Origin of the sequence: Kitasatospora sp. NPDC018619 (assembly GCF_044391605.1) — a bacterium.
GTDB lineage: Bacteria > Actinomycetota > Actinomycetes > Streptomycetales > Streptomycetaceae > Kitasatospora.
Window position 1 is genome coordinate 79,259 of sequence record NZ_JBISAI010000021.1, and the last position, 44,117, is coordinate 123,375.

The 44,117-nt window shown below is 75.1% G+C and carries 45 protein-coding genes (1 of these 45 cut by a window edge); 16 read left to right on the plus strand and 29 right to left on the minus strand.

Annotated elements, in window-relative coordinates; translation table 11 throughout:
- Together asnB and ACH5AR_RS27990 are read right to left on the minus strand one after the other, a co-directional pair.
- Nucleotides 1-490, minus strand: partial view of an asparagine synthase (glutamine-hydrolyzing) gene (gene asnB / locus ACH5AR_RS27985; RefSeq protein WP_396304290.1) — the 5' portion only. Its footprint begins 1,352 nt before the window's first position; the window shows 490 of its 1,842 coding nt (coding positions 1-490); its start codon is at nt 488-490; its stop codon lies beyond the left edge, outside the window.
- 468 nt (nt 491-958) lie between these two features.
- Nucleotides 959-1,414 carry a GNAT family N-acetyltransferase gene (locus ACH5AR_RS27990; protein WP_396304291.1) on the minus strand — a complete coding sequence of 152 codons (456 nt, stop codon included), beginning with the start codon at nt 1,412-1,414 and terminating at the stop codon, nt 959-961.
- Between the two features lie 388 nt (nt 1,415-1,802).
- Between ACH5AR_RS27990 and ACH5AR_RS27995 the strand changes: the two genes are divergently transcribed.
- Both ACH5AR_RS27995 and ACH5AR_RS28000 read left to right on the plus strand, forming a co-directional pair.
- On the plus strand, nt 1,803-2,879 hold the full coding sequence (locus tag ACH5AR_RS27995; protein ID WP_396304292.1) for a Gfo/Idh/MocA family oxidoreductase: 1,077 nt from the start codon (nt 1,803-1,805) through the stop codon (nt 2,877-2,879).
- Nucleotides 2,880-3,021: 142 nt separating this feature from the next.
- A complete protein-coding gene (locus ACH5AR_RS28000; protein ID WP_396304293.1) occupies nt 3,022-3,621 on the plus strand; it encodes a hypothetical protein in 600 nt (199 codons plus the stop codon).
- Here ACH5AR_RS28000 and ACH5AR_RS28005 read toward each other — a convergent pair.
- Together ACH5AR_RS28005 and ACH5AR_RS28010 are read right to left on the minus strand one after the other, a co-directional pair.
- Nucleotides 3,608-4,030: a type II toxin-antitoxin system VapC family toxin gene (locus ACH5AR_RS28005; protein WP_396304294.1), complete on the minus strand. Its 423-nt coding sequence runs from the start codon at nt 4,028-4,030 to the stop codon at nt 3,608-3,610. The two genes, ACH5AR_RS28000 and ACH5AR_RS28005, sit on opposite strands and share 14 nt — an antisense overlap.
- Nucleotides 4,023-4,307, minus strand: a complete 285-nt coding sequence (locus ACH5AR_RS28010; protein ID WP_396304295.1) for a type II toxin-antitoxin system Phd/YefM family antitoxin — start codon at nt 4,305-4,307, stop codon at nt 4,023-4,025. The genes ACH5AR_RS28005 and ACH5AR_RS28010 overlap by 8 nt, the downstream gene beginning before the upstream one ends.
- 208 nt (nt 4,308-4,515) lie before the next feature.
- Between ACH5AR_RS28010 and ACH5AR_RS28015 the strand changes: the two genes are divergently transcribed.
- Entirely contained in the window at nt 4,516-4,809 is a 294-nt protein-coding gene (locus ACH5AR_RS28015; protein ID WP_396304296.1) for a DUF6412 domain-containing protein, read from the plus strand.
- Nucleotides 4,810-4,896: 87 nt separating this feature from the next.
- Nucleotides 4,897-5,625 (plus strand): YidC/Oxa1 family membrane protein insertase, encoded by a 729-nt coding sequence (locus tag ACH5AR_RS28020; protein WP_396304297.1) that lies wholly within the window; start codon nt 4,897-4,899, stop codon nt 5,623-5,625.
- A 22-nt stretch (nt 5,626-5,647) separates the two neighbouring features.
- Here ACH5AR_RS28020 and ACH5AR_RS28025 read toward each other — a convergent pair whose 3' ends face one another.
- Both ACH5AR_RS28025 and ACH5AR_RS28030 read right to left on the minus strand, forming a co-directional pair.
- Nucleotides 5,648-6,331 (minus strand): HAD family hydrolase, encoded by a 684-nt coding sequence (locus ACH5AR_RS28025; protein ID WP_396304298.1) that lies wholly within the window; start codon nt 6,329-6,331, stop codon nt 5,648-5,650.
- 161 nt (nt 6,332-6,492) lie between these two features.
- Nucleotides 6,493-7,065 (minus strand): NUDIX hydrolase, encoded by a 573-nt coding sequence (locus ACH5AR_RS28030; protein WP_396304299.1) that lies wholly within the window; start codon nt 7,063-7,065, stop codon nt 6,493-6,495.
- 298 nt (nt 7,066-7,363) lie between these two features.
- On the opposite strand from ACH5AR_RS28030, the gene ACH5AR_RS28035 reads away from it, so the two are divergent.
- The 5 genes from ACH5AR_RS28035 (at nt 7,364) to ACH5AR_RS28055 (ending at nt 12,249) form a co-directional block, all read left to right on the plus strand.
- Complete coding sequence (locus ACH5AR_RS28035) at nt 7,364-8,131, plus strand: CDP-alcohol phosphatidyltransferase family protein (protein ID WP_396304300.1); 768 nt, start codon at nt 7,364-7,366, stop codon at nt 8,129-8,131.
- 458 nt (nt 8,132-8,589) lie between these two features.
- On the plus strand, nt 8,590-8,859 hold the full coding sequence (locus ACH5AR_RS28040; protein WP_396304301.1) for a hypothetical protein: 270 nt from the start codon (nt 8,590-8,592) through the stop codon (nt 8,857-8,859).
- A 78-nt stretch (nt 8,860-8,937) separates the two neighbouring features.
- Complete coding sequence (locus ACH5AR_RS28045; protein ID WP_396304302.1) at nt 8,938-9,654, plus strand: RNA polymerase sigma factor; 717 nt, start codon at nt 8,938-8,940, stop codon at nt 9,652-9,654.
- Nucleotides 9,651-10,400: a hypothetical protein gene (locus ACH5AR_RS28050; protein WP_396304303.1), complete on the plus strand. Its 750-nt coding sequence runs from the start codon at nt 9,651-9,653 to the stop codon at nt 10,398-10,400. Before ACH5AR_RS28045 ends, ACH5AR_RS28050 begins: the two co-directional genes overlap by 4 nt.
- 118 nt (nt 10,401-10,518) lie before the next feature.
- Nucleotides 10,519-12,249: a hypothetical protein gene (locus tag ACH5AR_RS28055; RefSeq protein WP_396304304.1), complete on the plus strand. Its 1,731-nt coding sequence runs from the start codon at nt 10,519-10,521 to the stop codon at nt 12,247-12,249.
- 1,157 nt (nt 12,250-13,406) lie between these two features.
- Here the strand turns inward: ACH5AR_RS28055 and ACH5AR_RS28060 are convergent.
- Entirely contained in the window at nt 13,407-13,604 is a 198-nt protein-coding gene (locus ACH5AR_RS28060) for a hypothetical protein (RefSeq protein ID WP_396304305.1), read from the minus strand.
- Between the two features lie 165 nt (nt 13,605-13,769).
- Here ACH5AR_RS28060 and ACH5AR_RS28065 point away from each other — a divergent pair, with 165 nt between their 5' ends.
- The gene (locus ACH5AR_RS28065) at nt 13,770-15,089 is read left to right on the plus strand and encodes a LuxR C-terminal-related transcriptional regulator (RefSeq protein WP_396304306.1); all 1,320 of its coding nucleotides are present in this window, start codon (nt 13,770-13,772) and stop codon (nt 15,087-15,089) included.
- Nucleotides 15,090-15,161: 72 nt separating this feature from the next.
- Nucleotides 15,162-15,794 (plus strand): SDR family oxidoreductase, encoded by a 633-nt coding sequence (locus tag ACH5AR_RS28070; RefSeq protein WP_396304332.1) that lies wholly within the window; start codon nt 15,162-15,164, stop codon nt 15,792-15,794.
- A 97-nt stretch (nt 15,795-15,891) separates the two neighbouring features.
- Here the strand turns inward: ACH5AR_RS28070 and ACH5AR_RS28075 are convergent, their stop codons facing one another.
- Both ACH5AR_RS28075 and ACH5AR_RS28080 read right to left on the minus strand, forming a co-directional pair.
- Nucleotides 15,892-16,602 carry a hypothetical protein gene (locus tag ACH5AR_RS28075; protein ID WP_396304307.1) on the minus strand — a complete coding sequence of 237 codons (711 nt, stop codon included), beginning with the start codon at nt 16,600-16,602 and terminating at the stop codon, nt 15,892-15,894.
- 183 nt (nt 16,603-16,785) lie between these two features.
- Nucleotides 16,786-17,718, minus strand: coding sequence for a zinc-binding dehydrogenase (locus ACH5AR_RS28080; RefSeq protein ID WP_396304308.1), 933 nt, complete (start codon nt 17,716-17,718; stop codon nt 16,786-16,788).
- A gap of 79 nt (nt 17,719-17,797) precedes the next feature.
- Between ACH5AR_RS28080 and ACH5AR_RS28085 the strand changes: the two genes are divergently transcribed.
- Entirely contained in the window at nt 17,798-18,541 is a 744-nt protein-coding gene (locus tag ACH5AR_RS28085; RefSeq protein WP_396304309.1) for a TetR/AcrR family transcriptional regulator, read from the plus strand.
- Between the two features lie 93 nt (nt 18,542-18,634).
- Here the strand turns inward: ACH5AR_RS28085 and ACH5AR_RS28090 are convergent, their stop codons facing one another.
- Complete coding sequence (locus tag ACH5AR_RS28090; protein ID WP_396304310.1) at nt 18,635-20,155, minus strand: MFS transporter; 1,521 nt, start codon at nt 20,153-20,155, stop codon at nt 18,635-18,637.
- 139 nt (nt 20,156-20,294) lie between these two features.
- On the opposite strand from ACH5AR_RS28090, the gene ACH5AR_RS28095 reads away from it, so the two are divergent.
- On the plus strand, nt 20,295-20,750 hold the full coding sequence (locus ACH5AR_RS28095) for a MarR family winged helix-turn-helix transcriptional regulator (RefSeq protein WP_396304311.1): 456 nt from the start codon (nt 20,295-20,297) through the stop codon (nt 20,748-20,750).
- Between the two features lie 56 nt (nt 20,751-20,806).
- Here ACH5AR_RS28095 and ACH5AR_RS28100 read toward each other — a convergent pair whose 3' ends face one another.
- The 4 genes from ACH5AR_RS28100 to ACH5AR_RS28115 form a co-directional block, all read right to left on the minus strand.
- Entirely contained in the window at nt 20,807-21,841 is a 1,035-nt protein-coding gene (locus ACH5AR_RS28100) for a 2-dehydropantoate 2-reductase (protein WP_396304312.1), read from the minus strand.
- 38 nt (nt 21,842-21,879) lie between these two features.
- On the minus strand, nt 21,880-22,701 hold the full coding sequence (locus tag ACH5AR_RS28105; protein ID WP_396304313.1) for a class II aldolase/adducin family protein: 822 nt from the start codon (nt 22,699-22,701) through the stop codon (nt 21,880-21,882).
- A gap of 43 nt (nt 22,702-22,744) precedes the next feature.
- Nucleotides 22,745-23,128, minus strand: a complete 384-nt coding sequence (locus tag ACH5AR_RS28110) for a hypothetical protein (protein ID WP_396304314.1) — start codon at nt 23,126-23,128, stop codon at nt 22,745-22,747.
- Nucleotides 23,129-23,404: 276 nt separating this feature from the next.
- Nucleotides 23,405-24,448: a HEAT repeat domain-containing protein gene (locus ACH5AR_RS28115; RefSeq protein WP_396304315.1), complete on the minus strand. Its 1,044-nt coding sequence runs from the start codon at nt 24,446-24,448 to the stop codon at nt 23,405-23,407.
- A 1,374-nt stretch (nt 24,449-25,822) separates the two neighbouring features.
- On the opposite strand from ACH5AR_RS28115, the gene ACH5AR_RS28120 reads away from it, so the two are divergent.
- On the plus strand, nt 25,823-26,221 hold the full coding sequence (locus ACH5AR_RS28120) for a hypothetical protein (protein ID WP_396304316.1): 399 nt from the start codon (nt 25,823-25,825) through the stop codon (nt 26,219-26,221).
- Between the two features lie 181 nt (nt 26,222-26,402).
- Here the strand turns inward: ACH5AR_RS28120 and ACH5AR_RS28125 are convergent, their stop codons facing one another.
- The 12 genes from ACH5AR_RS28125 to ACH5AR_RS28180 form a co-directional block, all read right to left on the minus strand.
- The gene (locus ACH5AR_RS28125) at nt 26,403-26,993 is read right to left on the minus strand and encodes a hypothetical protein (RefSeq protein WP_396304317.1); all 591 of its coding nucleotides are present in this window, start codon (nt 26,991-26,993) and stop codon (nt 26,403-26,405) included.
- 117 nt (nt 26,994-27,110) lie between these two features.
- Nucleotides 27,111-27,890 (minus strand): ABC transporter permease, encoded by a 780-nt coding sequence (locus tag ACH5AR_RS28130; protein ID WP_396304318.1) that lies wholly within the window; start codon nt 27,888-27,890, stop codon nt 27,111-27,113.
- The gene (locus ACH5AR_RS28135) at nt 27,887-28,858 is read right to left on the minus strand and encodes an ATP-binding cassette domain-containing protein (RefSeq protein WP_396304333.1); all 972 of its coding nucleotides are present in this window, start codon (nt 28,856-28,858) and stop codon (nt 27,887-27,889) included. Before ACH5AR_RS28135 ends, ACH5AR_RS28130 begins: the two co-directional genes overlap by 4 nt.
- A complete protein-coding gene (locus tag ACH5AR_RS28140; RefSeq protein ID WP_396304319.1) occupies nt 28,858-29,697 on the minus strand; it encodes a DUF4097 family beta strand repeat-containing protein in 840 nt (279 codons plus the stop codon). Before ACH5AR_RS28140 ends, ACH5AR_RS28135 begins: the two co-directional genes overlap by 1 nt.
- Nucleotides 29,698-29,825: 128 nt before the next feature.
- Nucleotides 29,826-30,386, minus strand: a complete 561-nt coding sequence (locus tag ACH5AR_RS28145; RefSeq protein WP_396304320.1) for a toxin-antitoxin system HicB family antitoxin — start codon at nt 30,384-30,386, stop codon at nt 29,826-29,828.
- Between the two features lie 195 nt (nt 30,387-30,581).
- Nucleotides 30,582-31,625 (minus strand): adenosine deaminase, encoded by a 1,044-nt coding sequence (locus tag ACH5AR_RS28150; RefSeq protein ID WP_396304334.1) that lies wholly within the window; start codon nt 31,623-31,625, stop codon nt 30,582-30,584.
- Nucleotides 31,626-31,772: 147 nt separating this feature from the next.
- Nucleotides 31,773-33,068 carry a DUF445 domain-containing protein gene (locus tag ACH5AR_RS28155; protein WP_396304321.1) on the minus strand — a complete coding sequence of 432 codons (1,296 nt, stop codon included), beginning with the start codon at nt 33,066-33,068 and terminating at the stop codon, nt 31,773-31,775.
- Nucleotides 33,069-33,134: 66 nt separating this feature from the next.
- A complete protein-coding gene (locus ACH5AR_RS28160) occupies nt 33,135-34,430 on the minus strand; it encodes a nucleotide sugar dehydrogenase (protein WP_396304335.1) in 1,296 nt (431 codons plus the stop codon).
- Nucleotides 34,431-34,432: 2 nt separating this feature from the next.
- Nucleotides 34,433-35,671 carry a glycosyltransferase family 2 protein gene (locus tag ACH5AR_RS28165; protein WP_396304322.1) on the minus strand — a complete coding sequence of 413 codons (1,239 nt, stop codon included), beginning with the start codon at nt 35,669-35,671 and terminating at the stop codon, nt 34,433-34,435.
- Between the two features lie 260 nt (nt 35,672-35,931).
- Entirely contained in the window at nt 35,932-36,894 is a 963-nt protein-coding gene (locus tag ACH5AR_RS28170) for an ATP-binding cassette domain-containing protein (RefSeq protein WP_396304323.1), read from the minus strand.
- A 95-nt stretch (nt 36,895-36,989) separates the two neighbouring features.
- Nucleotides 36,990-37,832 (minus strand): ABC transporter permease, encoded by an 843-nt coding sequence (locus tag ACH5AR_RS28175; RefSeq protein WP_396304324.1) that lies wholly within the window; start codon nt 37,830-37,832, stop codon nt 36,990-36,992.
- Entirely contained in the window at nt 37,825-38,622 is a 798-nt protein-coding gene (locus ACH5AR_RS28180; RefSeq protein WP_396304325.1) for an ABC transporter permease, read from the minus strand. Before ACH5AR_RS28180 ends, ACH5AR_RS28175 begins: the two co-directional genes overlap by 8 nt.
- Before the next feature lie 224 nt (nt 38,623-38,846).
- On the opposite strand from ACH5AR_RS28180, the gene ACH5AR_RS28185 reads away from it, so the two are divergent.
- Nucleotides 38,847-41,204, plus strand: coding sequence for a transglycosylase domain-containing protein (locus ACH5AR_RS28185; RefSeq protein WP_396304326.1), 2,358 nt, complete (start codon nt 38,847-38,849; stop codon nt 41,202-41,204).
- On the opposite strand, the gene ACH5AR_RS28190 is transcribed toward ACH5AR_RS28185, so the two are convergent.
- The 3 genes from ACH5AR_RS28190 to ACH5AR_RS28200 form a co-directional block, all read right to left on the minus strand.
- On the minus strand, nt 41,201-42,382 hold the full coding sequence (locus ACH5AR_RS28190) for a winged helix DNA-binding domain-containing protein (RefSeq protein ID WP_396304327.1): 1,182 nt from the start codon (nt 42,380-42,382) through the stop codon (nt 41,201-41,203). The genes ACH5AR_RS28185 and ACH5AR_RS28190 overlap by 4 nt on opposite strands.
- A gap of 107 nt (nt 42,383-42,489) precedes the next feature.
- Nucleotides 42,490-42,792 carry a co-chaperone GroES gene (locus ACH5AR_RS28195; RefSeq protein ID WP_207811986.1) on the minus strand — a complete coding sequence of 101 codons (303 nt, stop codon included), beginning with the start codon at nt 42,790-42,792 and terminating at the stop codon, nt 42,490-42,492.
- 184 nt (nt 42,793-42,976) lie between these two features.
- Nucleotides 42,977-43,318, minus strand: a complete 342-nt coding sequence (locus ACH5AR_RS28200; RefSeq protein ID WP_396304328.1) for a DUF3618 domain-containing protein — start codon at nt 43,316-43,318, stop codon at nt 42,977-42,979.
- Nucleotides 43,319-43,484: 166 nt separating this feature from the next.
- Between ACH5AR_RS28200 and bcp the strand changes: the two genes are divergently transcribed.
- Nucleotides 43,485-43,958 carry a thioredoxin-dependent thiol peroxidase gene (bcp, locus tag ACH5AR_RS28205; RefSeq protein ID WP_396304329.1) on the plus strand — a complete coding sequence of 158 codons (474 nt, stop codon included), beginning with the start codon at nt 43,485-43,487 and terminating at the stop codon, nt 43,956-43,958.
- Nucleotides 43,959-44,117 lie beyond the last annotated feature (159 nt).

The following is a 44,117-nucleotide window of genomic DNA, read 5'->3' on the forward strand; positions in this document are numbered from 1 at the left end:
GTTCGGTGGCGAACAGGACACCGTCGGCGTGGGCGTAGTAGTAGAGCGGCTTCACGCCCAGGCGGTCGCGCCCCAGCACGGCCTGCCGGGTGCGCTCGTCCCAGATCGCGAAGGCGTACGCCCCGTTGACCCGGGTGACGAACCCGCTCCCCCAGAGCTGGAAGGCGCGTCCGATGACCTCCGCGGTGGAGCCGGTCCTGAAGTCGACCCCGAAGCCCTCGATCTCCCGCTTCAGCTCACGGGCGTTGTAGACCTCACCGACGTGGGCGACGACGACGGCGCCCCGGTCGCCGTCGAGGTGCAGCGGCTGGGAGCCGGCCGGTGCCCCCGAGGTCGACAGCCCCCGGTGTCCCAGCGCGGCGTCGCGGGAGACCCAGACCCCCTTGGTGTCGGGGCCGCGCTGCCGCATGGTGTCCGTCATCGCGTGCAGCACGTCCTCGTGCTTGACGAGATCGCGCCGGAAGTCGATCCAGCCCACCAGCCCACTCATTCGATCACATCCCTGGTCACGCGGAATTCAGGTCGGTTCACAAGGCGTCGAAGGCCGAGGGGGACGCCTTGGACTCGGATCTCTGCGGGTGTCGCACTGCGGTGGCTCGCCCCCGGCCGGTGCCCGGGGGTCCGGCGTTCGACGCGGGCGCTTCGTCGTCCGGCGCGCCGGCCGGACTCCGCCGGTCGGATTCCCCGGCCCCCGCCGCACCGCCTCGGGGCCGTTTCGCGCCGACGGACAGCACATTGCCAGGTCGGGCCGCACAGGAGTGGGTCATGCCGGTTCAACAAGCTGCATGGCAGCTTGTTGAATCAAGAAGATATGCCACCGAACCGGGACATACTGCCCGGGCATTCTCGACCGCTCACCGGGGGACGGGGCGGCTCGGGGGCGTCCGGGGCGCGGACGGACCGGCCGGCGCGGCCGGGGGCGCCGCGCGCGCCGCCCGCCGCGCCCCCGGGCGGGGGATCAGAGCGCCCTGGTCATGAAGACGCTGTTGGGGTCCTCCCGGTAGTCCGCGAAGGGCGCGCAGTACGCGAAGCCGAACTTCTCGTACAGCGCGCGGGCCGGCGCGAAGAACTCGGTCGACCCGGTCTCCAGGCTCAGCCTGGTGTAGCCCATGCGCCGGGATTCCTCGACGATGTGGCCGAGCAGCGCCGAGGCGATCCCGCTCCGCTTGCGGGACGGGTCGGTGCGCATCGACTTGATCTCGCCGTGCCCCACCTCCAGCTGCTTGACCGCACCGCACCCGACGAGGCTGTCGCCGTCCCTGATCGACCAGAAGGTGACGTCGGGCTTGCGCAGCGCGTCGAGATCGAGCGCGTGCTTGCTCTCCAGCGGCGTGGTGGACCGCATCTCCCTGAGGTGCGAGTCCAGGAACGCGACGATCTCGGGGCCGGTGAGGTCGTCCACTGCAATCTTCATCTGCTCCACCCTTGTTCTGGTCCGTCGGACGGCGTCAGGTCGCCATGAGGAGTCCGACCGCGAGGAAGCGGCGGCCGATCCCGGGCCAGGTGCGTCTCGCCCGGGCAGGCCCCCTGTGCGCGGCCGTGGTCGACCAGGTCGATTATCGCGGCATCGCGATCGCTCCACGGCCGGCGCCGACGACGAGTCCCGCCTGCCTGACGTACCGTCAGGACTGAGTGCGCCCAAGGCCCCGAGCAGGGGCCGTCCGACGCGGATGGCCCGGTCCGGACGGCGCCGAGCCGACGGCGGCGGGCCGACGGCGCCGAGCCGACGGTACCGCGACCGGCGACCGGCCCGACGGGCACCAAACCGGGAGCAACCGGGTGCCTCGTGATTGAGTGGGCGCATGAACCAGCAGACGACTTCCGGGCCGTTCCGCGTCGGCCTGATCGGTTACGGCCTGGCCGGCTCCGCGTTCCACGCGCCGCTGATCGCCACCACTGCGGGGCTGCGGCTGGACGCCGTGGTCACCGCCAACCCCGACCGGCGCGCCCAGCTGGCGCGCGAGCACCCTGACGCCCGCGCCGTGGACACGCCCGAGCAGCTGCTCGCCGACCCGGACGCGCTCGACCTGGTCGTCATCGCCTCGCCCAACCGCACCCACGCCCCGCTCGCCCGCGCCGCCCTGGGGGCCGGACTGGCCACCGTCGTGGACAAGCCGCTGGCCGGCACCTCCGCCGAGGCACTGGAGCTGTGCCGGCTCGCCGAGGAGCGGGGCGTCCTGCTCTCCGTCTTCCACAACCGGCGCTGGGACGGCGACTTCCTCACCGCGAGCCGGCTGGTGCGCGGCGGCGCGCTCGGCCGGGTGCACCGCTTCGAGTCCCGCTTCGAGCGCTTCCGCCCGAAGCCGAAGCCGGGCTGGCGGGAGCTGGCCGACCCGGCCGAGGTCGGCGGCACCCTGTACGACCTGGGCAGCCACCTCGTCGACCAGGCGCTCACCCTGTTCGGGCCGGTCGAGACGGTGTACGCGGAGATCGACGTGCGGCGCGACGGCGCGGTGGTGGACGACGACGCCTTCCTCGCCCTCACCCACACCTGCGGCACCCGCTCGCACCTGTGGACCAGCGCCGTCACCCCGCTGATCGGCCCCCGGCTGCGGGTGCTCGGCGACACCGCCGGCTACGTCAAGCCCGGCATGGACCCCCAGGAGGCCGACCTGCGGGCGGGCCTGCGCCCCGACCGCAGCCGCCCCTGGGGCGCCGACCAGCCCTCGCACTTCGGCACCCTCGGCACCGACGAGTCCGCGATCACGCTGCCGACCGACCGGGGCGACTACCCCGCCTTCTACGCGGGCATCGCGGCCGCCCTGGGCGCCCCGGGCACCCCGCCCCCGGTCGACCCGCGCGACGCGGTCGCCGCCCTGGCCGTGCTGGAGGCCGCCCGCGCCTCCGCCGCCACCGGGACGGCCGTCCGCCCGGGCTGACCGGGCTGACCGGGCGGGCCGGGCGCCGGGCCGCCACACGCCGGCCCGGCGCTGTCGACCCGCCGCTCCCGGCCGGGCGCGCCCTCGGCCCGGCTCCCACGACGGCCCCGGTCCCACGGTGCCCCGCTCCTACGATGTCGGGATGAACACCTCACGGGGGCGGCAGGTCACGGCCGACGAGCGGCGCGAGCGCGAGCAGGCGTGGTCCGCCGGACAGAAGGCGCGCGAGCAGGCCTGGACCGAGCAGTTCGAGCAGCGCCGGCAGGCCGGGGAGGCCGCGGAGCAGGAGCTCCAGGAGCGCCTGGCCATGGCGCGGGAGCGGGAGGCCTGGGCGCACGGCAGGCGCAGCGGGTCGATCGGCTACGTCGACGTGACCGGCCCCGACCGCCGGCCGGTACGGATCGCGGTGGTGTGGCTCGGCCGCTTCGGGGCCACCGACCGGCCCCTGCACGCCTACGACCCGCTGCGGCACGTCGGCGGCAGCGCCGGCGGCGAGGGGGTCCTGCTGCTCCTGCCCGTCGCCGCCCTGCTGGGGCTGAACTTCGGACTCCGCTGGCTGGTCCTCGCCCTGTCCGGCCGCCGGCGCTGGGCCGTCGCCGTCAAGGCCGGACGCGACCGGGGCAGGCGCGGGGGCAACACGGTCCTGCTGCGCACCCGGGACCGCGCGGAGGCGCTGCGGTACGCGGCGGCGCTGGCCGACCGGATCGAGCGCGGCGGGACGGCCGCCCTCAGATCCCGATGACCTCCACCGCCGAGCCCAGCCCCCGGAAGTCGGCCACGTTGCGGGTGTACAGCGGCAGCCCGTGGGCCGAGGCGACCGCGGCGATCATCAGGTCGATCCGGCGCGGGCGCGGCTGGCGCCCGGCGGCGATGGTGAGCGTGACCAGCGTCCCGTAGCGGGCGGCGGCGGCCGCGTCGAAGGGCAGCGGGTCGAAGTCCGCCATCGCCGCGCCCAGCACCTCCAGCCGGGCGGCCCGGCTGGCCGGGTCCCGGGCCATCGACACGCCCTGCTGCAACTCGGCGAAGGTGATCGCGGTCAGCTCGGGCACGGCCGGCAGGTCGGACGGGCTGAGCAGCGCCAGGTCGATGTAGACGCAGGTGTCCAGGACCCCGGCCGGCCGCCGGCGGGGCGCTCTGCGGCGCTCAGCCACGCCGCCGCTCGAACGGGTCGTCGCCCTCGTCCCCCACCAGCTCCTCGGGCCCGAGGTCCTCCTCGGCCTCCTTGCGCATCTGCTGGTAGTCCACCCGCGGCAGCTTCACGTGCCGCGCCACCAGCTCCTCCGCCGTGAGCCGCCGCCGCCCCGCCACCGGGCGCAGCTCCGCGACCTCGACCCCGTTCCTGGTGATGTGGAACGTCTCCCCCGCCTCCACCGCGTCCATCACCGCGGCGGAGTTGTTCCGGAACTCCCGCTGGGAAATCGTCTTCACCCGTCCACGGTAGCCCCGTGTAGCCCCGCTGGCTACACCTCGCCCGACCCCGCCTCCCGCCCGTCCGGCGGGGGGCCTTCGGCTACGAACGGAAGGCCGGCGGGGCGCGTGCAAGGTTCCCCGCCAGTGGGGGGGAACCCCGCGGGCCGTAGGATCGTCCTGCTGGTACGTCAGGACGCCGACAGGACACCGGGAGGGGGAGCGCGCCGTGGCCGTGGTCGCGATGCTGCTGGGCCTGTTCCGGGTGCTGACCGGGGAGCTGGCGGCCGACAGCGGGACGCTGGCGTCGGTCGCCGCCGTCGCGGCCGTGGTCCTGGTGGCCGGGGCGGTCGCCGGGACGCTGGCCGGGGCCCGGCTGTCGGGGGCGCGGGCGCCCGCGGCGGTGCGCAGCGGGGTGCTGCGGCGCCGGGCGTTCCGTACGGCGTTCCTTCCGCAGCGTGATCCGGACGCCCGGGGCAGGCGACGCCCCAGGGCGCCGGGAGCGGCCCCGGCGGCCGCGTAGACCCGTCCTGGCTCCACCACGGCGCACTCTCGTGGCCGCCCTCCGCCGATCACTCACGTCCTGAGACCCCGGAGGGCTCGCTTCACCATGTCCGTACTCGCCGTTCTCGACCCCGCCGTCGCCCTGGCGCACGCCGCCGTCGCCGCCGTCGCCCACCTGGTGCCGACCGCCCTGGCCATCGTCCTGTTCACCGTCGCCGTCCGGCTGGCGCTGCACCCGCTGGCCCGGGCGGCGGCGCGCGGGGAGAAGGCCAGGGCGCGGCTGGCGCCGCGCGTCGCCGAGCTGCGGAGGAAGCACCGGGACCGGCCGGAGCGGTTGCGGGAGGCGCTGGCCGGGATGTACCGGGAGGAGCGGGTGTCGCCGTTCGCGGGGTGCCTGCCGGTGCTGGTGCAGATCCCGTTCTTCTCGGTGATGTACCGCCTGTTCACCACCCCGAACGACCTGCTGGACCACACGCTGCTCGGGGTGCCGCTGGGCCTGCACGTCACCGGCGCGCACGGCGCCGGGCAGTGGGCGGTGTTCGGGGTGCTGTTCGCCGGGCTGGCGGCGGTCGGGGCGGTCAACTTCCGCCGGGCCCGGCGCGCCGCCGCGCAGGCGACGGCCGCGCAGGCGTCGGAGGCGGCGCAGGTGCGGCCCGCCCCGCAGCCGGGGGCGGCCCTGCTGCCCTACCTGTCCTTCGGTTCGGTGCTCTTCGCGGCGCTGGTGCCGGTGGCCGCCGTGCTCTACCTGCTGACGGCCGGGCTCTGGTCGGCCGCCGAGCGGGCCTGGCTGTACCGGGACGGGACGCCGGTGCCGGCCGCCGCGGTGGTCGGCTGACGCGCCCGGCCCCGGCGTGCCGTCAGAAGTGGTGCAGCAGTTCGGCGAAGGCCCCGAGCTGCAGCGTCGCCTCGTCCGGGCCGAGCTCCACGTGCTCCAGCACCCAGGTGTGCTCGTGCGGGATGAGGACGGTGCGCAGGCCGGCCCGGCGGGCGGGGGCGATGTCGGACTTGGGCGAGTTGCCGATCATCCAGGTGCGGCCCGGGTCGAGGCCGAGGTCGGCGGTGAGCTGCCGGTAGGTGTCGACCGACTTCTCGGCGACGATGTGGACGCCGCGGAAGTGGTGGTCGATGGTCGACTCGGTCACCTTGCGCTGCTGCTCGTCCTGGTCGCCCTTGGTGAGCAGCAGCAGGTGGTGGCGGTCGGCGAGGGCGGCCAGGGTGTCGGCGACGCCGGTGATCAGTTCGACGTCACGGTTGGTCAGCGGGGTGAGCAGGGAGTCGATCCGGGCCTGCTCGTCCGCCGTGGGGGTGCGGCCGTTGAGCTGCTGGAGGCAGTCGGCGAGGCTCTGCCGGAAGACGGCGGCGCCGTAGCCGAAGGCGGCCGAGTTGGCGGTCTCGATCTCGTTCAGCAGGGCTCTGGTGCGCTGCTGCTCGGCCGGGGCGGCGACCCAGTCCAGGAAGCCGTCGATGACGCGCTCGAAGAGGACGTTGTTCTCCCAGAGCGTGTCGTCGGCGTCGAAGATCAGGATCTGGTCGGTGTGCATCCGGTTCGTCTCCAGAGGGCTCAGGGGTGCGGGGGCCGGTGGTGCAGGGCTCGGCGGCGCCGGGGCCCGGCGGTGCAGGGGCTCGGCGGCGCCGGGGCTCGGCGGTGCAGGGGCTCGGCGGCGCCGGCGGCTCGGCGGCGCCGGCGGCTCGGGCGCGGCGTTCAGGGGGCCAGCAGGCGGGCGGCGCGGTCGAGGGTCTCGCGGAGGTTCTCCTCGCTGGTCCGCCGCTTGGCCTCCTCGACGGTGAGCCACTCCAGCGGGGAGGCCGGGTTCTCCGGCCGGGCCCGCTCCGGGGTGCCGGTGGCCAGCAGGAAGCGCAGGTCGGCGTGGGCGTGCGCGGGTTCGGCGGGCGAGGCGGGGACGGGCACCACGGCGAGGTGGACGAGGGCGGGGCCCGGCCAGGGGGCGAGGTCGGTCAGGCCGGTCTCCTCCAGCCCCTCGCGCAGGGCGATGTCCAGCGGCCGGGTCTCGCCCGGGTCCCCGTGGCCGCCGACGTGCAGCCAGGCCTGCTGGCGGACGTGCCAGCGCAGCAGGACGCGGCGGGTGGGCGGGTGGACGATCAGCGCGGAGGCGGTGAAGTGGAGCGGGAAGGTGCCCCGGTCCCACGCGTCGGCGGTGCCGAGCAGGCGGCGGGCCCGCTCGTGGTCGGCGCTCTCCACCGGCCCCAGGGGGCGGTGGTCGCCCAGCAGTCGGGCCAGGTCGGGGCTCTCGGACGGGCCGCCCGTGGTCACCATGGTCTGCTCCTCGTTCCGTTCCGGGCCGCGGGCCGCGTCGGCCGGGGTGCGGGAGCGGGCCGTCGGGCCCGGGGCTTCGGGTTCCGGCGAACCCGCGCAGCCTAGCTCCGCGGTGCTCGGGCGGCCCACCGGTTTTCCCCCGGGCGCGGGGGCCCGCCCGGCCGCACACGGGGTGCGCACCGGACGTTCCGGTGGCGGACACCCTCCGGACCGCCGGCGGCATACCGGCCGGTCCGGGCGTTTCCCCGGAGGCCGTAGCCTGTGGTGATCGTTTCGGGACAGGTGGAGGGATGTCGTCATGGTGGCTGCTCCGGCGCTCGCCGAGCTGCGCGAGGTGTGCCAGCCGCAGGCCAAGATCCAGAGCCGCAACGGCGAGCACTGGGCGGGCCGGCTGTACATGCGGCGGGTCTCGCTGCGGACCACCCGGCAGCTGGTGCGGACCCGGGTGTCGCCGAACACCCTCACCTGGGTGATGGTGGTGTGCGGGGTCGGCGGCGGCGCGGCCCTGCTGATCCCGGGGCCGGCCGGCGCCGTACTGGCCGTGGTGCTGTTCCAGCTGTTCCTGCTGTTCGACTGCGTGGACGGCGAAGTGGCGCGCTGGAAGCGTCAGTTCAGCATGGCCGGGGTGTACGTGGACCGGCTCGGCGCGTACCTGGCGGACGCCGCGCTGATGATCGGCGCGGGCGTGCGGGCGGCGCGCGGCGGCTCGGAGCTGTGGGTGTCGGCGGGGCTGGCGGCCGCGCTGGGCGTGGTGCTGCTCAAGGCCTCGACGGACCTGGTGGACGTGGCCCGCGCCCGCAGCGGGCAGCTGCCGGCCACCGAGGAGTCGACGCAGCCGCGCTCCCAGGGCATCGCGACGGCCCGCCGGATCGCCTCGGTGTTCAAGATCCACCGGGTGACGAACGGCATCGAGGCCTCGCTGGTGCTGCTGGCGGCGGCCGCGGTGGACGCCGGGCTCGGGAACCTGGACGCCACGCGGTGGACGCTGGCGGGCATCACGGTGATCACCTGGGGCATGGTGGTCGCGCACCTGGCGTCCATCCTGTCCTCCTCCCGGCTGCGCTGAGCAGCCCGCCCGCAGCGGTACCGGACGCGCGGTGGGCGGAGGCACGCAGGGCCGGGCGGTCGGCGCCCGGGGCCGAGCCGCCCCTCCCCCGCCCGGGGGAGGCCCCGGCGCCGGCCCCGGCGCCGGGCTGACGCGGCGGGCCCGGGCCGCGCGGGAGGGTGGGGGCAGGACGACGACCGCGCCCGCCGCCCCCTCGGCCACCGGCTCCGTTCCGGCCGCACCCCGCTGGGCCGTGCGCGCCGCCCACCTCGCCGCCGTCACCGCGCTGCCGGCCGGGCTGTGGCGGCTCGGGCCGGTGGCGGGCTGGCACGGCGGGTACACCGGTGCGGGCTACCGGGCGATGGGCCTCACCGGCCGGGGCGCGGCGTGGCCGGTCTTCCTGAGCGTGGCCACCGAGGCGCCGGCGCTGCTCACGATCCGGGCCGGTCCGGCCGTGGGGCACGGTGCCGCCGGGCTGGGTGCCGTCCCTCGGCGGCCGCCCGGCGAACCCGCGCGCGGTGGTCCTCGCGGCCTCGCTCGGCGCCGTCGGCCTGGCCCTGCTGTGGACGCCGTTCGCCGTCTGGTGGGCGATGCCGGGTACGGACACGACCCCGCTCGGCCACGCCCTGGTCGGCTTCCCCTACCTGCCGACCGTCCTCTGGGCACCCCTGCCGGCGGCCGTCACCGTGTCGTACCACCGCCGGCACCGAGCCGCGGCGACGGCGGCCTCCCGCCCCCGCGCCGCCTGACGCACCGCCCGCCGACGACCGCGCGCGGGTGTGGCGCGGATCACGGCAGCACGTGGGCCCCGTCGGACAGGACCGGGTGTGGAGCAATCGATACGGGCGCGGATCCGCGCCGGGGACGCCGGGGCGTTCGGGCAGGTCTTCGAGGATCACGCCCAGACGGTGTACCGGCACGCCGTACGGATGACCGGGGACCGCAACGCCGCCGAGGACGTGGTCTCGCTGACCTTCCTGGAGGCCTGGCGGCTGCGCACGCGGATCGCCCCCGAGCGCGAGGGCGGCTCGGAGGGCCTGGCGCCGTGGCTGCTGGGCATCGCCGGGAACGTCATCCGCAACACCCGCCGGGCGGCGCGCCGGCACCAGAAGGCGATGGCCAGGCTGCCGCCGCGCGAGGCGGTGCCGGACTTCTCCGGCGAGCTGGCGGGCCGGATCGCCGACGCCGAGGAACTGGCCGCCGCGAAGGCCGCGTTGGAGCGGCTGCGGCCGGCCGAGCGCGAGGTCTTCGCGCTGTGCGTGTGGGAGGGGCTGGACCACGCGGCCGTCGCCGAGGCGCTGGGACGGCCGGTGGGTACGGTCCGCTCCCGGCTCTCGCGCGCCCGCGCCCGGCTGCGGGAACTCACCGCCCGGGAGCTGGCCGCGGCGCGGTCGGCCCGGGCGGCGCGGCAGGATCCGGCCCGGCGGCCCACGACCCGCCGGCCCGCGCCCCGGCAGGAAGCACCGCAACGCCCGGACGGCACCGGACAGGTACCAGGTGACCGCACCCCCGCGGTCCGGCCGACCAAGGAGACGATCCGATGAGCGCCACCCCCCGCCACCGGTCCGACGAGGCCGAGCGGGACGAGCTGGCCCGGCTGCTGCCGGCCCCGGCCGCCCCGGAGCTCCCCCGCGGCCGCCTCCTCCTGCTCAAGGAGCACCTGGTGGACAGCATCACCGACGCCGGCACCGCCCCCGGCACCCCCCGACGCACGCCCCGGCGGCGCAGCCTGCTCCTGGGCGCCGCGCTCCCGCTGGGGCTGGCCGCCGCGCTGGCCGGCGTCCTCCTCACCACCGGCACCGCCGGCTCCGAAGGCTCCGCCCCCGGCGACGACAGCGGCCGGTCGCTGGGCCGTGCCAGCGGCGTCGCGTACACCCTGGAGAGCGAGGAGCAGGTCGTCCGGCTCACCATCCTGGAGGACGAGAAACCGGTGGACGCGGACCAGCTCCAGCGCGACATCGACCGGTTCGGGATCCGGGCCCGGGTCTACGCGGGCGAGCCCGGCTGCCGGGCCGCCGAGCCGGAGCGGCCTCCACACGTGGACCTCAACGCCGGGTGGGAGATCGAGCACGACCAGCCCACCGGGCCGCTGGTGCTGACCGTCCGCCCGCGCCTGGTCCCGGCGGGCACGACGGTCTTCGTCTACCTGCCGCTGGCGACGTCCGATCCGGCCAACAGCTACCGCGAGATGGAGGCCGGGCTGATGAAGGCGCCGGGGCCGGCCTGCATGCCCGCCAGGGTCTTCGACGACCCGCTGGCGCGCCTGTTCCCGACGCCGCCCGCGAAGTGACCGCGGCCCCGCCGCCGCGGCCGTAGGGGCCGGCCCCCTTCTCGGAACCAGTCGGACTACATATTCAGTCCACCGACATATACAGTCGTCCGACAGTCAGAGAGAAGGGGGCACTCCCATGCCACCGCGCCCGCCGACCCGGCCGCGCCCGTTCCGCCCCACGGCACTGCGCCCCGCCGTGGTCCTGCTCGCCGGCTACCTGGCCGAACTGCTGTTCCGGCTCGTCCTCGTCCGGTCCATGAGCTTCCCCTCCGTCCACCCCGACGAGGACTCCTACCTCGCCCTGGCCCGCGTGCTGGCCGGCGGCTCGGCGACGGAGATCCCGGTCGGCGTGGTCGTCCCCGGCGGCTACCCCCTGCTGATATCCCCCGCGCTGCGCCTGGCCGACGACCCGACGACCGCCTACCACCTGGTCATGGGCATCAACGCCGCCGTCAACGCGCTGGTCTTCCCGCTCGCCTACGTCGCGCTGCGCCGCCTCGGCCTGGGCCGCCGCCGCTCGTACGCCTTCGGCGCCGCGACGGCCCTGCTGCCGCCGGTGGTCTTCTACTCGCAGTTCGTGATGACCGACGCCGTCCTGCCCGTCCTGCTGCTCGCCTGGCTGCTCTGCCTGCACGGCTGGCTGGCCGACGGCCCGCCGCGGCGCCGCACCTGGCACGCCGTCGGCGCGGGGGCGTCGGCCGGCTACGCGATGGCGGTGCACGACCGCGGCGGCGTGGTGGTCGCGCTGACCGCGGCCGTCCTGCTCGGCGTGCTGCTGCTGCGCCGGGCGCCGTGGCGCGCCACGGCGGCCGGGCTCGCGGCGCTCGGCCTCGGCGTGCTCGGCGCCGAGCTGCTGTCGAGGTGGCTGCACGCGCGGTTCACCGTCCCGGACAGCGACGTCGGCGGCTCGCTCTGGAAGGGGCTGACCGACCCGTCGACCGCCCTGCAGACCCTCGCCCGCGCCACCGGCCAGATCTGGTACTTCACCGCCTCCACCTGGGGCATCGGCGGGCTCGCCGTCGTCGCCTGCCTGGGCACGGTGTTCGACCGCCGCCGGCCGTGGGCGCTGCGGGTCACCGGCGGCGTGCTGGTGGCGCTGCTGTTCGGCACGGCCCTGGCCGCCTCCGCCGCCCTGCCGCTGGACGGCCGGGTCGACGACTGGGTGTACGCCCGCTACACCTCCTGCCTCGCACCGGCGGCCTTCGTGGCGGGCGTCGCGGTGCTCGCCGGGTACGGGCGCCGCGCGCTGGTCCGGACGGCGGCGGTGGCGGCCGGGCTCACCCTGCTGTTCGCCGGGGTCGTGGCCCTGGCGGCCGGCCGGCGGCTGCACACGTCGATGTTCATCCCCTGGACGCTGCCCGACATCTCCTTCCTGGCCGCGGACTGGGCCCGGGTCGACCTGCCCCGCACCTGCGCCGCCGTGGTGTTCGCGCTCGGCACGGTGGTGCTGGTCCGCAACGCCGGGGGCCGCCGGGTGCTCGGGGCGCTCGGCGGCTCGCTGGCGCTGTTCGCCGCGTTCGCCACCACGACGATCACCGCGCAGGTCGCCCGGCCGCACGCGGAGGGCCGCGAGGGCCTGGCAACCGGCTTCACCCGCGCCGCCGGGATCAGGCCGGACGACAACGTGGTGTTCGCCTGGGACGTCGACTGGTCGCTGCGCGCCGCCCAGACCTTCGAGGTCTACCGGGGGCGGGTCTGGTCCCGCGACCCCCGCTGGCAGCCCGTCCCGGCGGAGGCGAACGTCATGGTCCTCCCGCTGCCCGGGGCCGGGAAGCCGCCGGAGGCGTACTGGCCCGGCCACCCCGCCGACTGGTACGTCGAGCGGTACGACAGCGCGCAGAACTGGGCGGTCTGGCACCGGCGCTGAGCCTCCCCGGGCGAGCCTCCGGCCTCCGTACGGGCGTGGGCGGCGAGGACGGCGCGAGCAGCCCGGACGAGCGCCGCTCCGGGCGGCCGTGCGCAGCGCGGAGCAGCGCCGGTCGGCCTCCTCGCGCCGGGGGACCGGGCCGGCCTCGCGCAGCGACCGGGCGGTGGCCGCGCCGGTCGGCGCCGGGCCGGCCGAGGGGGTGGCCGCGCAGGCCGCGCTCACCGTGCCGCTCCCGGCCGGGGTGGCGCCGCGCGAGGCCGCCGCCGTCCCACTGGGCCTGGCCACGACGCTCCTGCTGCCGACCGACGCGGGCTGCCTCTTCCCGGGGCACCGCGCTGGTCCACTCCGCGGGCGGCGGGATCGGCACCGCCGTCGCCGGGCCCGTCCCGCTGCTCCGCGGGGGCCGGCTGCTCGGCACGGTCGGGCGGCCGGAGAAGGCCGCGGCCACGATCGCCGCCCGGCCACGACCGCGCCTTCGCCCACGAAGAGGCGGCCGCCGGGGCGATCCGCGCCACCACCGGCAACCAGGGGCGTCGACCTGATGCTCGACCCGCCGGGCACCGCGGCGCTCGACCTCGTCCTCGCGGCAGCGGCGCCCGGCACGCGGACCGTGCTGTTCGGCAACGCGGGCGGCGGCGCCGGCGCCGACCTGCCCCCGCCGGCCCGCCCGGCGGCGGGCAACCCGACCGTCACCGGCTTCAGCCACCGCGCCTGGCGGCCACCGCCCCGCCCGGCCGGCCCGCGCCATCGGGCAGGCGCTCGACCGCCTCGCCGGGGGCGGCCTCGACCTGCCGGTCACCGAACCGCCCGGGCTCGACGCCGTCCCGGCCGCCCACGACGACGCGGTGCAGGAGGTCCGGGCGACCGGTACGTACGGGGTGCGCGTGAGCGGTTGAGGCCCGTCTCCACGTCCGACGCCCGCGGGTACGGCACCGTCGACGCCCACGGCAACGCGCCCTGCACGGGAAGTCGACTCGGCCGACTTCCCGTGCTGGGCGCGCTGTCCCGCCGACCAGGTCAGCTCGCGGCCCCGGAGGGGGCGGAGCCGGTCCGGCCGGTGGCGGTGGGGGCGGGACGGACGGAACGCTTCAGAGCCATGTGCATGACAGGGCGGTCCTTTCGAGGAGGAGGAGACGGGGCTCGCCCGCGACGACGCGTCAGCTCAGCGGCCTGCTCGGGCACCAGGCGTCGCCCCAGGCCGTCGTCTGGACGCAGTTGTGGCCGCCGCGCCCGTCGTTCGGGTCCGTCAGCGTCGCGTCGTCGAACACCGAGGCGCCGGCCGGAGCGACCCCGCCCAGCCAGGCGGTGACACCCAGCGCGACCGCGGCCAGTGCCCGCGTCACGATTCCTCGCATGACGACAACTCCCATCACTTCGGGGACGGTTCCACACGATCCGGACGTTTCCGCAGTTCCTGCCGCGGCAGCCGGTCCGTGATCGCCACCCTGCCAGGCGGCGGATGGCCACGGCATCCCCCGCAGGGGATCATGAGCCTGCCTGGCAGCTTTAGGAGGCATGCGATGGACTCCCCGATCGGCCCCGACGGCCCGAGCGGCCCCGGCCCGACCGCCCCGACCGGCCCGACCGGCCCGACCGGCCCGACCGCCGTCGTGCCCGCGCTCGACGGCGCGGCCGTCACCCTCTACCGGTGGACGGTGGTGCACGAGCGCCTCACCCCGGCCACCCTCGCGCAGGCGGCGTCCGAGACCGACCTGAGCCTTCCGCAGTGCGAGGCCGCCGTCCGGCAGCTCACCGACGCCTGCCTCCTCCAGGAGCTGGCCGGCGCCGCCGGGGAGGGGCACCCGGCCGCCTGGCAGCCCGTCAGCCCCCAGGCCGCGACCGCGCAGCTGCTCTCCGCCCGCGACACCGCCCTGCGCGCCCGGGAGGAGGCCCTGCGCGAGCAGCGGCGGATCATCCAGCAGCAGCGCGACGGGCTCGCGGCGCTGGTGCCCGTCTACCTCCAGGCGCGCCAGCACGCCTTCCCGCAGGGCACCATCGACCGCCTGCCGGACAAGTTCGCGGTGCGCTCGCTGCTCGCCGACGTGATCGACTCCTGCCGCAGCGAGGTGCTGGTCTCCAAGCACGGCGGCTCCTTCCCCCCGGCCGCCCTGCGCGAGGCGCTGCCGCGCGACCTCGCACTGCTCGACCGGGGCGTGCGGATGCGCAGCCTGTACCAGCACGCGACGCGCTTCGACCAGCCCACCCGGGTGCACGCCGAGCGCCTCATCCGGGCCGGTGCCGAGATCCGGACGCTGCCGGAGGTGCTGCCGCAGCTGATCATCGTGGACGGCTCGCTCGCCCTGCTGCCCGCCAGCTCCGGCGGCGCGCTGATCGTCCGGGATCCGGACCTGCTCTGCTACCTGCTGACGGTCTTCGAACGGGACTGGGAGAACGCGGCCCCGTTCGCCACCGGGCCGCAGGCCGCGCACGACGTGACCAAGACGATGAAACAGAGCATCCTGGTGCTGCTCGCCAAGGGCCTCAAGGACGAGTCCATCGCCCGCCGCCTCGGCATCTCGCTGCGCACCTGCCGCCGCCACGTCTCGGACCTGCTGGACGGCCTCGGCGCGCACAGCCGCTTCCAGGCCGGGGTGGTCGCCGAACGGCTGGGCCTGACCTCGCACCCGGCCCCGGCCGCCGCCCCGGCCGCCGTCGAGGAGCCGCCCGCCCCGGCCTGCCCCGCCTGCGGCGGGGCACTAGCGGCCGCTCCCGCCGCCGGCCCGCGCCCGGGCGGCCGCCCACCCCGCTACTGCTCGCCCCGCTGCCGCTCCCGCGCCTACCGGGCCCGGCAGCGGAGCCGGGCGGATGCCGTCACGGAACCCCGCGACAGCGTGACGTAACCCGGGGCGGCGCCTACGAACCGACGGCGGCAGGCAGGCAGGCCGGCAGCGCCGGGCTTGACCGAGATCCTGGTGACCGGCGCAACCGGCAGTGCGGGCAGGCACGTGGTGACCTCGCCGGTCGAAGCCGGCCACGCGGTGCGGGCGTTGGTGCGTGCCCCCGCGAAGGCCGCCCTGCCCGTGCGGCCGGAGGCGGTGGGGCTGGTCGCCCGGCACGCCCGGCGGGTCGTCTACCCGTCGACGGACCTGGCGGACCTCGCCGAGGACGAGCCGCCCGCGGTCCTCCACCAGGAGGTCGAGCGGCCGATCCGGCACTCGGCCCTGGAGCGGGCCTTCGTCCGGGCGACCGACTTCGCGGGCGACCTGCCGGCCTGGGCCGACCAGGTGCGCCAGGGCGTGGTCCGCCGGCCGTACGGGCGGGCGCGGCGCGCGCTGGTGCGCGAGCGGGACCTCGCCGGCGTCGCGGTGCCGGCGCTCACCGAGGCGGGCACGCCGGCGCGAGGCACGTGCTCACCGGCCCGCAGTCGCTCTCGCACGCCGAGCCGGCCGGGATCATCGGCGGGGAGCTGGGCGTCGCGGTGCGGTGGGAGGAGCCGGATCCGGGGACGGCCCGCGAGCGGCCGACGGCCGCCTGGGGGAACGCCGCGTTCGTGGAGGCCCGGCTGCGCGCCTGGGAGTCGTTCGCCCGCGAGCCGGAGCGGGTGACCGGCACCGTGCGGGAGGTGCTCGGCCGTCCGCCGCGCGACATCCGCAGCCGGGTGCGGGAGCGTGCGGCGGACTTCCGGCAGGCCCCGGGCGGACGTCAGTACCGGACGGCCTTGACCACCACCGGCAGCAGGGTCAGGTCGGCCGGCTTCCGGCTGAAGGCGACGGGCTCGGCCGTGCCGTTCGCCGGGACGTTCTCGGCTCCGACGACGACGCTGTCCACGGTCTTGCCGCCGGTGTCGGTGAAGTCCACCTGGACGGCGTAGGAGGCCGGGGCGGGCCCCGGGTTGCGGACCCTGACGACCACCGCGTGCAGGCCGCCGGTGTCCTGCCGGTTGATGCCGGTGATGGCGACGTCGCCCTGGGCGTTGCCGCCGTCCGGCACCCCGCTGAGCACGGAGGCGGCCTTCTCCCTGGTCGCCGCCTGCTGCGCCGAGACGGAGGCCTCGAAGGCGGAGGCCCTGGCGGCGCCGGAGGCGGAGGCCGCCGCGGAGGCCGCCGAGGCCGAGGCCGCCGCGGCGGAGGCGGAGGCCAGCAGCGACTCCGCGGCGGAGGCGACGGCGGAGGGCGGCTCGCCGGAGAAGGCGCCCGCTTCGGGCGCGGTCGCCGTCGGCGAGCCGGCCGCCGTACCCGAGGAGCTGCTGCCGCAGGCCGCGAGCACGGCGACACCGCAGGCGGCGACGATCAGCGTGACCGTCCGCTGCGGCGTCCACCGGCGGCCCGGTCGCCGGGCGCCGTCCGGGGTACGGCCGGACAGCGGTCGGCGGTTGGGTCGGCCCTGGCTGGGGGGACTGTGGAGTTCACGCACCGAGGATCCCTCTCCTGGTGGGGGTGGGGCGGCCGAGGGGCCCGTACGTCCCCATGCTTGGCAACATCCCGCTCCGCAGCGACAGCGCGTGACCCGTCCGGGTGGGCGGGCCCCCGCGCGGGCCCGACGGGTACCGCCGCGCACGCCGGTCCGGGCCGGGACCGGCGCCGACCGGCTCCGGCCTCAGCCCCCGACGGCCAGCACCGCCTTGCCGTGCAGCCGCCGCCCGAGCAGGGCGTCGACCGCCTCGGCCGCGTCGTCCCAGGCGCCGCGCCAGGTGACGCCGGGGTCCAGCTCACCGGCCGCCACCCGGTGGGCGAGCCAGCCGAGGTCACGGCCGAGGCCGGGGCAGGCGAGCAGGTAGAAGGAGACCACCGAGCGGTCGTGCCGGGCCGCGTCGCCGAACAGGGTGCCGAACGCGAAGTCCTCCCCCTGCCCGGAGCTGTGGCCGGTGGCGACGAGGGTTCCCCCCGGCGCCAACGCCCGGTACGCCTCGACCAGTTGAGGGCCGCCCACGACGTCGACCACGCCGTCGACCGGCCCCGCCGCCTCCTTCGGCGAGCCGACGACCTCGTGGGCGCCGAGGCCGCGCAGCAGGTCGCCGTTTCGCTCGGGCGAGCCGGTGGACGCCACGACGTGCGCGCCCGCCGCCCGGGCGAGCTGGACGGCGTAGCGGCCGACGCCGCCGGTGGCGCCGGTGACGAGCACGCTGCGGCCGAGCAGCGGGCCGATGCGGTGCAGCGCGCGCAGGGCGCTGGCGGCGGCGACCGGGATGGTGGCCAGGGCTCCCGGGTCGGCGCCGGCGGGTGCGACGCCGATCAACCCGGTGTCCACCGCCCGCAGTTCGGCCCAGCCGCCGGCCGGCATCAGGGTGACCACCGGGGTCCCCTCGGCGGGGCCGGAGCCGTCGGCGGCGGCGCGTTCGACGACCCCGGCGGCGTCCCAGCCGAGAACGGTGCCGTCGGGGGCCGAGGTGCGTCCGAAGGCGACCTCGCCGTAGTTGAGCGAGGTCGCGGTGACGCGGACCAGGGCCTGGTGGGGCGCCGGGACCGGCTCCGGGGCCGTACCGAGGCGCAGGCCGCCGGGGGCCGAGCGGTCGACCAGGAGTGCACGCATGGAGGATCCTCCCCAAGATTCTGCCACTGAGTGGCATAAGCCTATAGGTGGCACTCCGGGCCTGGCTAGACTGGCCGCGATGACTCCCGAGAAGGCCACCGGCACCGCACCCCGGGCGGGCGCCCCCCAGGCGCCGGGCGCCGGGCTCCCGCTGCGCGAGCGCAAGAAGCTGCGCACCCGTCAGGCCCTGGTCGACACCGCCCTGGAGCTGTTCGGCGAGCACGGCTTCGACGGGGTGACGCTCGACCGGCTCTGCGAGGCCGTCGAGGTCTCCAAGCGGACCTTCTTCCGGGCGTTCACCAGCAAGGAGGACGTCGCGATGGCGCCCACCCAGGACCTCTGGGCGGCGTTCCTGGTGGCTCTGGAGGACCGGCCGCCGCAGGGCGGGGGCGGCCGGCTGGTGGCCGTGCTGGAGGAGGCCCTCGCGGAGGCGATCGACCGGATGCCGGCCGACGGCTGGGCCGAACGCGCCCTGGCGAGCCGCCGGCTGGCCGCCCGGACGCCGTCGATGGACGCCCACGGGCTGGCCTTCTGCGAACGGACGACCCGGGAGGCGGTCGCGACGATCGGCCGCCGGTTCACCCTCGACGGCCCTGCGGCGGGCGCCGCCCTGCGCGCCCGGCTGGCGGTGGACATGCTGGTCGCCGCGTTCCACCAGGCGATGGACGCCTGGGTGGCGCAGCCGTCCGGGCACACCCGCGCCGACCTCGCGCACCGGCTCCGGGCGGCCTGCGCCGAACTGCCGGGCGCGCTCGCGGCGACGGCCGGGCCCCGGCCCGCGCCCACGGCGACGCCCGGGCCCCGGCACGACCGGCAGGGCTGAGCCCCGGGCGGACCGGGACCCCGCGGAACGAGCCCCGCCCCGGGCGCGCGCACGGCGCACCCGGGGCGGGGCTGTCGAGGGTGTCCGGCAGCCTCAGGCCGTGGCCGCACCCGCCTCCTCGGCGCCCGCCGCCTCCCCGACGGGGACGGAGCGCAGCTGCGCAGCGGGCGGCGCGGGGATGGCCGCGGCGACGGCGGCCGCGATCAGCGCGACGCCGCAGCCGATCGCCAGGCCGACCCGGAAGCCGCCCTCCGAGGGCAGCGTGTGCCCGCCCAGGGTGACGGTCATCTGCGACAGCACCACGCCCACCACGGCGGCGGACACCGAGGTGCCCAGCGAGCGCATCAGGGTGTTGAAGCTGTTCGCCGAGGCGGTCGCGGACAGCGGCACGGCGCTCATGATCAGGGCGGGCATCGCACCGTAGGCGAGGCCCACGCCGCTGTTGCAGACGATCGTCACGACCAGCACGCCCCAGGTGGAGCCCATCAGCACCAGCGCCAGCCCGTAGCCGACGGCGATCGTCAGCGCCCCCGCGACCAGGGTGAACCTCGGGCCGCGCGCGGCCGACAGCTTGCCGCCGAACGGGGAGACGACCATCATCATCAGCCCGCCGGGCGCCATCCACAGGCCCATCGCCAGCATCGACTGGCCCAGCCCGTAGCCGGTGGCCTGCGGCAGCTGGAGCAGCTGGGGCACGATCAGCGCCTGGGCGTACATGCCGAAGCCGACCAGGACGGAGGCGGCGTTGGTCAGCAGCACGCGCGGGCGCGCGGTGACCCGCAGGTCCACCAGCGGGTCGGTGACGCGCAGCTCCCAGCGGGCCCAGAGCAGCAGGATCGCGGCGGAGGCGGCGAACAGGCCGAGGGTCCGGGTGCTGCCCCAGCCCCAGTCGCCACCCTTGGAGACGGGCAGCAGCAGGCAGACCAGGCCCGCGCTCAGGCCGATCGCGCCGACGACGTCGAAGCGCCCGCGGCCGCCTGGACGGCCGTCCGCCGCGGGAGCCGCCGGGATCACGCTCCAGAGCATGCCGATGATGACGACGGCCAGCACCGCGGTGCCCCAGAACAGCACCCGCCAGCTCGCGTAGTCGGCGACGCCGGCCGCGATCGGCAGGCCGAGGCCGCCGCCGATGCCCATGGAGGCGCTGACCAGGGCGATCGCCGAGCCGAGGCGCTCGGGCGGCAGCACGTCGCGCAGCAGGCTGATGCCGATCGGCACCAGGCCCATGCCGATGCCCTGGAGCGCCCGTCCGGCGATCATCGGCAGGACGGAGTCGGCCACCGCGCAGAGCACCGAGCCGACCAGCAGCGGGACGCAGGAGGCGATGAGCATCGTCCGCTTGCCCAGGAGGTCCCCGAGGCGGCCGCTGATCGGGACGAAGACGGCGGCGGAGAGCAGGGTCGCGGTGATGACCCAGGAGGCGTTGGAGGGGGTGGTGTGCAGGAGTTGCGGGAGCTGGCTGATCAGCGGGGTGACCAGGGTCTGCATGATCGCGGCGACGGTGCCGGTGAAGGCGAGCACCGCCACGATCGGACCGGTGCGGGCGGTGGGGGCGGGGCCGTTGATGACGGGCCTCCTCGGTCGTCGAAGAGCAGGAGTGTGCAGAAAACACACGATGTGTATGACACACAGGCTGGTCAGCTTACACATGATGTGCGTTGCGCACAGCATGTGCGGGCTGCATACCTCTGGCATACTGAAGGGTGATCCACGGAGAACCCGCAGGTCGAAGCGGTGAGGAAGGGACTTCGACATGACCAGCCCCACGCACGAGGTCGCCCTCGAATTCCTGGTGTTCGCCCGGCACCGCGACCTGAGCCAGGTCAACGCCCGCCCCGAGGGCAGCCAGCTCGAACGCAGCGCCTACATCCTGCTCAGCCGGGTCGACGCCGAGGGGCCGATGTCCATCGGGCAGCTGAGCGACGCCTTCGCGCTGGACGTCTCCACCCTCAACCGGCAGACGGCGGCCCTGAAGAGCGCGGGGCTGCTCGACCGCATCCCGGACCCGGACGGCGGCATCGCCCGCAAGTTCCGCCTCACCGAGGAGGGCCGGCGCCGGCTGGACCAGGAGCGCGAGGCGCACGTCCGGGCGCTGAACCAGGTGATGGCGGACTGGCCGGAGGAGGACGTCGCCACCTTCGCCGGCTTCCTGCGCCGCTTCAACACCGGGATCGAACGGATCGACGGGCGCCCCTGGCCCCGGGGCTGACGGCCGGGCGTCCCGCCGGGCCCGGCCGGCCGGCCCGCCGAGGTGTGGACCGGGGCTCAGCCCGCCGAGGTGAGGTCGGCGAGGAGGGCGGCGCCGGTCCAGGCCGGGGCGGCGCCGGGGGCGGCCTCCTCGGCCCGGCGGACGAGGGCGATCAGCCGGGCGCTGACGGGCGCGGCCGTCCCGTGGCGCTCGGCGAGGGCGACGATCTCGCCCTGGAGCGAGTCGATCTCGGTACGGCGGCCGCGCTGGAGGTCCTCCCACATCGAGGAGCGGGCGGTGGCGTCGATCCGCAGGCCGGCCCCGGCCAGCTCGTGGAACTGTTCGTCCGGCAGTTCGAGCACCTGCGGCATCACCTCCGGCGGCACCGGGCCGAGCTGCGCCGGCACCATCCCGGCGGCCCGGAAGGCCTCCAGCGCCTCCCGCTGGCAGCGCGCGACGCACTGCCGGTACGCCAGCTGCCCGACCTGCTCGCGCAGCGGCAGGCCGGAGAGCGCGTTGACCGCGTTGTTGAGGTTCATCAGCAGCTTGGCCGCCTGGACGGCCGGCATGTCCGGCCGCAGCTCCAGCGGCAGCCCGCTCGCCCGTGCCGCGTCGGCCAGGGCGTGGGCGCCCGCCTCGTCCGCCAGCGCCGGCGATCCGCCGCTGCCCTGGTGGAACGCCGCCGGGCCGGTCCGCACCACGTTGTACGGGACCATGCCCGCCAGGACCCGGTGGTCCGGCAGCGCGGCCGCGAGCACCGCCGGGTTGTGCAGCCCGTTCTGGAAGGACACCACCACCGTGTCGGGCCCCAGGTGCGGGGCGAGCTCCGCGGCGGCGGCCGCGGTGTCGGCGGACTTCACCGTGACCAGGACGTAGTCGGTGCCGGCCGCGGCCCCGGCGTCGGCGGTCGCCGTCAGGCCCCGCACCTCGCGGCGGGCCCCGCCCGGGCCGGTGAGGGTCAGGCCGTGCGTGTCGATCGCCGCCATCGCCGCGGCCCGCCCGATCAGGGCGACCTCGGCGGTCCGGGCGAGCATGCCGCCGAGGTGGCAGCCGATGGATCCGGCGCCGAACACGGCGATCCGCAGCCGGCGCGGGGCAGGGGCGGTGGACACGGGGCGGCTCCGGGGCGAGGGAGGGTGCGGGGCGTCGGTCAGTCGAAGAGGTCGGGGTCGGAGGCGGTGATCTGGTCCCACAGCGGGCGGGCCTGGAACCAGCCGGCCAGCGGGGTCCCGAGCTGGTCGCGGGTGGCCAGCGCGGTCTCCCGGTCGATCAGCCTGGGGGTGCCGGCCGCCATCGCGAGCAGCTGGGCCTGGCAGGAGCGCTCCATGGTGACGAACCACCAGACGGCCTCGGCGACGCTCTGCCCGACCGTCAGCAGGCCGTGGTTCTGGAGGATCACGGCCTTGTGGGCGCCCAGGGCGGCGGCCACCCGCTTGCCCTCCTCGGTCGAGGTCACCACACCCCGGTAGTCGCTGTACAGGCCGTGGTCCTCGAAGAAGGCACAGGCGTCCTGGGTGATCGGGTCGAGCAGGATGCCGAGGCTGGAGAAGGCCTTGCCGTGGAGCGAGTGCGAGTGGGCGGCGGCGACGGCGTCGGGGCGGGCGGCGTGCACCTGGGAGTGGATCGCGAAGGCGGCCCGGTTCACCGGCCGGGTGCCGTGCAGCAGGGCGCCCTCGTGGTCGACCAGGACCAGGTCGGAGGCCCTGATCTGGCTGAAGCTCATGCCGAACGGGTTCACCCAGAACGCGTGCGGGTCCTCCGGGTCGCGGACGGTGATGTGCCCGGCGACCCCCTCGGAGAACCCGAAGCGGCCGAACAGCCGGAAGCCCGCGGCGAGTTGCTTCTTGCGGTACCGGCGCTCCTCCTCGACCGAGTCGAACACCGGCGGCAGCGGCAGGGTGACGCCCTCCGGCGCGGGCCCCACGACGCCGGTCGCCGCGTACGGGTCGACGGGCTGCTGCGGTACGGGCATGGCGACTCCTCGGGTTGCGGTCGGGCCGGTCGGGGGTCGCGCGTCACGCCGCGGCGGCGGACGCGCGGAAGCGGTCGAGCAGTTCGCGGGCCTGCGGGCTGTCGGCGTCGAAGCCGTGCATGCCCCGGAGGTCGGCCGGCACTCCGGGGCCCGCGAGCCAGGCGCCGTGGCAGCTGAAGCAGAAGGAGATCGAGAGAAGCAGCCCGTCCGGTCCGTGGGCCCGGATCCCGTACGCGGGCTCGAAGCAGCGCCGCAGTTCGCCTTCCGGCAGACCGGCGACCAGATCGAGGGCGGACCGGGCGGGCGCCGCGTCCCAGACCGCGACGACGTCACCGGTCACGGAGTCCGATCCCCAGGCGCCCACCGGGTCGGCGATCCGGACGACCTCGACCACGTGGGCCTGCGCGGCGGCGTCGGGAAGCAGCATTCGAACAGGATCACAGAACGACGCCGGGACGGGAAGGTGTCGTCGACCGGCGCGTCCGAGGCGACCGGGAACCCCCGGAGCGCGTTTCGGCACACCGGCACCGAGCTGCTAGCATTTCTGACGTCGCGAGGGGCATGATTCCTCGTCAGGCGTCAGCGGTGCTACCAGAGCACGTCCTACTTTCAGTAGGAAGAGTCCGTGCGACCCGGGCCTGGCGCTCCACGGTCGGAAGGGCCCGGCACCTCCCCAGGTGCCGGGCCCTTCCGCGTTCACCGCTCACGCCACGAGGTCGGCCACCACCAGCTCGGCCGCCCGCACCGGATCCCCGTCCGCACGGGCGAGCAGGTCGGCAGCGGCGTAGGCCTCCTCGGCCCCTTCGCGGATGGTCAGCTCCAGACAGTGCACCGACGCGAAGCGCGGCGCGCTGAGCGCCGCACCGATCCCCGGACGCAGCCGCTCCAACTCCACGACGACCGCCCAGGCGTCGTCCTCCATCCGGGCCCGCAGGACCGGGTCGCAGGCCGCGACGGCCCGGTCGAGCCCGAAGGTGTCCTCGCTGTCCTCGCACGCCCGGAGCGCCGGCAGGAGTTCGGGGGCGCCCAGGACCTCCGCGGCGTCCACGGCGAAGGAACGGGCCCCGTCGTCGGACTCCAGCATGCGCGCGACCAGCGGCACGACCCGCGGGTCGTGCCGCCTGGCCAGCCCGTGCACGGCCTCGCCCCGGGCGTCGTCGTAGTCGTCGGCCGTGCGCGTCCACAACGCGTCCCTGATCGCGGTCGTGTCGTGGTCCAGGCAGACACCCAGGGAGAACGTCGCCCAGTCGCGGACCTCACAGTCCTCGTCCCGGGTGAGCCGGACCAGAGCCCGGACGTCGGGCCCGTCGGGCAGCCCGCTGTTGACGGGGCCGATCGCCATGGCGACGTGGAGCCGCACCTCGGGGTCCCCGTGCTCGACGAGCCGCACCAGCACCGGAACGGCCTGCGCCTCCTGCGTCCGGCCCAGGGCGGTGACGAGGGAGCTCAGCACGGCGGCCGCCGTCTCCGCCCCGGCCAGCGCCACCAGGGCCGTCGCCACCTCGCCGCGCACCGACTCGTGCGCCTCGGCCGTCCGCCCCACCAGGTCGCAGCCCACCTTCCGCTCCACGGCGTCGGCCGACGCCAGCAGCCCCAGCCCGCAGCGCAACGCCGTCGGCCCGCCCTCCCCGCGCACCGCCTCCCAGACCAGGTCCCAGTAGGCGTGCACGTCCTCGTCCGCCTCCGAGGCCTCCACCGCCCGCGCCGCCGTCACCATGCGCTCCGTCAACCCCACCACGTCGTCCATGCGCGCATTCCTACCGGATGAGCCCGCTGCCGGGGTGAGCGGTTTCCCGCCGCCCCTGGAGCGCGATTCGGCACACCGGCGTTGAGCTGCTAATATTTCGTTCAACGCGAGGGACTTGAGCCCTCGCCAGGCGTCAGCGGTGCTACCAGAGCACGTCCTACTTTCAGTAGGAAGAGTCCGTGCAACCCGGGCCTGGCGCTCCACCACCGGAAGGGGCCGGCATCCACAGGGATGCCGGCCCCTTCCGCGTCCACGCCCCCGGAGTCGCGGGAAGCCGGCCGGGCCGACTTCCCACGGCCGGCCGGGGACCGGTCAGCCGCGGCGGCGCCGACCGAGGGCCACGGCCAGGCGCCCGCACCGCGGAGCACCAGCAGCGCGCCGCCGACCGCCGCCGCGGACAGCACGCCGGCACCGGTGCGGGCGAGGACTCCCGCGCCCTGCGGCCCCTGGGACGCCAGCGATCCCTGCCGGGTCGACGAGTACCCCGGGTTCGCCGGGCCCGGGCCCGGCGAACCCGCCCCGGACAGGCCGGTCCTGTGCGATTGGCGGCGTCAAATCACTGCGTATCCAGTGAACTTGGCGGTCCGAGGGGCGAACGGCGGCAAACATGTCCGTCCGTTCACGACCGGAATCCGGCCATCCGGGCCTCGGGGGGCGCCGCCACCGGGGCCGGGCCGTGCCTCCTGCCCTCGATTCGGCGCACCGGCGTTGAGCTGCTAGTATTTCCGATGTCGCGAGGGACATGAGCCCTCGTCAGGCGTCAGTGGTACTACCAGAGTACGTCCTACTTTCAGTAGGAAGAGTCCGTGCAACCCGGGCCTGGCGCTCCACCGTCGGAAGGGTCCGGCACCACCCCAGGTGCCGGACCCTTCCGCGTTCCGGATCGGGCAGCCGAGCCGGGCGGGACCGGATTCCGCCCGGCCAGCGCATCCGCCCGTCCCGCCCGAGCCTCGATTCGGTACACCGGCGTTGAGCTGCTAGTATTTCCGATGTCGCGAGGGACATGAGCCCTCGTCAGGCGTCAGTGGTACTACCAGAGTACGTCCTACTTTCAGTAGGAAGAGTCCGTGCAACCCGGGCCTGGCGCTCCACCGTCGGAAGGGTCCGGCACCTCCCCAGGTGCCGGACCCTTCCGCATTTCCTCCCGCCCCCCAAAGCTCCGAGCATGGTGAATCCCCAACTGGCCGCACATCTCGTCCTATTGGAGCATCATCGGGAAAAGGCCTGATCTCATCCTCACCGAATCTTCGGAACGGAAGCCGGTTTTCCGCCACCGGAGGCAGGGGTAGGGCCGAGACGTTCGCACCCCGACTGTTCGAGACCCCACGGCGGGTGGCGAATCCGTGAAGCATTTCCTGCCGGAAGGACACCCTCGTGCACAGGACTCTTCGCAACGCCCTCGCGACCGTCATCGTGACGGGTGCGCTCACCACCGCCGCCGCTCCCGCCGCCCTGGCCGCCGACCAGGCGCCGGCGGCGGCCGGTGCGCGGGCCGAGCTCCGCAACCCGAAGACGGTCAAGGTCGCGGACTACAACCAGGCCCGCACCACCCTGATCAACGCGGGCAGCAAGACGGCCGCCAAGTCCCACCCGGCCCACGGCACCAAGGACGTCCCGGTCTCCCACGGCACCAGCCTGCTCGCGGAGGCCCGCGACGAGTTCCGCGCCGCCGACCGGAACCTGCCGGCGAACCAGAAGAAGTCCGACATGTCGATCCCGCACTACAACGCCATCCACAGCGCCGCCAGGACGATGGGCATCGACAGCTGGTGACGGCCCCGCGCCGAGTCGAGCCGCGCCCCGGCCGATGCCGGTCCTCCTGCCCTCCCCCGGCCTCCGGCGGAGTGCAGGAGGACCGGAAGGCCGGAAGGCCTCGGCATTCGACCGTCCCCGGACACGGGCCGCGCTCCCGGGCTCCCGGGCTCCCGGGCTACTGGGCTACTGGGCTACCGGGCTACGGGAACCGGGGGGTCACGGCGGGCCCGCCCAGGGTGCCGTCCTCGGCCACGGTGAAGACCCTGACCTCCGCCGCCAAGGTCACCGTGATCCGGCCGGGGCCGGACCACTCGGCCCTGACGAAGCCGTCCTCCGCCGCCCAGGTGCCGAGGCCCCAGTGGCGGGCCGACCAGCCGCGGCCGGTCAGCAGCTCCACCCGGTAGACCGGGTCGATCGAGAGGGCGGTGTCGGTGACGCTCAGCACGTGGTCGGCGCGGCCCGGGTCCGCCTGGCGGTCGACCACCCGGCCGTCGCCGCCGAAGAGGTACGCCAGCCCGCCGACCGCCGCCCCGATGACGAGGAGCGGGGAGAGCACGGCCGCGCAGCCGATCTGCGCCCACCGGGTACGGAACTCGAACTGGGCCACCGCCGAGGCCACCGCCAGCGTGACCGCCGTCCCGAGCAGCAGCACCGGGTGGTTCAGCCAGCGCTCGACCTCGACCAACCCGCCCGGGCGGGAGGAGAAGTAGCCCGGCAGGTACACCAGCAAGGCCGCCAGCGCCGCGCCCCGCAGCCACCACACGACCTGTCTGCGGCGCTTCGCCGTCATTGCTCCCCCCGGAGTCGACCTTTGCCGGGACTTTACTACGGGGATGCCCGGGCGGTCCGGACGGCGGGGTTGCCGCCCCCACGGCCCGGACCGCCCGGCCCACCGGCCGTACCCCCGTCACCGCCGGTAGAAGACGCTCCGCGACCAGACGTAGCCGACCAGCGTCAGCGCGGTGCACCAGGCGAGGGCGCTCCAGGCACTGGTGCCGACCCCGGTGCCCGTCAGCAGCCCGCGCAGGGTCTCGATCATGGGCGTGAACGGCTGGTACTCGGCGAACCAGCGCAGTGCCGTCGGCATCGAGTCGGTCGGCACGATGGCGCTGCCGACGAAGGGCAGGAACTGGAGCGGCATCGGCATGTTGCTGGCGCTCTCGACCGTCTTGGCCACCAGCCCGATGCCGGCCGATATCCAGGTCAGCGCGATGGTGAGGAAGAGCAGCAGACCCATCGCGGCCACCCACTCCACCGGCCCGGCGTTCGGCCGGAACCCCATCGCGAGGGCCGCGCCGATCACCAGCACCAGCCCGATCATGGTCTGGATGACGCTGCCCACCACGTGCCCCGCCAGGAAGGCGGAGCGCGATATCGCCATCGTGCGGAAGCGGTTGACGATGCCCTCGGTCATGTCGGTGCAGATGCCGATCGCGGTGACCAGTGACCCGGAGGTGGCCGCCATCAGCACGATGCCCGGCGTGACGTAGTCGATGTAGTGACCGCCGCCGATCCCCGCGCCCAGCGTGCTGCCGTAGGCGTAGTTGAAGAGCAGCAGCATCATGACCGGCATCACCACGACCGCGAAGGTCAGCGACGGGTACCGCAGGGCGTGCTTGAGGTTGCGGCGCAGCATCGTCAGCGAGTCGCCGAGCGCGTGGCCGGCCGTGCTCGTGGCCGTGCTCATCGTGCGCCCTCCCCGGTCAGTTGGAGGAACACGTCGTCCAGGTCGGCCGTCTCCACGACCAGCGACTCGGCCTGGACGGAGGCGTTGTCCAGCGCGTCCAGCACGGCCTTCACGGTGAGGACGGAGTTGTCCCCCGGGATCTCCAGCCGCAGCGCCTCGGTGTCGGCCGTGGCGTACTCGAACAGGGCAGCGGCGGCGGCCAGCGAGCCGGTGTCCGCGAACCGGAGGCGGATCCGCCCGCCGGGGGCGTACCGCTTCAGTTCCTCGGCCGTGCCCTCGGCGATGATCCGGCCGCCGTCCAGGACGGCTATCCGGTCGGCGAGCTGGTCGGCCTCCTCCAGGTACTGGGTGGTGAGGAGGACCGTCACCCCGTGGTCGGCGACCAGGCTCCGGATGATCCCCCACATGGTGCGCCGGCTGCGCGGGTCCAGCCCGGTGGTCGGTTCGTCGAGGAAGATCACCTCCGGGTCGCCGACCAGCGTCATCGCGAGGTCGAGTTTGCGCCGCATGCCGCCGGAGAAGGTCGCGACGGCCTGGCGGGAGGCCTCGGTGAGGTCGAAGCGCCGCAGCAGCTCCTCCGCCCGCCTCCGCCCCTCCCGACGGCGGAGGTGGTTGAGGTCGGCCATCAGCAGCAGGTTCTCCTCGGCGGTGAGCAGGTTGTCCACCGCCGAGAACTGGCCCGTCACCCCGATGGCCCTGCGCACCCCGTCGGCCTCCCGGGCCACGTCGTACCCGGCCACCCGGGCCGAGCCGCCGTCGGCGGGGATCAGGGTGGAGAGGATCTGCACGGTGGTGGTCTTGCCGGCGCCGTTGGGCCCGAGCAGGGCGAACACGCTGCCCGCCGGGATCTCCAGGTCGACGCCCTTCAGGACCGGCTTGTGCCCGTAGGACTTGGTCAGGCCCGCGGCCGAGATCGCCGGGGCCACCGCACTCGCCGGTCCGGCCGGGGCCAGCGCCTCCGCCGCCATCACGCCCGCCGGACGATGACGTTGCCGACCTGGGTGCGGCCGCGGACCTCGACCGTCTCCACGGCGTCGCCCGGGCCCGTCGTGGGGCCGAGGTCGTTGCGGACGCCGCCGACCTTGGCGTGCACGTCGAGCCAGGCCGCGGTGCCCTCGGCGATGCCGACCTCGACGTCCCCCACGCTGGTCTGGAGGGCGACCTGGCCGCGGGCCACCCGCCCGACCCGGATGTGGCCGTGCGCGGACTTGGCGTCCACGCTCCCCTCGGCGCGGCCGATCTGGATCCGGCCGTTGGAGGCGTTGACCTGCACCTCGCCGTGCACCTCGTCGATCTCGACGTCGCCGATGCTGTTCTTGACCGTCAGCCGGCCGCCGACGGAGCCGACCTCGATCCGGCCGGAGCCCGTCACCTCGGCGTCGAAGGCCGTCCCGCCGAGCCGGACGTCCCCGAAGCCGGTGTCGAGCCGGGCGCTGTCGGCCTGCTCGACCTGGATCCGGCCGAGCGAGGTCTTGAGCCGGCAGGCACCGAGCGGGCCCTCGGTGACGAACTCGGCCATCGGGGACTCGCTGTGGACCTCGGAGCCGAGGGGCAGCTCGACCATGATCTCGACCGCGCCCTTCTTGCTGGCGAAGACGGAGCGCTGCTTGGGCGTCTTGATGCCGAGCCGGCCGCCGGAGAAGTCGACCTGGGTCTGCTCGGCGGCCTTGACGTCCGCCTCCTTCGCCGGATTGGCCGGCCGGACCTCGACCACGGCGTCGGTGCGCTTGCTCGCCTTGATCCAGACCGAGCCGATGTCGAACTCGAGGATGGTGGAGATCGGTCCGTCGGTCTCGTACGTGGGCATGGCTGTCCCGTCCTCTTGACTCGTGTGAGTGTTCCCGCTGGTGGGAGCGGGGGTGACGTCGAAGGTGCAGAAGGTGGTGCGGGAGGTCGTACGGGTGCTGGGGGTACTGCCCGGGTGCTGCGGGGCTCCTAGTGGACCCAGCCGGTGAAGCCCTGGCCGCCGATGCTGCGCGGGACTCGGGCGCCCCGCTCGGCGACCGGCCCGCGGGCCGGCTCGCCGCCCTCCAGCGCACCGGCCAGGGCCCGGACCAGCCAGGCGTTGAGCGAGAGGCCGGCCTCGGCGGCGGCCTCCTCCGCCCGGGCCTTGAGGTGGGCGGGGAGCCGGAAGTTGATCCGGGCGGTGCCCGTGTCGTCCGGCTCCGCCCCCACCGATGGTGCCATCGGTGGCGCCACGGGCGGCACCACCGGCGCCATCGGTGGCAGATCACCGTGGAAGGCGTCCGAGCCGGGTGGCGCCGTGACCACGAACTCCGGATCGAGTCCGCGCAGGCGCACGTCCACCGAGCCGGGGGCGAGGTCACGGGTCACTTCGCCCATGGCCGCCGAGAGCGCGTTGAGCAGGGTGAGCCGCACGGCCGACTCCAGCGGGAGCGTCAGCCGCTCGGCCAGCGCGCGGGCGTCGTCCCCGCCGGTGGCGGCGGCCACCGCGAGCTCGTTCCGGAGGTTTTCCACGTATGGCGTGAGGTCCATGCCCACAGCATGGCACACCCATGGCGCCATGTCGAGCACTCATGGCGCCATCATGGCGCCATCACCCGAACGGGTGCGGCCCTCCCCCTCCCCTCCGCCCTCCCCCTCCGTCCGCCGTCCGTCGTCCGACAACGGAACCGCCCCGCCGACCGGGGGTCGACGGGGCGGTTCGCCGGCGGAACGCGCCGGCGCGGCTCAGGCCCGGCGCCAGCCCGCCAGGTAGGCGTCGATCTCCCCGGCCAGCCGCGTCTTGCCCGCCTGGTCCAGGAAGGAGGCCTCGACCGCGTTGCGGGCCAGCCCCGCCACCCCGGCCTCGTCCAGTCCCAGCAGCCGCGCCGCCACCGCGTACTCGGTGTTGAGGTCGGTGCCGAACATCGGCGGGTCGTCGCTGTTGACCGTCACCAGCAGTCCGGCGTCCACCATCCGCTTGATCGGGTGGTCCTCGATCCGCTCCACGGCCCGGGTGGCGATGTTGGAGGTCGGGCAGACCTCCAGCGGGATGCGGTGCTCGCCCAGGTGGTCGAGCAGCGCCGGGTCCTTCACCGCCTGGGTGCCGTGCCCGATGCGCTCGGCGCCGAGCTCGCGGATGGCGTCCCAGACCGTCTCCGGCCCGGTGGTCTCGCCCGCGTGCGGGACGCTGCGCAGGCCGGCCGCCCGGGCCCGGTCGAAGTACGGCTTGAACTGCGGGCGGGGCACGCCGATCTCCGGGCCGCCCAGGCCGAAGCTGACCAGGCCCTCGGGGGCCAGTTCGGTGGCCAGCCGGGCGGTCACCTCGGCCGACTCCAGCCCCGCCTCGCCCGGGATGTCGAAGCACCAGCGCAGCACCACGCCGAGCTCCTTCTCGGCGCGCAACCGGGCGTCCTCGATGGCCTCCATGAAGGCGACCTCGGGGATGCCCCGGTTGACCGAGGAGTACGGGGTGATGGTCAGCTCGGCGTACCGGATGTTCTGCCGGGCCATGTCCTCGGCGACGCCGTAGGTGAGCGCCCGGACGTCCTCGGCGTCCCGGACCAGGTCCACGACGCTCAGGTAGACATCGATGAAGTGCGCGAAGTCGGTGAAGGTGAAGTACTCGGCGAGCGCGGCCGGATCGGTCGGCACCCTGGAGTTGCCGGCGTGCCGGGCGGCCAGCTCCGCGACCACCCGCGGCGAGGCCGACCCGACGTGGTGCACGTGCAGTTCCGCCTTGGGCATCCCGGCGATGAACGCCTCGATGCTCCGATCCGCGGGGTTCCCCACGACGTTGGGGCCGATCCGACTTCCGTCCGGCTGGACCACGGTGGTTCCCTTCTTCCTTCTACGCGCGTACCGACGACAGTTGCTGGCAAGGATAGGCCGTGCCCCGGGTCGGCCCTCCCGCCGTTCCGGCCTCCGGCCCTCCCGGGCTCATCCCCCGAGCGCGACCGCCACGGTGTGGATCAGCAGCCCGGCCAGCGCGCCGACCACCGTGCCGTTGATCCGGATGAACTGGAGGTCGCGGCCGACGTTGGCCTCGATCTTGCGGGAGGCGTCGTCGGCGTCCCAGCCCGCGACCGTCTCGGAGATCAGCGAGGTGATCTCGGTGCGGTAGGTGTCGACCAGGTACTGGGCGGCGTCCTGGAGCCAGCCGTCCACCTTGGCCTGGAGCTTGGGGTCGGTGGACAGGCGCTCGCCGAAGCGGCGCACGCCGTCGCGGATGCGCCGGAGCAGTTCGCTGTCCTCGTCCTCGGCCGCGCCCATCACCAGGGTGCGCACGGCCGCCCAGGTCGAGTTGATCAGGTCCTGCACCTCGGGGCGGGCCAGCAGCTCGCCCTTGGCCCGCTCGACCCGGGCGATGGTCTCCGGGTCGGTCTGCAGCTCGGTCGCGAAGTCGGCGAGGAAGTTGTCGACCGCGCCGCGGGCCGGGTGGTCCTGGTCGTCCCGGATGTCGGTGACGAAGCGCAGCAGCTCCCGGTAGACCCGCTCGCCGACCTGGTGGTCGATGAACCGGGGCGTCCAGCCCGGGGTCTTCTGGGTGACCTTCCGGACCACGTCCTCGTGGTTGGCGGTCAGCCACCCGTGCGCCCGGACGGCGACCAGGTCCACCACCCCGTGGTGCCCGCCGTCGGCGACCACCTTGCCGAGCATCCGGCCCATCGGCTCGGCCACCGAGGTGGCGGCGGCCCGCCGGGTCACCGCCTCGGCGACGACCGCCCGCACGTCGTCGTCGCGGAGCACCGCGAGCAGTCCGCGCAGGGCCGCCGAGGCCTCCTTGGTGACCCGCTCGGCGCTGCCGGGGGCGGCCAGCCACTCCCCCAGCCGGCGGCCGATGCCGAGCGCCGCCAGGCGGCCGCGGACCACGTGGCCGGAAAGGAAGTTCTCGCCGACGAACTCGCCGAGCGAGCGGCCGAAGGCGTCCTTCTTGGTCGGGATGATCGCGGTGTGCGGGATCGGCAGGCCGAAGGGGCGGCGGAACAGCGCGGTCACCGCGAACCAGTCGGCCAGCGCACCGACCATGCCCGCCTCGGCGGCGGCCGCCACGTACCCGGCCCAGGGGCCGGCGCCGGCCGCCTCCGCCCAGGTGGACAGGGCGAAGACCACGGTCGCGAAGGCCAGCAGGCCGGTCGCGATGGTCTTCATCCGGCGGACGCCGCGTCTCTTCTGCTCGTCGGCCGCGGTGAACCGGACTCCGGGGCCGGTCCCGCTGAAGGCATCGTCACTCACCCCGCCAGTCTGCCCGCTGCCCGGCGCGGACGGGGGCGCGCCCCGCGATCACGCGCCTCAGGAGGCTCAGGCCCCGCCCAGCACCATCCGCCGCACCTCCGTGCCCTCCCAGCGCTTCGGGTCCGTGCACCGCCGCCCGTCCAGCAGCACCCGCACCCCCGGCAGGTCCACCGGCGACAGGTCCCGGTACTCGGGGTGGTCCGCCTGGAGCACCGCCGCCACCACCGGCTCCCCGCCGTACGGCGGCAGCCCGAGCGCCGCCAACTCCTCCGCCTCGTACAGCGGGTCGCTGACGTACGGCCGCGCGCCCGCCGACCGCACCGCCTCGACCAGCGGGAACACCCCGGAGTACGCCGTCTCCTTGACCCCGCCCCGGTACGAGGCGCCGAGCACCAGCACGCCCTGCCCGGCGATCCCGCCCGGCACCGCGCCCGCCAGCACCCCGACCGCGTACCCCGGCACCGCCAGGTTGGCCTCGCGCGCCGCCCGGACCACCGTCGCCCCCGGGTCGTTCCACAGGTACAGCCGCGGGTACACCGGGATGCAGTGCCCGCCGACCGCGATCCCCGGCCGGTGCAGGTGGCTGTACGGCTGCGAGTTGCAGGCCTCGGCGACCTCCGCGAAGTCCACCCCGACCTCGTCCGCGTACCGGGCGAACTGGTTGGCGAGGGCGATGTTGACGTCCCGGTACGTGGTCTCGGCGAGCTTGCTGAACTCGGCCGCCTCCACCGAGGCCAGCTCCCAGACGCCGTTGGGCCGGGGCAGGTCCGGGCGCGGGTCGAAGTCCAGCACCGCCCGGTAGAACTCGGCGCCGCGCCGGGTGGAGGCCGCGTCCAGGCCGCCGACCAGCTTGGGGTAGCGCCGCAGGTCGGCGAAGACCCGCCCGGTGCGGACCCGCTCCGGGCTGAACACCAGCGCGAAGTCCGTCCCGGCTGCGAGCCCCGAGCCGGCCGACAGCCGGGGCGCCCAGCGCTCCCGGGTGGTGCCGACCGGCAGGGTGGTCTCGTAGCTGACCAGGGCGCCCCGGCGCAGCCCGGCCGCGACGGCGTCGGTGGCCTCGTCGAGCAGGGCGAAGTCCGGGCTGCCGTCGGCGGCCGTCACCAGCGGGACGACCAGCACGACGGCCTCGGCCCGGGCGGCCGCCGCCGTGGTGTCGGTGGTGGCCCGCAACCGGCCCTCGGCGACCACCCGCTTGAGCGCCTGGTCCAGGCCGGCCTCCCGGGGGAACGGCGGCACGCCCCGGTTGACGCCCTCCACCACCCCGGGCGCGATGTCCGCGCCGGTCACCCGGTGGCCCTTCAGCGCGAACTGCACCGCGAGCGGCAGGCCCAGCTTGCCCAGCCCGACCACGCAGACGTCCAGGCTCATCCCCGTCCTCCGTTCACCGAGTCGGCCAGCCGCCGCCACGCCGGGTGGCGCCGCAGCCCGCGCCGCAGCTGTTCCGGAACGAGCCCGCGCCACAGCTGCTGCGCGAGGTTGAGCGGCCGGGCGGCCTCCCGCACGGCCGCGCCGACGCCCTCCTCGGGCAGCAGGAACAGCGCGTCCGGCAGGCCGAGCCGGGCGTCCCGGAACGCCGGGTAGTGCGCGTACCGCCGCGGCCCGTCCACCACCGCCGGCGGATCGCCGTGCGCCGACTCGTAGCGGATCTGGTCGCGCAGCGCCTCCGGCCGTACCGCGCGGGCCAGTTCCAGCCGCACCCGGGCGGCGACCGGCAGCCGGTGGTACACCTCGCGGGCGCCGAAGCGGTCGACGAGCCGGGCGACCTCGACGCACACCCGCTCCTGCACGTCCTCGGACAGCAGCAGGAAGCCCTCCTGGAGCAGCCGCGGCACGTCCCAGGAGAAGCTGCGGGCCCGGATGGCGTCCAGTTCCCCGCCCGGCCGGGCGAGGTCGGCGGCCACCTGCTGGAGCGCGGCGATCCCGCGCAGCCGGTCCAGCACCCCGGCCCGTTCGGTGACGTTGCCCCGGTCCTCGCGCAGCACCAGGAAGTAGCAGTCGTAGGAGGCGAGGACGGACACCCGGGACGCCCGCAGGCAGGCCTCCAGGGTGAACGGCTGGTCCGAGAAGACCTTCAACCCCTCGTCGCGGCGCAGCCCGTGGCGCCGCAGGAGGTCGAGCCGGAACAGCTTGGTGTCGGCCAGCGCCCAGGCCAGGGCGGAGTCGGTGAAGTCCACGGACTCGGCGTCGGCGTGGAAGATCCCCTGCGGCACCAGCCGCCCGTTCACCCCGACCTGCTTGGGCACCACCACGTCCGAGCCCCAGGCGTCGGCGGCCGCCACCAGGCGCTCCAGCGCCTCCTCGCCGAGCCGGTCGTCCGCGCCGAGGAACAGCACGTAGCGGCCGCGGGCCAGCTCCAGGCCGCGGTTGGTCGGGGCCGCCGGGCCGCCGGAGTTGGGCTGGTGGAGGACGGTGAACAGCCCGGGGTGGCGGGCGGCGTACTCGTCCAGCAGCTCCCCGCCGCCGTCCGTCGAGCCGTCGTCCACGGCCACCACCTCCAGCCGCCCCGGCGCCAGGGACTGCCCGACCAGCGAGTCCAGGCAGGCGGTGAGGTACGGCATGGTGTTGTAGACCGCGACCACCACGGTCACGTCGGGTAGGGCCATCGGGCGGGGGGCCTCCGGTTCCGGCTTCGGCTTCGGCTGGGTGATGCCGGGTCAACTCGCGGCGGGGGCCCGGGGTCACGATGATCACCCGCACCGGCGACGGGGCGTCGAACGTCCTCGCAAGGACCGGGCGGACGTACGACGGCCGGTTGCCCCTCCCGGGCCGCCGTCCGTCCGCCTGCCCACCCGGCCCTACGTCCGCCTGCCCGTACGTCCGCACCGCCCGTCCGCACCGCCCGTCCGCCCGTCCGCCCGTCCGGTCAGCCGATCGCGACCTCGGCGTACATCCGGGCGATCACGTCCTCGATGGCCGGCTCGCGCACCGACAGGTCCACCAGCGGGTAGCGCGCCGCGACCGCCGCCACGATCGGCGCGGCGCTCTCCTGCGCCGGGAAGGACAGCCACTGGCGCGGCCCCTCGACCCTGGTGACCCGCACGCCGGGCACCTCGACCGGGTGCGCGAGCTCCTGGGCGAGGTCCACCACCAGCGTCCGCTCGCTGCGGCCGGTGGCGTGCAGGCCCTCCAGCCCGCCGTCGTACACCACCCGGCCGTGGTCGATCACCATCACCCGGTCGCAGAGCTGCTCGATGTCGGTCAGGTCGTGGGTGGTGAGCAGCACGGTGGTGCCCTCCTCCCGGTTGACCTCGCGCAGGAACTCGCGCACCCGGCCCTTGCTGACCACGTCCAGGCCGATGGTCGGCTCGTCCAGGTAGAGCACCCGGGGGTCGTGCAGGAGTGCCGCCGCGAGGTCGCCGCGCATCCGCTGGCCGAGCGAGAGCTGGCGCACCGGGGTGTCCAGCAGGCCGCCGAGGTCGAGCAGTTCGACGCAGCGGTCGAGGTTCGCGCGGTACCGGGCGTCCGGGATGCGGTAGATCCGGCGGGCGAGCTCGAAGGAGTCGCGCAGCGGCAGGTCCCACCAGAGGGTGGTGCGCTGCCCGAAGACGACGCCGATCCGGCGGGCCAGCGCGACGCGCTCCCGGGCCGGGTCGACCCCGGCCACCCGCAGCCGGCCGGAACCGGGGACGAGGATGCCGGTGAGCATCTTGATGGTGGTGGACTTCCCGGCCCCGTTGGGCCCGATGTAGCCGACGCACTCGCCGGCCTCCACGGTGAAGCTGAGCCCGTCCACCGCGCGGACCTCGCGCTTGGCCCGGCTGAACCGGCCGGTGCGGGTCCGTACGGTGAAGCTGCGGTGGACGTCCTGGAGTTCGATCAGTGCCATGGGGTCTCCTTCGTGAGTGCGGGGAGGGAACGGCGCTACGCGGCCACGGGCGTACGGGCGTACGGGCCGCCTGCGGCGGCACGGCGGGACGGGGCTCAGCTGCCGGTGCCGCGGTAGGCGCGCAGCCCGGCCCGCCAGGCGAGCCCGGCGGCGAGGACGCAGACCGCGGCGGCGACCGGGGAGGCGAACCGGAAGGCGGTGGGCAGGCCGAGCGGGTCGGGCCGGTCGAGGATGCGCAGTGTGGGCAGCCAGTTGACGAAGGCCAGCGGGACGCCGAAGACCACCCCTGCGACCAGTTCCTTGGCGAAGATCGTCGGCGGGTAGTGCAGCAGCGTCGCGCCGCCGTAGGTGAAGGAGTTCTGGATCTCCTTGGACTCGCCCCACCAGAACTGGACGGTGGCGCCGCCGACGAAGACCGCGCCGAAGATGACGGTGCCGCAGAGCAGCAGGACGGGCACCAGCAGCACCCGGTCCCAGGTCCAGTGCACGTCCAGCGCGGCCAGCGACCAGACCAGCACCGCGACGGCCTGGAGCGGGCGGCCGAGCCGGCGCAGCGAGACGCGCTCCGCGCACAGCTGGGCGAGTGCGGGTGCGGGCCGGACCAGCATGGTGTCCAGCGATCCGGCCGCGATCCGGGCGCCCAGGCCGTCGATCGAGCCGACCAGCAGGTTGGCGACGCCGAGCGAGAAGGTGGCGGTGGCGTACAGGAAGGCGATCTCCGGCAGGTTCCAGCCGCCGAGCCGGTCGGTGTGCCGGAACATGATCACCAGCACCACGAAGTCGAGCGAGTGGATGACCAGGCTGGCCGCCAGGTTCAACGCGAAGGAGGCCCGGTAGGCCATCGTCGCCCGGGTCCACATCCGGGCGCAGAGCCACCAGGAGCGCAGCGCCCAGGCGGCGCGGGGCGCGAAGGGCTCCCGCACGAGCTGCTCAGCCACCCTGCACCACCACCTTCCGGGTGGCCAGCCACTGGGCGCCCCGGCCGGCGGCCAGCAGCACCGCGGCCCAGCCGAGCTGGAAGCCGAGCGCCCCGGGCAGGGCGGCGGTGGCGGTGCGCTCCAGGAAGACGTCGGTCGGTACGTTCACCAGCGCCGCCCAGGGCAGCACCCGGCCGAGCTCGCCGAGCCAACCGGGGAACAGCGCGACCGGCAGCAGCATCCCGGAGAAGAACATCGAGACCACCAGCATCACCGAGCGCACCCCCTCCGAGTCGTGCAGCCAGAAGCCGGTGATCGAGACCAGGAAGCGCAGCCCGAAGCTGACGACCACCGCCAGCAGCACGGAGACCAGGAAGAACAGCCAGGTCAGCGGGTGTTCGGGCAGGCGGATGCGGAACACCAGCGCGCCGATCAGCATCGGCACGGTGCCGCGCACCAGCGCCTGGAAGCCGGCCCGGCCGAGGTCGGAGGCCAGCCACCAGCCCTGGAAGTCGACCGGGCGGTAGAGGTCGACGGCGATGTCGCCGCTGCGGAAGCGCTCCTGGAGGTCGTCCTGGAAGCCGCCGCCCCACACCGCGACGGTGACCAGCAGGCTCTGGCTGACCCAGATGTAGGTGACGGCCTGGCTCTGGTCGTAGCCGCCGAGGCCGGGGCGGGCCTGCCAGAGGGCGAGGAAGGAGGAGGCCAGGATCATGCCGAAGACGGTGTTGGTGAAGGTCCCGGCCACGGTGGCGGCCCGGTAGGTGGAGTAGCGGCGGAAGGCGCCGCGGGCAACGGCGGCATAGAGCATATTGTCTCCTTGTCGACAAACATGGGCAGAGAGCGGCGCCCCTCGGCATGCGCGCACGCCCCAGCGGCCCCGACCGGCCGCACCCGGGGGTGCCGGGTTCGGCGGGCGGAGCTGCACAGGCGGCCGCGTTATGGAGTTCGCACCTTTCACCGTACCGCCGGCCCGCACCACCCGCACCCGGTTTTCGACGCCTGATCCGCCGTCAAATAGCAGATAATCTCGGCATGACCCTGAGCACCCGCCGGCAGGCCAAACGGGCCGCCCGCCGCGAGGCCCGCCGCGCCCTCCCGCTCCGGCGCCGGCTCCTGCCCACCTGGAGGGTCGCCCTCGGCACCCTCGGCGCGCTGCTCCTGCTCGCCGCCGGGGGCTTCGCCGTGCTCTACGTCATCGTCCCGGTGCCCGACCCCAACGCCCACGCCGTCGCCCAGAACAACGTCTACCTCTACGCCGACGGCACCACCGAGATCGCCCGCACCGGCGCCGTCAACCGCACCGACGTCACCATCGACCAGATCCCGCTCGCGACCCAGCAGGCCGTCGTCTCCGCCGAGGACCGCACCTTCTACCAGAACCGCGGCATCGACCTGAAGGGCATGCTCCGGGCCGGCTGGAACACCCTCACCGGCAGGGGCGTGCAGGGCGGCTCCACGATCACCCAGCAGTACGTCAAGAACTACTACCTCACCCAGGACCGGACCATCGAGCGCAAGGGCCGCGAACTGCTCATCGCCCTCAAGGTCGAGCAGCAGCGCGACAAGCGCGAGATCCTGGCCGGCTACCTCAACAGCAGCTACTTCGGCCGCGGCGCCTACGGCATCCAGAGCGCCGCCCACGCCTACTACGGCGTCGACGTCTCCCAGCTCACCCTCGGCCAGGGCGCCTACCTCGCCTCCCTGCTCCAGGCCCCCAGCCTGTACGACGTCAGGACGGCCACCCCCGCCAACCGCGAGAAGGCCCTCGCCCGCTGGCACTACACCCTCGACGGCATGGTCCAGCTCGGCTTCCTCACCCCCGCCGACCGCGCCGCCACCGCCTTCCCCGACCCGATCGACCCCCAGCCCGCCACCGGCCTCGCCGGCCAGGCCGGCTACCTCGTCGGCGTCGCCGACGACTACCTCGTCTCCTCCGGCATCCTCGACGCCGCCACCCTCAAGGCCGGCGGCTGGCGGATCACCACCACCTTCGACAAGCCCCGGCAGGACGCCTTCGCCAAGGCCGTCCAGGACCAGCTCACCGACGAGCTCGACCCCAGGGCCCGGCCCGACACCGACACCGACGTCAGGGTCGCCGGGGCCTCCGTCGAGCCCGCCACCGGCCGCGTCGTCGCCGTCTACGGCGGCCCCGACTACGCCAAGCAGCCCTTCAACGACGCCCTGCGCCAGGACAACCAGATCGGCTCCACCTTCAAGCCCATCGACCTCGCCGCCGGGCTGGTCGCCCAGCACGCCCTCGACGGCCGCCCCATCACCACCGAGTCCCGCTACGACGGCACCAGTGAACGCCCCGTCACCGGCGGCCCCACCCCCTACGCCCCGCCCAACGAGGACGGCATCGACTACGGCGACATCACCCTGCGCTACGCCATGGTCAAGTCCGTCAACTCCGTGTACGCGCAGGAGGGCGTCGACGCCGGCCTCGCCCGCGTCCGGGAGACCGCGGTCAAGCTCGGCATCCCCGACAGCGTCCGCGGCATGGACCCGGCCAACACCTCGATGACCCTCGGCACCGCCACCCCCAGCGCCCTCGACCTGGCCGGCGCCTACGCCACCCTCGCCGACCACGGCCGGGCCCGCGCCCCCTGGTCCGTCCTCAGGCTCGAACGCGTCAACCCCGGCGGCGCCGTCGACGTCCCCACGATGCCCGAGCACCGCCCCGCCGAGGCACTCGACCGGGAGATCGCCGACTCCGTCACCGACGTGCTGCGCGACGTCGTCAGCCCGCGCGGCACCGGCGCCGCCGCCCTCGACCTCGGCCGCCCCGCCGCCGGCAAGACCGGCACCACCGACTCCAACCTCTCGGCCTGGTTCGCCGGCTACACCCCCGAACTCGCCACCACCGTGGGCCTGTTCCGGGAGAATCCGAAGACCCACGCCAAGGAGCCGCTGGCCGGCACCGCCGGACTCACCCGGATCAACGGCGGCGCCTTTCCCACCCGGATCTGGACCGCCTACATGGCCGCCGCCCTCGACGGCACCCCCACCCAGGACTTCGACCTCCGGACCGGACACGGCGCCCCGACCGCCACCGCCTGGCCCACCGCACCGGTCAGCACCAGCCCCAGCGCCACCGCCCCGGCCACCGCCCCCGCAGGCGGCGGCGAAGCCACCGGCCCCGGCCCCGACGCGCCGCCCAGCCACGCGCCCAGCGCCCCCGCCACCCCCGGCCGGCCCGATCCCGGCCCCGACTCCCCCAGCCCGCAGCCCACCCGGCCGACGGTGGATCCGGAACAGCCCAGCCCCGCACCGAAGCCCACCCGGCCCCAGCCGACCCGCCCCACCGCCCCGCCCAGCACCACCGGCGGCCCCGGCGGCGGCCCCGGCGGCCCGGTCAGCCACCCGGCGCCGCCGCCCACCGGCCCCTAGGGTCCGTCCCAGCCCCTGAGCTCCTTCTCCACCGGGGTGCGGAACCGCGGCGTCACCCGCACCGCCCCCAGCCAGCCCGCCAGCCGCTCCGCCTCCGCCGCGACCGCCCGCTCAGCCTGCGCCCCGGCGTCCCGGAACAGCCGCCACACCACCTCGCCGTCCGGGCGCTGCGCCCAGCCGCCGACCACCTCGCCGCACCACCACACCGTCGGCCCGGCGTTGCCCGCCCGGTCGAACAGCGCCGGCACGTCCTCGGGCCGCAGGTACCAGTCCCGCCCGCGCCAGCCCATCACCGCCGGGTCCAGCGCGGGCAGCAGCGCCGCCCAGGGCTCCGGCTCCGCCACCGGCTCCTCGTCCCCCGGCAGCACCACGGCGGGCATCCCCCCGGCCAGGGCCACGTCCACCGCCCCGAGGTCCGCCAGCGCCCTGCGGACGTCCCCCAGCGTCCAGCCCGTCCACCACTTCACGTCCTCGACCGTCGCCGGCCCGTACGCCGCCAGCCAGCGCCGCACCACCTCGGCCTTCGCCTCCCGCACCGGCACCTCCGGCCACGGCGGCACCGGCGCCCACGGGTAGCTGCTGCTCAGCCACGAGCCGCGCGGACGGCAGCGGCGCACGTGCCCGTCCGAGGCCAGCAGCCGCAGCAGCCGGCTCCCCACGCTCTGCCGCGCCTCGTACGCCTTGCCCGGCGACATCAGCATCGTCTCCCGCAACTGCGGGACGTCCTCGGCCAGTTCCCTGGTCGTCGCCTCGCCGCGGCCGGCCAGCGCGGCCAGCACCTCGCGCTCCGTCTCCGCCAGCCGGGCCTCGTCCCAGCCCTCGGCGTGGTCCCGCAGGTGCTTCAGCAGCGTCGCCCGCTCCTTCGCCGCGATCGCCCGCGCCGCCGCCGCGCTCACGTACGGGGCGAAGCCCTCCGTCACCGCGAAGATCGTCCGCCGCATCGACAGCAGCTTCACCAGCGAGACGTCCTCGTACAGCGCGCGGTCCACCTCCGCCGCCGAGGGCGCCGCCAGCCGCGCGCAGGCCGACAGGTACACCGTGGCCGCGTCCGTCGCGTGCAGCCCGACCACCGCGTCGGCCACGTCCTCCACCCGCGCCGCCCGCACCGACGGCGCCAGCAGCTGGCGCCGCCCCAGCCTGGCCCGACGCTCCCCGTCCCCGATCACCGGCACACTCATGCCGGGACCCTAACGCCCACCACCGACACCGGCCCGCCGGCCGCCCCCACGGACGGTGCCCCCGACACCGGTCGGGGGCACCACGGGGTGTCGTACGGGGCGGGCCGTCACAGGTAGAGGCCGGTGGAGCCCTCGGTGTCGCCGAAGCGCGAGGCGGCGACGGCGTGGAGGTCGCGCTCGCGCAGCAGCACGTAGGTGGCGCCGCGGACCTCGACCTCCAGCTTGTCCTCCGGGTCGTACAGCACCCGGTCGCCGGGCTCCACCGAGCGCACGCTCTGGCCCACCGCGACGGCCTCCGCCCAGGTGCAGCGCTTGGAGAGCTCCGCCGTCGCCGGGATCAGGATGCCGCCGGTCGAGCGGCGCTCGCCCTCGCTGCCCTCGGTCCGCACCAGCACGCGGTCGTGCAGCATCCGGATCGGCAGCTTCTCGCCGAGCCGGTCGTGGCGGGCGGGCTCCTGCGCGTGGTCGGAGCGGTTCGGTTCGTCGTTGGTACTCACGGTCCCGAAGGTACCTCCCCCGGGCGCGGCGCGTGACGCTGGCCCGGCATGCGGAAGGCCGGGCACCCGCCGTGCCCGGCCCCGGGTTCCGCTCCGCTCAGCCCTTGCGGCGCTTGCGGGCCGAGGCGACCAGCAGCACCAGGCCCACGCCGACCAGCGCGGCCGGCACGATCCGCTCGCGGCGCGGCTGCCCCTTCTCGTCCACGAACTGCGCCCGGACCTTCTCCACCGCGCCGCTGGCGGCCACGTAGGCCCGGGCGGTCTTCTCCTCGACGGCGGCCGCCGCCTTGGCCTTGACCTGGGCGGAGATGGTGCTCGGGTGGACGCGCACGGCCAGCTCGTCCAGGGTCGACGCCAGCCGGTCACGCGTCCGCTCGATGTCCGCCTCGATCTGGGCGGTCGTCCGCACCGACTTGTCCTGCGTGCTCGCCTCGCCCACTCGGGCCACCCCATTCACTCGCCGATGTTGTTCCGTCCGATCCGTGCGATCGGTGCGACTGACCCAGTGTGTCAGCTGCCGCACACGGCCGCGCGGCCCCACCCACCATCGGAGGTAAGTTTGCCGTGGTACGACCACCCGTCCCAGCACCCAGGAGAGTACGACCGTGAGTGAGCGTCTCCAGCCCGGCGACACCGCGCCCGCCTTCAGCCTGTCCGACGCCGACGGCAACCAGGTGTCCCTCGCCGACCACGCGGGCCGCAAGGTCATCGTCTACTTCTACCCCGCCGCGCTGACGCCCGGCTGCACCAAGCAGGCCTGCGACTTCACCGACAACCTGGAGGTCCTCGCGGACGCCGGCTACGACGTCATCGGCATCTCCCCGGACCAGCCGGAGAAGCTCGGCAGGTTCCGCGAGGCCGAGAACCTCAAGGTCACCCTGCTCTCCGACCCGGACAAGAAGGTGCTGGAGGCGTACGCCGCCTTCGGCGAGAAGCAGAACTACGGCCGCACCTACCAGGGCGTGATCCGCTCCACGATCGTCGTGGACGAGCAGGGCAAGGTCGAGCACGCGTTCTACAACGTGCGGGCCACCGGCCACGTCGCCAAGCTCCTGCGCGACCTCAAGGTCGGCGCCTAGGGGTCGTCTTCAAAGCTGATCAAGTGATGGGCGATCATGTTGGTCATGGTGCGTCGTCATGAGTTGTCGGATGCCGAGTGGGCTGTGCTGTCGCGGTTCCTGCCCGCTTCGGGGGTGGCCGGTCGTCCGCGTTCGGACGACCGGCTGGTGCTGAACGGG

What these genes read in the sequence shown, in the direction of transcription:
- ACH5AR_RS27990 (WP_396304291.1), bottom strand. Translation starts at nt 1,414, where the DNA reads ATGAAGATTGCAGTGGACGACCTCACCGGCCCCGAGATCGTCGCGTTC.
- ACH5AR_RS27995 (WP_396304292.1), top strand. Translation starts at nt 1,803, where the DNA reads ATGAACCAGCAGACGACTTCCGGGCCGTTCCGCGTCGGCCTGATCGGT.
- ACH5AR_RS28000 (WP_396304293.1), top strand. Translation starts at nt 3,022, where the DNA reads ATGAACACCTCACGGGGGCGGCAGGTCACGGCCGACGAGCGGCGCGAG.
- ACH5AR_RS28020 (WP_396304297.1), top strand. Translation starts at nt 4,897, where the DNA reads ATGTCCGTACTCGCCGTTCTCGACCCCGCCGTCGCCCTGGCGCACGCC.
- ACH5AR_RS28025 (WP_396304298.1), bottom strand. Translation starts at nt 6,331, where the DNA reads ATGCACACCGACCAGATCCTGATCTTCGACGCCGACGACACGCTCTGG.
- ACH5AR_RS28030 (WP_396304299.1), bottom strand. Translation starts at nt 7,065, where the DNA reads ATGGTGACCACGGGCGGCCCGTCCGAGAGCCCCGACCTGGCCCGACTG.
- ACH5AR_RS28035 (WP_396304300.1), top strand. Translation starts at nt 7,364, where the DNA reads ATGGTGGCTGCTCCGGCGCTCGCCGAGCTGCGCGAGGTGTGCCAGCCG.
- ACH5AR_RS28050 (WP_396304303.1), top strand. Translation starts at nt 9,651, where the DNA reads ATGAGCGCCACCCCCCGCCACCGGTCCGACGAGGCCGAGCGGGACGAG.
- ACH5AR_RS28055 (WP_396304304.1), top strand. Translation starts at nt 10,519, where the DNA reads ATGCCACCGCGCCCGCCGACCCGGCCGCGCCCGTTCCGCCCCACGGCA.
- ACH5AR_RS28060 (WP_396304305.1), bottom strand. Translation starts at nt 13,604, where the DNA reads ATGCGAGGAATCGTGACGCGGGCACTGGCCGCGGTCGCGCTGGGTGTC.
- ACH5AR_RS28065 (WP_396304306.1), top strand. Translation starts at nt 13,770, where the DNA reads ATGGACTCCCCGATCGGCCCCGACGGCCCGAGCGGCCCCGGCCCGACC.
- ACH5AR_RS28080 (WP_396304308.1), bottom strand. Translation starts at nt 17,718, where the DNA reads ATGCGTGCACTCCTGGTCGACCGCTCGGCCCCCGGCGGCCTGCGCCTC.
- ACH5AR_RS28085 (WP_396304309.1), top strand. Translation starts at nt 17,798, where the DNA reads ATGACTCCCGAGAAGGCCACCGGCACCGCACCCCGGGCGGGCGCCCCC.
- ACH5AR_RS28095 (WP_396304311.1), top strand. Translation starts at nt 20,295, where the DNA reads ATGACCAGCCCCACGCACGAGGTCGCCCTCGAATTCCTGGTGTTCGCC.
- ACH5AR_RS28105 (WP_396304313.1), bottom strand. Translation starts at nt 22,701, where the DNA reads ATGCCCGTACCGCAGCAGCCCGTCGACCCGTACGCGGCGACCGGCGTC.
- ACH5AR_RS28110 (WP_396304314.1), bottom strand. Translation starts at nt 23,128, where the DNA reads ATGCTGCTTCCCGACGCCGCCGCGCAGGCCCACGTGGTCGAGGTCGTC.
- ACH5AR_RS28115 (WP_396304315.1), bottom strand. Translation starts at nt 24,448, where the DNA reads ATGGACGACGTGGTGGGGTTGACGGAGCGCATGGTGACGGCGGCGCGG.
- ACH5AR_RS28125 (WP_396304317.1), bottom strand. Translation starts at nt 26,993, where the DNA reads ATGACGGCGAAGCGCCGCAGACAGGTCGTGTGGTGGCTGCGGGGCGCG.
- ACH5AR_RS28130 (WP_396304318.1), bottom strand. Translation starts at nt 27,890, where the DNA reads ATGAGCACGGCCACGAGCACGGCCGGCCACGCGCTCGGCGACTCGCTG.
- ACH5AR_RS28135 (WP_396304333.1), bottom strand. Translation starts at nt 28,858, where the DNA reads ATGGCGGCGGAGGCGCTGGCCCCGGCCGGACCGGCGAGTGCGGTGGCC.
- ACH5AR_RS28140 (WP_396304319.1), bottom strand. Translation starts at nt 29,697, where the DNA reads ATGCCCACGTACGAGACCGACGGACCGATCTCCACCATCCTCGAGTTC.
- ACH5AR_RS28145 (WP_396304320.1), bottom strand. Translation starts at nt 30,386, where the DNA reads ATGGACCTCACGCCATACGTGGAAAACCTCCGGAACGAGCTCGCGGTG.
- ACH5AR_RS28165 (WP_396304322.1), bottom strand. Translation starts at nt 35,671, where the DNA reads ATGGCCCTACCCGACGTGACCGTGGTGGTCGCGGTCTACAACACCATG.
- ACH5AR_RS28170 (WP_396304323.1), bottom strand. Translation starts at nt 36,894, where the DNA reads ATGGCACTGATCGAACTCCAGGACGTCCACCGCAGCTTCACCGTACGG.
- ACH5AR_RS28180 (WP_396304325.1), bottom strand. Translation starts at nt 38,622, where the DNA reads ATGCTCTATGCCGCCGTTGCCCGCGGCGCCTTCCGCCGCTACTCCACC.
- ACH5AR_RS28185 (WP_396304326.1), top strand. Translation starts at nt 38,847, where the DNA reads ATGACCCTGAGCACCCGCCGGCAGGCCAAACGGGCCGCCCGCCGCGAG.
- ACH5AR_RS28190 (WP_396304327.1), bottom strand. Translation starts at nt 42,382, where the DNA reads ATGAGTGTGCCGGTGATCGGGGACGGGGAGCGTCGGGCCAGGCTGGGG.
- ACH5AR_RS28195 (WP_207811986.1), bottom strand. Translation starts at nt 42,792, where the DNA reads ATGCTGCACGACCGCGTGCTGGTGCGGACCGAGGGCAGCGAGGGCGAG.